The organism is Caproiciproducens lactatisolvens (assembly GCF_052443335.1).
GTDB lineage: Bacteria > Bacillota > Clostridia > Oscillospirales > Acutalibacteraceae > Caproiciproducens.
Genome location: NZ_CP195750.1, coordinates 1,266,760 through 1,323,480, shown reverse-complemented (window position 1 = coordinate 1,323,480; position 56,721 = coordinate 1,266,760). Strand labels below are relative to the sequence as shown.

General features: G+C 53.1%; 56 protein-coding genes, 2 tRNA genes and 1 pseudogene (2 of these 59 cut by a window edge). 20 read left to right on the top strand and 39 right to left on the bottom strand.

Going from position 1 to position 56,721, the window contains the following annotated elements:
* From ACRQV7_RS06470 to ACRQV7_RS06405, 14 genes are all read right to left on the bottom strand, one after another.
* A protein-coding gene (locus ACRQV7_RS06470) for a ComEC/Rec2 family competence protein (protein WP_444659886.1) crosses the window boundary here: on the bottom strand, positions 1–1,290 show its 5' portion. 927 nt of this gene lie to the left of the window's left edge; the window shows 1,290 of its 2,217 coding nt (coding positions 1–1,290); it begins with the start codon at positions 1,288–1,290; its stop codon lies beyond the left edge, outside the window.
* 30 nt (positions 1,291–1,320) lie between these two features.
* A complete protein-coding gene (locus ACRQV7_RS06465) occupies positions 1,321–1,860 on the bottom strand; it encodes a phosphoribosyltransferase family protein (RefSeq protein ID WP_444659885.1) in 540 nt (179 codons plus the stop codon).
* 39 nt (positions 1,861–1,899) lie between these two features.
* Positions 1,900–2,238, bottom strand: a complete 339-nt coding sequence (locus ACRQV7_RS06460; protein ID WP_444645066.1) for a histidine triad nucleotide-binding protein — start codon at positions 2,236–2,238, stop codon at positions 1,900–1,902.
* Between the two features lie 46 nt (positions 2,239–2,284).
* A complete protein-coding gene (gene alaS, locus ACRQV7_RS06455) occupies positions 2,285–4,915 on the bottom strand; it encodes an alanine--tRNA ligase (RefSeq protein WP_444659884.1) in 2,631 nt (876 codons plus the stop codon).
* 370 nt (positions 4,916–5,285) lie between these two features.
* Positions 5,286–6,887 (bottom strand): peptidoglycan D,D-transpeptidase FtsI family protein, encoded by a 1,602-nt coding sequence (locus ACRQV7_RS06450; protein ID WP_444659883.1) that lies wholly within the window; start codon positions 6,885–6,887, stop codon positions 5,286–5,288.
* A 91-nt stretch (positions 6,888–6,978) separates the two neighbouring features.
* Entirely contained in the window at positions 6,979–8,202 is a 1,224-nt protein-coding gene (locus tag ACRQV7_RS06445) for a peptidase U32 family protein (protein ID WP_275714105.1), read from the bottom strand.
* 20 nt (positions 8,203–8,222) lie between these two features.
* Positions 8,223–9,536, bottom strand: a complete 1,314-nt coding sequence (mltG, locus tag ACRQV7_RS06440; RefSeq protein WP_444659882.1) for an endolytic transglycosylase MltG — start codon at positions 9,534–9,536, stop codon at positions 8,223–8,225.
* Positions 9,537–9,574: 38 nt separating this feature from the next.
* Positions 9,575–10,171 carry a 5-formyltetrahydrofolate cyclo-ligase gene (locus ACRQV7_RS06435; protein ID WP_444659881.1) on the bottom strand — a complete coding sequence of 199 codons (597 nt, stop codon included), beginning with the start codon at positions 10,169–10,171 and terminating at the stop codon, positions 9,575–9,577.
* The gene (locus tag ACRQV7_RS06430; RefSeq protein WP_444659880.1) at positions 10,162–10,701 is read right to left on the bottom strand and encodes a DJ-1 family glyoxalase III; all 540 of its coding nucleotides are present in this window, start codon (positions 10,699–10,701) and stop codon (positions 10,162–10,164) included. Before ACRQV7_RS06430 ends, ACRQV7_RS06435 begins: the two co-directional genes overlap by 10 nt.
* Positions 10,702–10,717: 16 nt before the next feature.
* Positions 10,718–11,602 (bottom strand): GNAT family N-acetyltransferase, encoded by an 885-nt coding sequence (locus ACRQV7_RS06425; protein WP_444659879.1) that lies wholly within the window; start codon positions 11,600–11,602, stop codon positions 10,718–10,720.
* A 37-nt stretch (positions 11,603–11,639) separates the two neighbouring features.
* On the bottom strand, positions 11,640–12,305 hold the full coding sequence (locus ACRQV7_RS06420; RefSeq protein ID WP_444659878.1) for a dTMP kinase: 666 nt from the start codon (positions 12,303–12,305) through the stop codon (positions 11,640–11,642).
* Positions 12,305–13,075, bottom strand: coding sequence for an FAD-dependent thymidylate synthase (thyX, locus tag ACRQV7_RS06415; protein WP_444659877.1), 771 nt, complete (start codon positions 13,073–13,075; stop codon positions 12,305–12,307). The genes ACRQV7_RS06420 and thyX overlap by 1 nt, the downstream gene beginning before the upstream one ends.
* Positions 13,076–13,223: 148 nt before the next feature.
* Positions 13,224–13,856, bottom strand: a complete 633-nt coding sequence (locus ACRQV7_RS06410; RefSeq protein ID WP_444659876.1) for a DUF47 domain-containing protein — start codon at positions 13,854–13,856, stop codon at positions 13,224–13,226.
* A 70-nt stretch (positions 13,857–13,926) separates the two neighbouring features.
* Complete coding sequence (locus ACRQV7_RS06405; RefSeq protein WP_444659875.1) at positions 13,927–14,928, bottom strand: anion permease; 1,002 nt, start codon at positions 14,926–14,928, stop codon at positions 13,927–13,929.
* Between the two features lie 601 nt (positions 14,929–15,529).
* Here ACRQV7_RS06405 and ACRQV7_RS06400 point away from each other — a divergent pair.
* Positions 15,530–15,706, top strand: a complete 177-nt coding sequence (locus ACRQV7_RS06400) for a hypothetical protein (RefSeq protein ID WP_444659874.1) — start codon at positions 15,530–15,532, stop codon at positions 15,704–15,706.
* A gap of 195 nt (positions 15,707–15,901) precedes the next feature.
* Here the strand turns inward: ACRQV7_RS06400 and ACRQV7_RS06395 are convergent, their stop codons facing one another.
* Complete coding sequence (locus tag ACRQV7_RS06395) at positions 15,902–16,036, bottom strand: hypothetical protein (RefSeq protein ID WP_444645042.1); 135 nt, start codon at positions 16,034–16,036, stop codon at positions 15,902–15,904.
* Complete coding sequence (locus tag ACRQV7_RS06390; protein WP_444659873.1) at positions 16,033–16,233, bottom strand: hypothetical protein; 201 nt, start codon at positions 16,231–16,233, stop codon at positions 16,033–16,035. The genes ACRQV7_RS06395 and ACRQV7_RS06390 overlap by 4 nt, the downstream gene beginning before the upstream one ends.
* Positions 16,234–16,415: 182 nt before the next feature.
* Here ACRQV7_RS06390 and ACRQV7_RS06385 point away from each other — a divergent pair, with 182 nt between their 5' ends.
* The 4 genes from ACRQV7_RS06385 (at position 16,416) to ACRQV7_RS06370 (ending at position 19,676) form a co-directional block, all read left to right on the top strand.
* The gene (locus tag ACRQV7_RS06385) at positions 16,416–17,900 is read left to right on the top strand and encodes a recombinase family protein (protein WP_444659872.1); all 1,485 of its coding nucleotides are present in this window, start codon (positions 16,416–16,418) and stop codon (positions 17,898–17,900) included.
* Between the two features lie 131 nt (positions 17,901–18,031).
* Positions 18,032–18,313: a GNAT family N-acetyltransferase gene (locus ACRQV7_RS06380; RefSeq protein ID WP_444659871.1), complete on the top strand. Its 282-nt coding sequence runs from the start codon at positions 18,032–18,034 to the stop codon at positions 18,311–18,313.
* A gap of 254 nt (positions 18,314–18,567) precedes the next feature.
* Complete coding sequence (locus ACRQV7_RS06375) at positions 18,568–18,801, top strand: hypothetical protein (RefSeq protein WP_444659870.1); 234 nt, start codon at positions 18,568–18,570, stop codon at positions 18,799–18,801.
* A 416-nt stretch (positions 18,802–19,217) separates the two neighbouring features.
* On the top strand, positions 19,218–19,676 hold the full coding sequence (locus ACRQV7_RS06370; RefSeq protein WP_444659869.1) for a hypothetical protein: 459 nt from the start codon (positions 19,218–19,220) through the stop codon (positions 19,674–19,676).
* Positions 19,677–19,752: 76 nt separating this feature from the next.
* Here ACRQV7_RS06370 and ACRQV7_RS06365 read toward each other — a convergent pair whose 3' ends face one another.
* The 3 genes from ACRQV7_RS06365 to ACRQV7_RS06355 all read right to left on the bottom strand — a co-directional run bounded on the left by ACRQV7_RS06365 (position 19,753) and on the right by ACRQV7_RS06355 (position 23,966).
* Complete coding sequence (locus ACRQV7_RS06365; RefSeq protein WP_444659868.1) at positions 19,753–22,146, bottom strand: ATP-dependent helicase; 2,394 nt, start codon at positions 22,144–22,146, stop codon at positions 19,753–19,755.
* 188 nt (positions 22,147–22,334) lie between these two features.
* Complete coding sequence (locus ACRQV7_RS06360) at positions 22,335–23,576, bottom strand: sodium ion-translocating decarboxylase subunit beta (protein WP_442867974.1); 1,242 nt, start codon at positions 23,574–23,576, stop codon at positions 22,335–22,337.
* Between the two features lie 30 nt (positions 23,577–23,606).
* Positions 23,607–23,966, bottom strand: a complete 360-nt coding sequence (locus ACRQV7_RS06355; RefSeq protein WP_275714071.1) for an OadG family protein — start codon at positions 23,964–23,966, stop codon at positions 23,607–23,609.
* Positions 23,967–24,159: 193 nt separating this feature from the next.
* Here ACRQV7_RS06355 and ACRQV7_RS06350 point away from each other — a divergent pair, with 193 nt between their 5' ends.
* From ACRQV7_RS06350 to ACRQV7_RS06325, 6 genes are all read left to right on the top strand, one after another.
* On the top strand, positions 24,160–25,017 hold the full coding sequence (locus tag ACRQV7_RS06350; protein WP_275714069.1) for an AraC family transcriptional regulator: 858 nt from the start codon (positions 24,160–24,162) through the stop codon (positions 25,015–25,017).
* The gene (locus tag ACRQV7_RS06345) at positions 25,014–25,592 is read left to right on the top strand and encodes a DUF1836 domain-containing protein (protein WP_444659867.1); all 579 of its coding nucleotides are present in this window, start codon (positions 25,014–25,016) and stop codon (positions 25,590–25,592) included. Before ACRQV7_RS06350 ends, ACRQV7_RS06345 begins: the two co-directional genes overlap by 4 nt.
* Positions 25,593–25,741: 149 nt before the next feature.
* Complete coding sequence (gene asnB / locus ACRQV7_RS06340; protein WP_444659866.1) at positions 25,742–27,595, top strand: asparagine synthase (glutamine-hydrolyzing); 1,854 nt, start codon at positions 25,742–25,744, stop codon at positions 27,593–27,595.
* 115 nt (positions 27,596–27,710) lie between these two features.
* Positions 27,711–28,685, top strand: a complete 975-nt coding sequence (locus ACRQV7_RS06335; protein ID WP_444659865.1) for a D-2-hydroxyacid dehydrogenase — start codon at positions 27,711–27,713, stop codon at positions 28,683–28,685.
* Between the two features lie 173 nt (positions 28,686–28,858).
* Complete coding sequence (locus tag ACRQV7_RS06330; protein ID WP_444659864.1) at positions 28,859–29,044, top strand: hypothetical protein; 186 nt, start codon at positions 28,859–28,861, stop codon at positions 29,042–29,044.
* Between the two features lie 12 nt (positions 29,045–29,056).
* On the top strand, positions 29,057–29,302 hold the full coding sequence (locus tag ACRQV7_RS06325) for a spore coat protein (protein WP_444659863.1): 246 nt from the start codon (positions 29,057–29,059) through the stop codon (positions 29,300–29,302).
* A gap of 342 nt (positions 29,303–29,644) precedes the next feature.
* Here ACRQV7_RS06325 and ACRQV7_RS06320 read toward each other — a convergent pair.
* The 4 genes from ACRQV7_RS06320 to ACRQV7_RS06305 all read right to left on the bottom strand — a co-directional run bounded on the left by ACRQV7_RS06320 (position 29,645) and on the right by ACRQV7_RS06305 (position 31,778).
* Positions 29,645–29,731: transfer RNA gene (locus ACRQV7_RS06320), tRNA-Leu, on the bottom strand.
* 58 nt (positions 29,732–29,789) lie between these two features.
* Entirely contained in the window at positions 29,790–30,797 is a 1,008-nt protein-coding gene (locus ACRQV7_RS06315; protein ID WP_444660242.1) for a M23 family metallopeptidase, read from the bottom strand.
* Between the two features lie 70 nt (positions 30,798–30,867).
* Positions 30,868–31,047: a hypothetical protein gene (locus ACRQV7_RS06310; protein WP_038323665.1), complete on the bottom strand. Its 180-nt coding sequence runs from the start codon at positions 31,045–31,047 to the stop codon at positions 30,868–30,870.
* Positions 31,048–31,100: 53 nt separating this feature from the next.
* Complete coding sequence (locus ACRQV7_RS06305) at positions 31,101–31,778, bottom strand: sugar transferase (RefSeq protein ID WP_442867973.1); 678 nt, start codon at positions 31,776–31,778, stop codon at positions 31,101–31,103.
* A 223-nt stretch (positions 31,779–32,001) separates the two neighbouring features.
* On the opposite strand from ACRQV7_RS06305, the gene ACRQV7_RS06300 reads away from it, so the two are divergent.
* Both ACRQV7_RS06300 and ACRQV7_RS06295 read left to right on the top strand, forming a co-directional pair.
* On the top strand, positions 32,002–32,955 hold the full coding sequence (locus ACRQV7_RS06300; RefSeq protein ID WP_444659862.1) for an ROK family protein: 954 nt from the start codon (positions 32,002–32,004) through the stop codon (positions 32,953–32,955).
* A 37-nt stretch (positions 32,956–32,992) separates the two neighbouring features.
* Complete coding sequence (locus tag ACRQV7_RS06295) at positions 32,993–34,051, top strand: aldose epimerase family protein (RefSeq protein WP_444659861.1); 1,059 nt, start codon at positions 32,993–32,995, stop codon at positions 34,049–34,051.
* A gap of 35 nt (positions 34,052–34,086) precedes the next feature.
* Here the strand turns inward: ACRQV7_RS06295 and ACRQV7_RS06290 are convergent, their stop codons facing one another.
* Both ACRQV7_RS06290 and ACRQV7_RS06285 read right to left on the bottom strand, forming a co-directional pair.
* On the bottom strand, positions 34,087–35,835 hold the full coding sequence (locus tag ACRQV7_RS06290) for an ABC transporter ATP-binding protein (RefSeq protein ID WP_444659860.1): 1,749 nt from the start codon (positions 35,833–35,835) through the stop codon (positions 34,087–34,089).
* Entirely contained in the window at positions 35,832–37,568 is a 1,737-nt protein-coding gene (locus tag ACRQV7_RS06285; RefSeq protein WP_444660240.1) for an ABC transporter ATP-binding protein, read from the bottom strand. The genes ACRQV7_RS06290 and ACRQV7_RS06285 overlap by 4 nt, the downstream gene beginning before the upstream one ends.
* 130 nt (positions 37,569–37,698) lie before the next feature.
* On the opposite strand from ACRQV7_RS06285, the gene ACRQV7_RS06280 reads away from it, so the two are divergent.
* Complete coding sequence (locus ACRQV7_RS06280; RefSeq protein ID WP_444659859.1) at positions 37,699–38,571, top strand: LysR family transcriptional regulator; 873 nt, start codon at positions 37,699–37,701, stop codon at positions 38,569–38,571.
* 48 nt (positions 38,572–38,619) lie between these two features.
* Here the strand turns inward: ACRQV7_RS06280 and ACRQV7_RS06275 are convergent, their stop codons facing one another.
* From ACRQV7_RS06275 to ACRQV7_RS06260, 4 genes are all read right to left on the bottom strand, one after another.
* Positions 38,620–39,276: a flavin reductase gene (locus tag ACRQV7_RS06275; protein WP_444659858.1), complete on the bottom strand. Its 657-nt coding sequence runs from the start codon at positions 39,274–39,276 to the stop codon at positions 38,620–38,622.
* A gap of 97 nt (positions 39,277–39,373) precedes the next feature.
* Positions 39,374–40,645, bottom strand: a complete 1,272-nt coding sequence (locus ACRQV7_RS06270) for a replication-associated recombination protein A (RefSeq protein WP_444659857.1) — start codon at positions 40,643–40,645, stop codon at positions 39,374–39,376.
* A 30-nt stretch (positions 40,646–40,675) separates the two neighbouring features.
* Complete coding sequence (gene glyA, locus ACRQV7_RS06265; protein ID WP_444659856.1) at positions 40,676–41,929, bottom strand: serine hydroxymethyltransferase; 1,254 nt, start codon at positions 41,927–41,929, stop codon at positions 40,676–40,678.
* Positions 41,930–41,983: 54 nt separating this feature from the next.
* Complete coding sequence (locus tag ACRQV7_RS06260) at positions 41,984–42,637, bottom strand: TraX family protein (RefSeq protein WP_444659855.1); 654 nt, start codon at positions 42,635–42,637, stop codon at positions 41,984–41,986.
* Positions 42,638–42,882: 245 nt separating this feature from the next.
* Between ACRQV7_RS06260 and nth the strand changes: the two genes are divergently transcribed.
* From nth to ACRQV7_RS06240, 4 genes are all read left to right on the top strand, one after another.
* On the top strand, positions 42,883–43,536 hold the full coding sequence (nth, locus tag ACRQV7_RS06255) for an endonuclease III (protein ID WP_444659854.1): 654 nt from the start codon (positions 42,883–42,885) through the stop codon (positions 43,534–43,536).
* 78 nt (positions 43,537–43,614) lie between these two features.
* Positions 43,615–44,031: a bacteriohemerythrin gene (locus ACRQV7_RS06250; RefSeq protein WP_444659853.1), complete on the top strand. Its 417-nt coding sequence runs from the start codon at positions 43,615–43,617 to the stop codon at positions 44,029–44,031.
* Between the two features lie 109 nt (positions 44,032–44,140).
* A tRNA-Ala gene (locus ACRQV7_RS06245) sits at positions 44,141–44,216 on the top strand.
* Positions 44,217–44,539: 323 nt separating this feature from the next.
* A complete protein-coding gene (locus tag ACRQV7_RS06240; protein WP_444659852.1) occupies positions 44,540–45,454 on the top strand; it encodes a hypothetical protein in 915 nt (304 codons plus the stop codon).
* Between the two features lie 343 nt (positions 45,455–45,797).
* Here ACRQV7_RS06240 and ACRQV7_RS06235 read toward each other — a convergent pair whose 3' ends face one another.
* The 10 genes from ACRQV7_RS06235 to ACRQV7_RS06190 all read right to left on the bottom strand — a co-directional run bounded on the left by ACRQV7_RS06235 (position 45,798) and on the right by ACRQV7_RS06190 (position 55,742).
* The gene (locus ACRQV7_RS06235) at positions 45,798–46,583 is read right to left on the bottom strand and encodes a sulfite exporter TauE/SafE family protein (protein ID WP_444659851.1); all 786 of its coding nucleotides are present in this window, start codon (positions 46,581–46,583) and stop codon (positions 45,798–45,800) included.
* A 77-nt stretch (positions 46,584–46,660) separates the two neighbouring features.
* Positions 46,661–48,157, bottom strand: a complete 1,497-nt coding sequence (locus tag ACRQV7_RS06230; protein ID WP_444659850.1) for a lactate racemase domain-containing protein — start codon at positions 48,155–48,157, stop codon at positions 46,661–46,663.
* Entirely contained in the window at positions 48,141–48,518 is a 378-nt protein-coding gene (locus ACRQV7_RS06225; RefSeq protein ID WP_444659849.1) for a DUF1667 domain-containing protein, read from the bottom strand. Before ACRQV7_RS06225 ends, ACRQV7_RS06230 begins: the two co-directional genes overlap by 17 nt.
* Positions 48,519–48,521: 3 nt before the next feature.
* A complete protein-coding gene (locus tag ACRQV7_RS06220; protein WP_444659848.1) occupies positions 48,522–49,790 on the bottom strand; it encodes an NAD(P)/FAD-dependent oxidoreductase in 1,269 nt (422 codons plus the stop codon).
* A complete protein-coding gene (locus ACRQV7_RS06215; RefSeq protein WP_444659847.1) occupies positions 49,780–51,234 on the bottom strand; it encodes an NAD(P)/FAD-dependent oxidoreductase in 1,455 nt (484 codons plus the stop codon). Before ACRQV7_RS06215 ends, ACRQV7_RS06220 begins: the two co-directional genes overlap by 11 nt.
* A 12-nt stretch (positions 51,235–51,246) precedes the next feature.
* Complete coding sequence (locus ACRQV7_RS06210; protein ID WP_442867972.1) at positions 51,247–51,987, bottom strand: ABC transporter ATP-binding protein; 741 nt, start codon at positions 51,985–51,987, stop codon at positions 51,247–51,249.
* 11 nt (positions 51,988–51,998) lie between these two features.
* A complete protein-coding gene (locus ACRQV7_RS06205) occupies positions 51,999–52,760 on the bottom strand; it encodes an ABC transporter ATP-binding protein (protein WP_444659846.1) in 762 nt (253 codons plus the stop codon).
* Positions 52,736–53,557 carry an ABC transporter permease gene (locus ACRQV7_RS06200; protein ID WP_444659845.1) on the bottom strand — a complete coding sequence of 274 codons (822 nt, stop codon included), beginning with the start codon at positions 53,555–53,557 and terminating at the stop codon, positions 52,736–52,738. Before ACRQV7_RS06200 ends, ACRQV7_RS06205 begins: the two co-directional genes overlap by 25 nt.
* Complete coding sequence (locus tag ACRQV7_RS06195; protein WP_444659844.1) at positions 53,554–54,396, bottom strand: ABC transporter permease; 843 nt, start codon at positions 54,394–54,396, stop codon at positions 53,554–53,556. The genes ACRQV7_RS06200 and ACRQV7_RS06195 overlap by 4 nt, the downstream gene beginning before the upstream one ends.
* Positions 54,397–54,569: 173 nt before the next feature.
* Entirely contained in the window at positions 54,570–55,742 is a 1,173-nt protein-coding gene (locus tag ACRQV7_RS06190) for an ABC transporter substrate-binding protein (protein WP_444659843.1), read from the bottom strand.
* Between the two features lie 495 nt (positions 55,743–56,237).
* On the opposite strand from ACRQV7_RS06190, the pseudogene ACRQV7_RS06185 reads away from it, so the two are divergent.
* Both ACRQV7_RS06185 and ACRQV7_RS06180 read left to right on the top strand, forming a co-directional pair.
* Positions 56,238–56,372 (top strand): annotated as a pseudogene (locus ACRQV7_RS06185) (LacI family DNA-binding transcriptional regulator); the annotation flags it as partial.
* 3 nt (positions 56,373–56,375) lie between these two features.
* On the top strand, positions 56,376–56,721 hold the start of the coding sequence (locus ACRQV7_RS06180) for a substrate-binding domain-containing protein (RefSeq protein WP_444660238.1). 605 nt of this gene lie beyond the right edge of the window; 346 of the gene's 951 nt are visible here — the first part of the coding sequence; the start codon lies at positions 56,376–56,378; its stop codon lies off the right edge, out of view.

Here is a 56,721-nt window from a genome sequence, read left to right as displayed (position 1 = left end):
CAGATTGATCACGGCGGCAATGGCCGCAAAATTCATCATCAGCGTGGAAGGGACCAGCTCCAGAAGGTTGGCGACCGGCGCGGCGAGCGAAACGCTTTGAAAGGAAAGGATGACGATCGGCAGCGTAAAAAGCACCGCCCATACGGTGGTCCCCAGAATTCCGTTGACCCCGCGCACAAGGGGACCGATCTTCTTTATTTTATCATATTTCCGGTTCAAATAGCCAGCCGTCTGTCCGGAAAATAAAATCAGCCCCAGTGTTGCGGAAAACGAGAGTAGCAAGCCCACATCCGCGGCGGCGTACGGGTTCGACCAACCGATCAGCAGCACGGAAATGCTCAGGGAATTCAGCGAATCCGGATGGCGGGACAAAAGCATGCCCGAAAGGTAAATCAGGCACATTATCCCGCTGCGCGTAACGGACGGGACAAAGCAGGTAACCGCCATAAAGCAGACGACGCCGGCACCGGCCAGAGCCGCCGCGGGCTTCTTCGGCACCCTGAAAAACAGGAGCAGCATCAGGATCAGCTCGGCCATCGTCGTCATGTGCAGCCCGGAAACAGACAAGATATGGGAGACGCCGATAGCCCGGAAATCGGCGGTCACCTGCGGGGAAAGGCTGGTCTGATCGCCGAAAAGGACCCCGTTGACCAGCCTGGCCTCACTGGGAGGCAGCATGGAGCGGACGGATTTCAGCAGCGCGGACCGAAGCTTCAGCGCGTAATAGTACGGCGGCTTTCGCGTAGGGGGGCTCACCCGCACATTTTCATATTCATAAAGGTAGGAAAACAGGGTGATTCCCTTGGAAACGTAGTAGGAGCGCGAGGAATAGCCCTCCCCGCCCGAAGGCAGGAACAGATGCACCTTCCCTTTGATATGGGAATACGGCTCCACATTCAGAGCGCCCTGTGACGAAATCCGTATTTTCAGCGGCCTGGGCGCATCTTTCAGGGAGATGTCGTTGACTTCCACAATATAATAAAACCGATTGTACGCCTGATAGGGAAGCTCACAGACAGTACCGTCGATCACCGCGTCCCGGCCGGCAAGCAGCTCCGCCGGTTCCACCTGGGACTGATGAACCGCGTAAAAGCTGCCGAACGCCAGCGTCACTGTAAGCAGTGCGGCGGGAAACACGCCAACAGCACGCGTTTTCGGCAACAGCGCGGTAATCAGGAACCCCGCCAGAGAGGCACAGGCAAGAACCAGCGATAACTCCGGGCCAAAATAAACAGCGGCCGCCAGTGTCAGCAGATAACAAAAACCCACCAGCACAAGCGGCCGCTTCATCATAACTCCCCCGAAATAAAAATGTCCGGATTATTTAAAAAACAACGGCAGAGGCTCCAGATAAATAATATCGTCCCTGTCCTTGGCGTCGCCCTCGGCGAGCACGCAGGCGCGGCCGACAATATTGCCGCCGAACTGCCTGACAAGGTCCTCCATCGCAGCAAGGGATTCCCCCGTGCTGATCACGTCGTCCACAATCAGGACGCGCTTGCCGTTCAGTCCCTTATAATCGTCTTCCGCAAGATAAAGCTTCTGCACATGATCCGTGGTGATGGATTTCACCTCTACGTGAATGGGGTTGCGCATGTATGCTTTTACGCTTTTGCGCGCGACAATGTAACGGCGGCAGCCCTGACGGGCCATTTCATAGCAGAGCGGGATCCCCTTCGTTTCCGCCGTCACGACGACATCATGCTCCGGGCATTTCTCGAGAAGCGCGGCTGCCGTTTTCTCCGTGATCTCCACGTCACCGAGCATCACAAAGCCCGCGATGTCGAGCGTATCGCTGATCGGACAAATCGGCAATTCGCGCTCGCAACCCGCAATTGTCATCTTGTAATATTCACCCATTATTATTCGACCTTTCCGATTGAAATCAAACGCTGTTTATCAGCCCGGAGGCCACTTCATGGAACGGCCCCCAAGCAGGTGGAAATGCAGGTGCGGCACACTCTGGCCGCCGTCCTTCCCCACATTGCTGACAACACGAAACCCTTTTTCCAGATTGTTTTCTTTTGCGAGCTTTGCCGCCACTTCAAAAATATGGGCGACAATCGCGCTGTTTTCCTCCGTGATATCTTCCACAGACTGAATATGTTCTTTTGGAATAATCAGAATATGCACGGGCGCCTGGGGATCCAGATCGTAAAACGCCAGCACACGGTCATCCTCATATGCCTTTTTACTGGGAATTTCGCCGTTCGCTATTTTGCAAAACACGCAGTCCACACCGAGACCTCCTTTGTCCTAACAATACAACGCTATTATTATAGTATCATTTGAGCATATTGGCAACAATTTTCTCAACTTCCGCCAGAGCGCCGTCCAGCTTTGACAAATCCTTCGCACCGGCCATGGCACTGTCCGCCCTGCCGCCGCCGTTGCCGCCCGCAAGCTGTGCGACCGCGCGCACAATCTGACCGGCGTTGACGCCCTTCGCCAGTGCTTCCTTAGCGACGCACGCGGCGATGTTGGCCTTTCCGTCCCGGGTCCCGGCAAACACGGCAACCATGTCCGGGGCATGGTCACGCGCTTTGTCGCAGAGGGCGCGCAGCGCGTCCGGCTCCGTTCCGGGGAACACGGCGGTGATGACCTGAACGCCGCCCACCTGCTTTGCGCCGGCAATCAGGCTGTCGATCTGAATTCCCGCCAGCCTGGAGTTGAGCGCCTCTATGGTCCTGTCCTTTTCCTTCAGCTCTGCGGAAAGCTGGGCTGCTTTCTGCACCAGCTCGGAGGAATTGTTCAGCTTCAATGCGGCTGCCGCCTCGTCGATCTCGTCGATGGTACGGTTCAGCAAATCGAGCACGCCCGTGCCGGTAACGCCCTCGATCCGGCGCACGCCGGCGGCGACGGAGCTTTCCGACAGGATTTTAAACAGGCCGATTTTCGCGGTGTTGTCCATATGGGTACCGCCGCAGAATTCACGGCTGAAATCGCCGACGGTGACGACGCGGACGATATCGCCGTATTTTTCGCCGAACAGGGCCATCGCGCCCAGCTTCTTTGCCTCTTCGATCGGCATTTCACGGCACTCCACGTTTGTTCCGCTCAAAATCACCTGATTGACAAGCTGTTCGACCTTTTTTAGCTCTTCCTTCGTCAGAGCGGAAAAATGCGTAAAGTCGAAGCGGACATGCTTTTCATTGACAAGCTGTCCGGCCTGCTCCACGTGGTCGCCCAGCACCCTGCGCAGCGCGGCCTGAAGCAGATGCGCGGTCGTGTGGTTGCGCATAATTGCGAGGCGTCTTTCCTGGTCCACAGAAGCTTTCACTTCTTCATCGACGCTGATCTGCCCGGCCGTCACAACGGCATGATGCAGATAATTTTTCGCATGGTTCTTGGTGGTATTTCTGACCTCCAGCATCGCGTCGGCGGACTCGATGGAGCCGGTATCGCCGACCTGCCCTCCGCTTTCCGCGTAGAAGGCGGTCCTGTCGAGCACCAGGGCAATCTCGTCGCCCGCGGTTGCGGATTGTACGCGTTCGCCGCCGCGGATAATCGCAAGGACCTTCGCCGCGGTCTCCATCTGCCCATAGCCGAGGAACCTGGTTTCCGGAACATTTTCCAGCAGATCGCTCTCGCCTTCCCAAGCGTCCGCTCCGGCGTTCTTTCTCGCGGCCCGCGCGCGTTCGCGCTGCTCCCGCATCAGGCGCTGGAATTCTTCTTCGTCAACGGTCATGCCGCGCTCCGCCAGAATTTCCTTCGTCAGGTCGATCGGGAAACCGTAGGTATCGTTCAGTCGGAATGCGTCCGCGCCGGAAAACACCTTGTTGCCGCTGTTGTCAATATAGCCGCTCAGAAGCTGAAGCCCCTGATCGATCGTTTTTGCAAAGCTTTCTTCCTCCACGCCGATGAGCTTTGTGATCATGGCGCGTTTTTCATCCAGTTCTGGATATGCGTTTTTATTCTCGTCGATGACTGTCTGCGCAACCTCCGCAAGGAACGTGCGGCTGATTCCGAGCAGGCGCCCGTGGCGCGCGGCACGGCGGAGCAGGCGGCGCAGGACGTAGCCGCGGCCCTCGTTGGACGGCATGACGCCGTCGCCGATCATAAAGGTGGTGCTGCGGATATGGTCGGTGATGACCCGCAGGGAAATGTCCTTTTTCGGATCGTCGCCGTATTTGACGCCGGAAATGCGGCAGATATGCTTCATAATGTTCTGAACGGTATCGACAAGGAACAGGTTGTCCACGCCCTGCATGATGCAGGCAAGACGCTCCAGCCCCATGCCGGTGTCGATATTCGGATGCTCCATCGGCGGGTAGTTGCCCTTGCCGTCGCTGTTGAACTGGGAGAACACCACGTTCCAGAATTCGACGTAGCGGTCGCAGTCGCAGCCCACGCCGCAGGTCGGCGAGCCGCAGCCGTACTGTTCGCCACGGTCAAAATAGATTTCGGAGCAGGGGCCGCAGGGGCCGGAGCCGTGCTCCCAGAAATTGTCCTCTTTTCCCAGGCGGACAATGTGCAACGGGTCGACGCCGACTTCCTTCGTCCAGATTTCAAACGCTTCGTCGTCATCGGTATAAATGGTGACCCAAAGCTTATCCACCGGCATTTCGAGCACTTTGGTGCAGAATTCCCACGCCCACGCGGTGGCCTCGTGCTTAAAATAATCGCCGAAGGAAAAATTGCCCAGCATCTCAAAATAGGTGCCGTGCCGGGCGGTGATGCCGACGCGCTCAATGTCCGGCGTACGGATGCATTTCTGGCAGGTCGTCACTCTTTTGCGCGGGGGAGTCACCTCTCCGGTAAAATATTTTTTCATCGGCGCCATGCCGGAATTAATCAGCAAAAGGCTGTTGTCGTCCTTGGGAATCAGCGAAAAGCTCTGCAGGCGCAGATGCCCCTTCGATTCAAAAAACGACAGATACTTTTCACGCAGTTCATTTAACCCTGTCCATTCCATTGCAATAACTCCATTCCGCCTGTCAGGCAAAAATAATTGACTTTGAAATTGCGGCGCGCCGCAAAAAAATAGACTTCACCGTCCACAATGGGACGGAGAAATCCGTGGTACCACCCAAATTGCGCCTGAGCGCCGCTTGAACCCCCTTAACGCGGGGAAAACGCCGCGGTTCTTCACCGCGGGGCTGCGGGTTGGCTTCGGTGACGGCAGCCGCGGAAATCTTTCAGCCGTGAATTTCCTCTCTTTTGCAGTGCCCGGCACCTTCGTACCCTTCATCGCCTTTATTGCTGTGCCGGGGTTCCCGGCACTATTCATTTTATTTCATCCTGATTATAAACTGAATCCCGCGGCTTGTCAATATAGTTGTCGGTTATTGACCGATTTTATCGGCCAGCGCGTCGGCAATCTGCTTAAAGACCGGTCCGCAGGTCGCGCCGCCGCCGGTGCCGTCCTCCGCAAACACCGTGATCACGTACTTCGGATTTTCATACGGATAGAACCCGGAAAACCAGGATTCCACCGCCTCCACCCCGTTCACATACCGTCCCGTCTGGGCGGTCGCGGTTTTCGCGCCCGCCCCGCCCTTGGCCGGTTTGCCTTTTTTGCTGGTTCCCGTCTCAATGGATTCCTTCATAAAATCCCGGAGCAGGTCCACCGTGTTCTGTGAAATCACCTGAGTGCTTTCCTGTGCGGGCGCTTTCGCCGTGTATTTCAGATTTTCATCCACAAGACCCTCGTACAGGTAGGGCTGGGTATACTCCCCGTTGCTTGCGATCGCGTTCACCATTGCCGCAATCTGCAGAGGCGTGGCGGTCAGATCCCCCTGCCCGAACGAAAAGTTCGCCAAAGCCCTCGGGATATTGAGGCTTTTTAAGGTGGGAAGATTGCCCGAAGCCGACGAGACGCCCGGCGCGATCTCAAAGGAACGGCCAAAGCCCATGCTCTGTGCCATCAGCAGGAACTGGGCCTGGGGCACCTGCTTCATGAGACTGATGAAATAGGTGTTGCAGGACTGCGCGATCGCCGATTTCATATTTTCGGCGCCATGGCTCTCTCCGTTAAAGCAATGGAAAATGCCGCCGTCCACGTCGATCGAGCCGGTGCAGGTGTACTGGGTGTCCGGTGAAATGCCGTATTCCAAAGCCGCGGAGGCGGAAACGAGCTTGAATACGGAACCCACGTTATACGCGGAAAGGCAGCGGTTGACGAGCGGAGAGCCCTCCGCTTTCAGCGCCGTCGCGATGTTGTTCGGTGAAAAGTCGGGCAGGCTGACCATCGCGCGGATTTTGCACGACGGCACCTCCGTAACGATCACCGCGCCCTTGGTCAGATATTTCCCGGCGGCTTCTTCGGCGATTTCCTGAATATTCTTATCGATTGTCAGCACGACCCCGCTGTTGTGCAGATACGAGGAATCGCTGATTTTTTTGTCCTCTCCCGCCAGCACGCGGTTGACGGCGTCCACCTTATAGGTGACGGAAATCTGCCCCTGATTCTGCGTCAGCTGCTTGTTGAACGCTTTTTCTATCCCGGCGGCGCCCGCACCGGAGCCGTCCAGATAGCCTATGGTGTGAACGGCGGGCTGTTTGTCGGCATACCTTTTCTCAACGGGAAATACGTCGATCCCGTTTGTGGTAATGCTTTTCGGCAGCTTCAGGGCAAACGGCTTGCCCGCGGTCAGGGATGGATAAACACTCTCCAGCTCCTTTTCCGTCAGCACCTTGCTGAGCGCCGCCGCCCCCTCCACGCTCGGCGCAATGGCGGCGGCATACTCCGTATCCGCGCCCGTCAAAGAGACTTTATTGCAGTCGTAAATGGTCCCTCTTGTTTTTGCCACAACCAGCTTGTAACTGCTCTGGTTGTCGGCGGTCGCGGCAAGCTGGGCGCCGTCCGACACCGTATACAGGCTTAAAACGCAGAGAAACAGACAAAGCATAAATACACCGAAAAAAGCGGCTGTTCTTTTTTCCATAAAAACACTCCCCCATACTGGTTAGGATTCCCAATATGGAGGAGCTTTAATCATGATTTTCCCTGCCAATGCATGGAATCGATACGATAGGTTAGGTTCTTGCCTTGCGCAGGATCGCGCCCTTTTTTATGGGCCGGTCGGTTTTCAGAAATACGGTCATCGTGGCGTGGGGCGCCGAATCGATCGGGTTCCAGTCCCCGTCATATAATTCGTTCAGCGGAAGCAGGAACGGACGGTTTCCCGCCTCCAGCACGTCGGCGGTATCGCCTTTGAAAAAGCGGTTGCGCTGGGAAAGCGCCGCCACGCCGTTTTCATAGCTTTCACAGACGGCAATGACATCGTATTCCCGCACATAGCCGCCGTTTCCGTACACCTGCCCCGGTTCGGTCCCGAAGTAGAAGCCGGTGCTGTACTCGCGGTGGCTGATCTTGTTCAGCTCCTCCATGATCCATGGGGAGACCTTTTTTTCCGGGTCCGCGCAATATTCGTCAATGGCGTTCCGGTAGGCGTTGGTCGTCACCGAAACATAGTACGCGGACTTTGCCCTGCCCTCTATTTTCAGGCTTGTCACGCCGGTTTTCAGAATTTCCGGAATATACTCGACCATGCATAAATCTTTTGAATTCAGGATATAGGCGCCGTGGCCGTCCTCGGAAACCGGCATGTACTGGCCCGGGCGCTTGGCTTCCATCAGCGCGTATTCCCAGCGGCATGGCTGCGCGCAGTCGCCGCGGTTCGCGTCGCGCCCGGTCAGATAACTGGACAACAGGCAGCGGCCGGAAAACGAAACGCACATAGCGCCGTGCACAAAAACCTCCAGTTCAAGCTCCCGGGGCGTTTTGGCGCGGATTTCCGCAATTTCCCCGAGGCTCAGCTCGCGCGCCAGCACAACGCGGGAAGCGCCCAGACCGTATAGCTCGCGGGCGCTGACGTAGTTCGCGACGCCGGCCTGTGTGGACATGTGGATATCCACCTTCGGAGCGTATTTCTTCGCCATCGCCATCACCCCGAAATCCGCGATGATCAGCGCGTCCACCCCGGCTTCCTGCGCAAACCGCAGAAATTCCGGCAGACGCGAGAGTTCGTCGTTGTGCGGCACGGTGTTGCAGGTCAGATAGACCTTGACGTTTTTTCCGTGCGCGTATCGCACCGCCTGAACCAGTTCTTCGTTTGTAAAATTGGACGGCGCCGTGCGCATGCCGAACTCCTGTCCGGCCAGATAAACCGCGTCGGCGCCAAAGCTGATTGCCGCGCCGAGCCGTTCCCTGTCACCCACAGGGGAAAGCAGCTCAACGCGTTGATTCGTATCCGTCAATTTCTGTCCTCCAAAGCCTTCTATTTCAGTCCCGCCTTTTTCAGATTCGCTTCATGCTGCGCATTGGTTGCAGCATAATACGCTTTTCCGTCTTTATCATGGCAAAAGTAATAATATTTGGTGCTTGCGGGATTTAAGGCCGCGTCGATCGCATCCGCGCCCGGGTTGCAGATCGGCCCCGCGGGCAGACCCTTGATGGTATAAGTATCGTATTTGCTCTTATAGGTTTCGCGTATATTGGACGGTACGGCCGCCTTGGTACGGTACGGATAATAGGTGGTCGGGTCCGAACGCAGGCGAAGCAGGTCGCCCTCTCCGCCGCTGTTCAGGCGGTTGTGGAAAACGGAGGAAATTTTGTACATATCGTCTTTGTCCGCCGCTTCCGCCTGGATCATGGAAGCCAGCGTCATCAGCTGGTCAATCGTCATATTCTCTGCCGCCGCCTTATTGCGGATCTGCTTGGTCAGCTTCTTGCTGCAGTTGCTGATCAGCTTTTCGACCGCCTGCTCGGGGTCCTCGTCCTTATAAAATTCATAGGTGTCCGGGAAAAGGTAGCCCTCAAGCTTGTAGTAGCGGTCCGGCTCGTTTGTGATTGCCTGAAGCATTTCATAGCTTTTATCAAAGGCGTCGGAATTTACGACGGAAAGCATATCCTTGGAAGAGCAGACTCCGTTTTTCTCCATCAGGTCCGCAATTTCAAGGATGTTGGCGCCCTCTTTGAAGGTGATTTTAACGGTATCCACACGGTTCATATTAGACTGAAGGTTATTGATAATGGCTTCATAGTCCATATTGGTATCGATCTTATAGCTGCCGTTGCTGTAATGGCCGTCCGCTTTCGTCAGCTTGGAATAAACCTGAAAGAAACCCGTGTCGCGGATAATGCCGGCGCTGTTCAGAACTTCCGCAACCTGCCTGGTAGAGGCGTTCTTCGGTATTTCGACCGTCACGCTCACCTTTTCCTTGCCGATTGCAAGCATATCGTTGATTCCCGTAATCAGAAACTGCGAAAAAAGGATGGAAGCAAACAGAACCATAATGATCCAGATGAACCGGAAAAAGCCCTTGTTTTTTCTGCCCTTTTCCTTGTTGCGGAGCTGGTGCGCCCTTTCTGCTTTGATTTCCGCTTCATCCTGCATGGACTTTGCCCTCTGCGCCTCGCGCGGGTCGCTGTAGCTGCTGATGACGCTGTTGGCCCCGGCGTCGTCCGTACCGCGCAGATCGGAAGAAAGGTCCGTACCCGGCGTACCGCCTAAATCCTCATCGGGAATATTCAGCTTAAAGCTTTCCACCTTTTTCTGGTGGTACTCGTTAAGGTCCCTGTCGTCGTTCATGGATACGTCCTCCTGTTTTGACCATCAGGATGGCCACTTCAGTTTTTCTGATTTGCCATTCTCCGGATGTATTTCTCTGTAATCAGAATGTCGACCGGCTTGTCGTAGTAGCCGTGGGGCAGATTCCACTGGACACAGCCGGAATAGCAGATTCCGACGGTGGTCCCGCCGAACTCCGCCAGAAAGCGGTCGTAATACCCCTTGCCGTAACCGAGGCGGTACCCCTGCGCGTCAAAGCTGAGTCCCGGCACAATGCAGAAACCCCGGGAAAAATCGGTCACCCTGCGGCACTTCGATACGATCGGTTCCAGCACGCCGAAGCTGCCTTTTTCCAGATCGTCAAGAGAGGTGATATAAAAGAATTCCATATCGTAGGTGTCCGGAACGCAGCGCGGCGCGGCGACCAGCTTGTGATTGGCCAGCGCGGCCTTGATCAGGGCAATCGTGTCCACCTCGATCGGCTTGCTGACATACGTAAAGACCGTGTCCGCCAGCGCGTATTCCCGCAGCGCGAGCAGCCTGCTCTGGATCGTGGAATCCAGGCTGATTTTCCGGTCCTCACCCAGCTTTTCGCGGAACTGGCGGTAGCGCGCGCGCAGATTCATCTTGATTTCCCGGATATTTCTTACATACATTGCATCGACTTCCTAAGCATCTTTGATTTTTCAGCGCCGAACAGCACTTCCACAATTTGAAGCGCAAATTCGACGGCGACGCCCGCGCCCCTCGCCGTGATGATCTTTCCGCTGACGCAGACCGGTCCGGAGGACACGGTTTTTGCGTGCAGCTCCTGCTCATAGCCCGGGAAACAGGTCGCCGTATGTTCTTTCAGCAGATTCATATGGCCAAGGATGGAGGGGGCCGCGCAGATCGCGCAGAGATATCGATCGTTTTCCGCGCAGTAACGGATGACGGCTTTCACAATCGGGGATTTTTCAAGATTGAGCGTTCCCGGCATTCCGCCCGGCAGCACCACCATATCCAGCCCGTCCGTCACCGCTTCCTTTTCCTCTATGTCGGCGGCCACTTCGATTCGATGCGACCCGGTGATTTTTTTGCCGCCGACGCCGACCGTAACTACGTCGCAGCCGGCGCGCCTTAAAACATCGACGGTCGCCAGCGCTTCGATTTCCTCAAATCCGTTTGCCAGAAAAAGATAAATCATTTTCACACCTCCAAAATTAATCCAGCGGCAATCCGAGATACGGCGCGGCCGAAGCCTGCCGCAGCGGGTCCAGCGAAGCCCCTCCGAGGGGCTTCAGCATTCCGAAATCGGATATTTCTCCCTGCTTTCCCAAAAGGGTCTCCCACACGGGCAGGCGGAACGTATACCGTTCGGCCGGCAAGCCGCTGATAATGTTCGCCGCAAGATCACGGATGGTATCGCCGTCCGCCATCAGCTCCAGAACCGTACAGGCGTCGGAATCCGTCCGGCGGCACAGGGCGTACGCGAATTTTTCACCGGTGCGGGAGCAGATCATTCTGTCTCCGTAGATTCTGCCCATTCCGGCGGCAAAGGCAAACGCTTCGTCGCTCCAAAGCACGGAACCGGTTCTCCCCGCCAGCTTTTCCCGGCGGAGCCCGTTCATCTGGCCATACGTCAGAAGGGTTCTGGCAGAAATCCCCGAATCGGCCAGAGAGCACATTTCCTCCAGCGACAGGGAAACGGTACCGACCTGAAAGAATTTCGTATAGTCGGACTTTTCATAAAGGCCGTACAGCCCCGGTTCGGCGGGAAGCACCGCGGAATACTGATCCCCCCGGTTGGCCCCCACCAGCGCGGCCGCGGCCAGAAGCGCCGCCATACAGCCGTGCCCGCGGTACTGCGGCAAAGTAGCCGCCGCATAAATATAGTGCGCCTGCACGGCCGCCGGGCCGGCAAGAATCCGGGCGGGCAGCAGATAAACGACGGACGCGGTTTTCTCCCCCATTTTATAAACCAGACAGTTTTCGGGCTTATAATAATTATTGAGAAAATATTTTGCCGGACGCACCGGCTCGTGAAAGCAGCTTGCCCAGATTTCGGCAAGCTCGCCGCGCATTTCCCAGTCAGCAAAACAAATCATACCAAACCGTCCTTCTTTTTCGCAGGGAAGCCGCGGGCTACAGCACGCCCGCCGCAATCTCCATGACTTCGCCGTGAATCTGTTCAACCGTTTTCAGACCCCCGCTGTCCGCGCACTGAACCGTTTTCCAGTTCAGCCTCTGCACCGCGTAGTCCGCGCTGATACGGCATGCGCGCAGGTACTCCGCGTTGCTTTCGTGGATATCCTTCTTCTCCTCGTTTCCATGGTACCTGCCGCTCAAAAGCTTCTGGGAAACCTCCAGCGGCATATTGAGGTAAATGGTCAAATCGGGACGGGGCAGTCCCAGCTTGTCGTATTCATAATCCTGCACCCACTCCACAAAACCGGGCCACTGTTCCCGCGGCAGCTTGGAAAGCTGAAACACGATGTTGGAGGTGGTGTACCGGTCGGCAATGATCAGGGAGCCGTTACGGTAATCCTGCCGCCAGTGTTTTTGGTAGCTCGCATAACGGTCGACCGCGTAAAACGAGGAAGCGGCGTACGCGTTCACATCGTCGGGATCGGCGCCGAATTCCCCGTTCAGGTACATCCTGGCCAGAACGGAGGACGGTTCGTTATAGTCCGGAAAGGAAACGCGGCGCAGCTGCACGCCCTGTCCGGCCAGCGCTTTGCAAAGCAGTTCGGTCTGCGTTGCCTTTCCGCTGCCGTCCAGGCCCTCCATGGTAATTAATTTTCCGCTCATCAGTTTTCCCCTATTCCATTAAAAAACTCGCGCACCTCGTTGATTTTGCCGCAGGACATCTTGCCCTCCGGGCATGCACCGCGCAGGCAGGGCGGCCCGCAGTGCTTGAAAAGGTGCGGCGCCACACCGCGGACAAGCCGCAGCATTTCCACCGCAACGGCGCGGATTTCCCACTGGGCGCGGTTGCAGCAGCGGTGGGAAAAGAAATTATACAGCGAGCGGGCGTTCATCGTGCACACCATCTTGGTGTCACAGGCGTTGGGCAGAACAAACCGCGCGTCCTCAATCGCCTGCTTCTGCGCGGCGCGCTCGGCGGATTTTTCATCCTTCCCGGCGTCCGTCAGCGCTTTTTTATGCTTCTCCTTTAAAAGAGACGTCAGCTTTTCGTAGTGTTTTTGGTCCTCCTTCATGGCCAGAAGGAACTCCGCCTTCGCTTCGGGGATCGCCTCAATCTCCGGCGGAATCACATATTCAAAACAGGCTTCCGTCACGTAGCGCTGGCTCTGCACGCTGTAGGAGGCGATGCGGTGGCGGGTCATCTGCGCCAGGAAGGAACGGGAGACCCCTTCGATCCCAAAGGTGAAGGACGCGTGCTCAATCGGGCTTTCATGCCCGATTTCGGCCAGCATGTCCACAAAGGACGCAACCTTCTCGTCGGTGAGTCCTTCCGATATATCTTCTATGGAAGCAGGCGAGTAACAGAGCTTTGCCGCCTGCGCAACTGTTTTTTCCGGTTCGGGAGTATAAGCAATCAAAGTAACCTTTGCCATAAAAAATCCCCTTTTGCACAATGATGTCATGATTAAGAATATTATAGCAAACTATTGGGTGCGGTTCAATATGAAACTTTCCCACCCTTTTTGCCGCAAAAATAAAAGCCCACCCGTCAGAAAGGTGAGCTTCAAAAAGGCAATGAACTCAGGTGTTGGAAATAATAATCTGTTCTACAATGTCGGCGACGTCTTCACAGTAATCCAGCGAATTCTCCATCGTATTGTAAAGATTCTGGAGCCGGATCACATCGATCATTTCCATTTTGTTTGCCGGGTCGAACAGTTCTCTCATTGCTTCGCTGAAAATAGCGTCTCCCTCTTCTTCCAGATGGTTAACATAAACAGACATTTGCTTAATGCTTTTCAGATTTTTCTTAAACTGCTTAAAGTCGGCCATTAAAGTACACAGGCCTTCGCAGCTTTTGACGATCAGATCCACCAGCTTGACGGTCGTTTCATTCGCCTCGGAAATATGCATCATATAAATCTGATTCCCGATATCGTCGATACTGTCCGTAATAGACTCGATCGCGCGGACCATATCCATCATATCCGAACGGTCGATCGGTGTGATAAAAGCGTCCGCAATGAGGTTGGAGCAGTAATGAACGTGCTTGTCCCCGTCATGTTCAAGCTCTTTCAGCAGGGTGATTTCTTTTTTGTCGATCATTCCATCGGTAAACGAGGTCTGAAGCACTTTTGCAGCCTGACAGGAAATACCGATTCCCTTTTCAAACAACGAGAAATAGTCCGGCCCTTTAGCAAAAAAATTACTCATGATAGTTTCCCTTACCCTTCAAATACACAGATTCTTTCCTATATACATATTCTATACCGTCTATACCATTCTAAAAGATCAGTATAAACAGTTTGGTCATCGCATAACCAAGAATCAGGCAGGCAGGGAAGGTCAGTACCCACGCCATTACCATTTCTTTGGCAATTCCCCAGTTTACGTCGGAAAAACGCCTGGCCGCGCCCGCACCCATCATAGCGGTGCCTTTCGTGTTGGTGGTGGAAAGGGGAATTCCGGAGCATACAGTCGTAACCAGCATACACAGAGACGCCACGATTTCAGCGGAAAATCCCTGATACTTTTCCAGTTTGACCATATCGATGCCCATGGTCTTGATGATGCGGTACCCGCCGACGGAGGTACCGATTGCCATCACAAGCGAGCACAGCAGCATAATCCAGATATCAATATGTACCGTTGCCGGAACAGGCTGATTGTTTGCAAGAAGAATCACAAGCACAAAAACGCCCATGAATTTCTGACCGTCCTGTGCGCCGTGGCTCATAGCCATTAAAGCGGCGGAAGCGATCTGTCCCAAAGAAAAAAAGCGGTTCGCTTTGGCTCGTTTCACCCTGCGGAATAAAAAGCCGATCACCTTGGTGACGACATAGGCCGCAAAAAAACCGACGATCGTCGAGATGACAATTCCCCACAGCACCTTTTGAAATTCGGCCAGCTTAAAGGCGGAAAAGCCGTTGTAGGCAATTCCCGAACCCATCAGCCCGGCAATCAGCGCGTGGCTTTCGCTCGTAGGGATTCCGAACTTCCAGGCCGACACCGACCATATTACTATGGAAAGCTGAGCCGCGCAAATGGCGATCAAGGGGTTGGAGCCGGTTCCGACATTGACGAGATTCGCAATAGTGCTGGCAACAGCCGTACCGAAGCACATGATGCCCACCAGATTAAAAGCCGTGGCCATTAAAACGGCCGCCCGCGGGGAAAGAACCCGGGTCGAAACAACAGTGGCGATTGCATTCGGCGCGTCCGTCCAGCCGTTGACAAAGATGGAAGCGCACACAAGGAGAAGTGCGACTATGAGCGCAAGTGACATGAAATTAACCTCATTTCGTCCTGTCGAGGGATGAATTCTTAGCTTCGATTAACATCTTACATTTATTTAACACAATTATAACAGAATCTTAATAAAATATAAATAGAAAAGATTTGATAAAAGGACGAATTAATCAGGGTGGAATCAGCTAATTTTGTATTGATTGCTTATTTTTTGCAGATTTTTACTCTATTTTAATGATTAATATTACTATATATTTATTATTTTATATTATTTAATTCGTTTTTCAAAATTTCGAAAAATCTGACTTATAATAGGAAAATATTTCTGTAACACAATGAAACAGCCGCCATAAAATGGTATTGAGAAACAAAGGTTTCACTAAATGTGTTAGGAGGATTATTTTATGGATGGAAATAGCACGGAAACATCTGCAAATGTGCAAAACACAGGAAATTTTAACGAAGCTGTATGCATAGACGGACTGCGCGTATATGATTCATGCAGTGAAGAACAGTAAACACGTTTGATACATACGAACCCGAATGCCCTGCCTTTCTTTCATCGCCCTCCGGAATAAAAAAGGAAAATTCTGCATGTTTCGGAAAAATAGTCATACACTATTCCAGAGGTGATTGGCTTGGACTATACAGGATATTACGAATTCCCATTTCCGTCGGATCTGCCCGAGCAGGACAGAAAGGTAAAGGATTTCTTTTTCTCCCTGTCGGATGACCTGCAGCTGAAGCTGCTGAACGGAAGCACTTCCTACGAGCATTTTCACGACCGCGTTGCGGAGTATATGGGAAAACAATAGGGAACGCTGCCGCCCCGTGTGGGGCGGTTCTGTTTTTCTTCCCGCTTTATTTGGAAATCCTGGCAAGCCGGCGGAACAGCGTTTCATCCAGCTGCCGTTCCACGTTCCGTTCAAAAGCACGTTTATAGGCGGAGCAAAAACGGCGGCAAATCCTGTTGTCGGACCTTCTCTTACATTTTTCACATGGCGCGCAGATCATTTTTTGCTTTCCCCCTTTTTCAGACTCTTTGCACGCTCTCCGCGGTTAAATGCTTTCAGTCCGGCCCACGTCGGTTTCCATCCGTAATAACGGCACAGGGCCATATATCCCTGAAGGACCTCGTATTTCATGGGTATTTCCCCTTTCCATTCATAAGGCTTTTCTCCGCCGGCGCTCCCCAGTCAATGGTCACTTTCACGGCGGATCCCCTTTTTTCGCCGCAGATCTGCTCCGTTACATACCGCAGATTTTCCCTGTTGTGTGCGATCTCTCCGGCCGTTCCCGATAAAATATGTACGGTGACGGCCGGTTTTCCTGTGTCGCGCATATGCATCACCTCGGTAAAAAATATGAATTCCGGTGTTTGTCCTATTCGCGCCAAAGCGCTCCCGGCACGTTAATTCCAAAATTATTCGGAAACGGAAAAGGCCTCCGGATCCCAAAGGATTCGGAGGCCGGAATATTCACGGAACTCTTCCATAAATATAGGAAGAGAAAGCGGGTGATAAAATGAATACAGCCGTCTATCTGCGGAAAAGCCGTGCGGAAGAGCTGAGCGACACGGTTGACGAAACATTAAAGAGACACAGGGAGACCCTGCTGGAATTCGCCGCAAAAAGCGATCTGACTGTGGTAAAAATATATGAGGAAGTGGTTTCCGGGGAATCGCTGTACGCCCGTCCCCAGATGCTGCAGCTGCTGGCCGACGTGGAGCACGGTCAATACGACGCCGTACTCTGCATGGATATCGACCGTCTGGGGCGCGGCGCCATGAGCGACCAGGGAGTCATTCTGGAGACACTGAAAAACGCGGACACAAAGATCATTACGCCGCGCAAGGTGTACGACCTGAATAATGAGATGGATGAGACCTATTCGGAATTTGAAACCTTTATGGCCCGGCAGGAGCTGAAAGCAATCAAGCGCCGGATGCAGCGGGGAATCCAAAAAACCATTGCGGAAGGGGGATACATCGCCAACGCTCCTTACGGATACGTGAAAACGACGGTCGGCAAGAGGCCGACGCTTGCGGTCCTGGAAGAAGAGGCCCGGTTTGTGCGGATGATGTTCGACCTGTACGTCAATCAGGGAATGGGCAGCCAGCAGATCGCCGACACGGTAAACGCCATGGGCGCAAAACCGCACCGCTCCGAAAAGTTCGGCAGGTCTTCCGTCATGAAAATACTGCACAACCCGACTTACATAGGCAAAATTGTCTGGAACCAGAAAACGCAGTTCCGGAAGGGTGCGAAAGACGGCAGAAAACAGATCACCGTGAAAAATCCCCGTGATCAATGGACCGTTGTACAGGGAATCCATCCGTCCATCATCGACGGGGAGCTCTTTGAACAGGCGCAGAAAACGGCGGCGTGCCGGTCCCATCCTCCGGCAAATACGGGCAATGTGGAAAATCCGCTTGCCGGTCTGGTTTACTGCGCACACTGCGGCTCTTTGATGCAGCGGCAGGTAACCCGCGGCGGCGGAACCTATCTGCTTTGCCAGAAACCCGGCTGCATGGTATCTTCCTCCCTTCCCCTGGTGGAAAACGCGGTGCTGAACGCGCTGAAACGCAGCATGGGCCGTTTCATGATCACACAGGAGGATTCTGCGATGCGGCAGTCCGACAGCGGGGAAATGCTCAGTGCCCTCGAATCGGAAATTAAAACCACCGACGGCCAGATGGAAAAGCTGCACGACTTTCTGGAACAGGGAATTTACGACCCGGATACGTTCCTGACACGTCAGACCTATTTAAAAGCAAAAAGGAGCAAGCTAAAGGAGATAAAAGAAAAAGCCATGATCCGGCATTCCGGCAGCTGCGATATCACCGGTAATAGAATCAGTACCGTGCTGGAAGCTTACGATTCGGCCTCTTTGCAAAAAAAGAATCTTCTTTTAAAAGCGATGGTGGACAGAATTGTCTATTGCAAGGAAAGGGGCGCCAGACCAGCGCAGTTCACACTGGAAGTATATCTGAAACCGTTTTATCCGTAGTCCAATCCCTCTTCCGGGCACATCCGGGCGCGGCTTTGCCAAAATGGGAAAGAGACTTCAGAAAATAAGGCCCGCACATTGACAAAGTACCGTAAAAAATGGCATACTACAAGAAAAAGGAGGGGTTATATTTGAAATGGAAACAGGAAAGAAACCGGATTTTTGCTGAAAACGAGTCCGGCCGAATCGTCGCAGAGGTCACCTTCCCCGACATTGACGAACAAACGGTCAACATCGACCACACCTTCGTGGATGATTCCCTTCGGGGCCAGGGAATTGCCGGCAAGCTGATGGAAACAGCCGCGGTTTTGCTGAGAAAGCAAAACCGGAAAGCGCGCCTTACCTGCTCCTACGCCATGAAGTGGTTTGATAATCATCCTGAGTATTACGATATTCGCATAAACAAGCCATAAATCTAACTGCTTCGACAGGAAGCATTCAGATATTATTTTTCTTACAAATCAAAATAGTCTTATTTCTACAAAATAGCATAAAAATATTCATAAAAATTCCATAATATATCTGAACATTTTGTTTATTTATCCTATTTTTTTTCATTCCTTAAAATTTCTAAAATTGCGACTTTTTTCGCTATTGCAATTTTGAAACATTTCCTCTAAAATTACAACATGTTGCGCAACGAATAAAAATAAAGGATGTTTTTAAAATGCAAAGAATAAGCGTAAATCTCAAGCTTCTGAAAGAAAAAATTATGGAAATCGAAAAAGACGGAATGGGCTTAATTGAACTGCATATTGTTGCAAGCCAGATTGACGACAAATTGATTCACCCCACCTTCCTTCATCTGGAAGGCATTTCCGAAACCGGCGAATACAAAGACTACGAAAGTGTTGACGAATGCCCGGCTAAACAATACCTGTTGAAAAATATGCCTGCGTAAGCGCATCTCTTCATGTAACGATACATAGCACCTGCCGGGTATTCTGGAATTGATGATATCATTATGAATATAATAATAAATTTAATAAATAAATACCAAACCTGCTTTCGCACTCGAACCTGACCACCAGAGTGTACTTATAGCCCGTATACTCTTCTGATAAAGATTGCCTTGAAGATTTAAGGGTTTATTTCCCACCGGATAAGCACGACCTGATTGAGCATGCGACAAACGTCAGGCTTAGAAGCGCTGATGTCATTACCGTGTTCCTTGATCTGGAGCCGGTACCATTCAACAGGGGCTTTTATTCGGTAGATATGACCTTTTTCTTCGATGTATGCGTAGACGTATTCTGTCCGTTGGCCACAAACCCCTGCATTGTAAATGGTGTATCCATATTCAATAAGAGGGTAATTTTGTATGGCAGCGAGGGCAACGTAAAAATGTTCAGTTCCGATTGCACGCAGGACGACATCGACAGCCCATCTTCTGTGTGCGGCAACGTGCTCCCCAAAGCAACCTGTCAGATTGCGGAGCCGATCTGCCTGTCCGCCAGAATCTGCGACTGCCAGTCGCATTGCAATGAAAGCTGCTGCCGGATTCCCGACTCTATCTGCAGACATTTCGGGGGACAGCTCGACTTTGCTTCCGATCGCACTGTTTATGTTACACTCGGCATTTTTACAATCGTTCAAATTGTCAGAAACGTACAAATGCTGATTCCTGCGTATGACTTCTGCATCCCGGAAAAAGAATGTGTCACTACATCAGACAATCCATGCGATATGTTCCGCCGCATTGAGTTTCCGACCGACGAGTTTTTCCCGCCCAAAGTCACTGAATGCAGCTGCAACGACCGTTCCCGCAAAGCATAAAGTCAGACAGCAGTCTGTTACGTACAGATAAAGCCCGCCTGTTTTTCAGGCGGGCTTTGGATTTATGTCGCTTTGATCAGACTTTTTGCAGGCGGGCAAAATTCGCCATCAGCTTTTTTGTTCCGGCTTGTTCAAAAGCAATCTCCAGAAGGGTATCGTTGCCCATAGGAGAAACGGAAAGGATCATCCCCGTCCCAAACGTTTTGTGGACCACGCTGTCCCCCACCTTGAACCGGACCTTCGGCGGCTCGCTGTGGATCAGGTTCGACGGGCCGAAGCTGCGCGCCGATTCGGTCGTAACCGCCCTTGCCTCAAAAGCGGAGGTGGGAAGGGCCGTTCCCGGCGTCGGCTTTTTCCATTCCCTGGTGCGGCTGCGGACAACCAGTTCCTCGGGAATTTCCTCAACAAAGCGGGAGGGCTTGTTGCGGGAGGTGCTGCCGAAGATCATGCGGCTTTCCGCGTTGACAACATACAGTTCCTCTTTCGCCCTGGTGATGGCGACATAGGCCAGACGGCGCTCCTCCTCGATTTCCGAAGGATTGTAGATCGCCTGCATCCCCGGAAAAATTCCTTCTTCAAATCCGGGCAGGAACACGACCGGAAATTCCAGGCCCTTTGCCGAGTGGATGGTCATCATGACCACGCTGTCGGAATTTGCGTCAAAGTTATCGATGTCGGTCAGCAGGGAGACTTCCTCGAGGAAGCCGGAAAGGGTCGCCTCTTCGCCGTTATCCTCCTCGTACTTGATCAGGTTGGACGCAAGTTCGTTGATGTTGTCGATCCGGTCCTGCACGTCGTCGTTCTCGGAAGACTTCAGACTGCCGATATAATCCGTTTTGTCAAGAATCAAATGGTAAAGCTCATTCAGGCTCGTATTTTCATCGTTTGCGGCGTCAATCAGCTGCTGCATGGTCGCGGCAAACTGCAGAAGCTTGGGCGCGGTGCGCTTCAAGGGTTCGTACTGATCGGCGTTTTTAATCACGTCGAACACGCTTTCCCCCAGTGTGGCGGCGATTTCCGTAGCCTGTGCAATCGTCTTGTCCCCAATGGAGCGCTTCGGCTGGTTGATGATCCTGCGAAGCCGGATTTCGTCGTAAGGGTTGTTGATGACGCTTAAATACGCAATCATGTCCCTGATTTCCTTCCGCTCATAGAAGCGCAGGCCGCCGATAATGCGGTAGGGGATGCCGGATTTTACAAAGATTTTTTCAAGGATATTCGACTGGGAATTCATGCGGTACAAAATCGCATGGTCGGAAAATTTCCGGCCGGCCGCAACGCCTTCCAGCACCTTCTTCGCGATAAAATCCGCTTCGTCCTGTTCGCTGAAAGCGGTGTGTACGCCGAGCTTCTCCCCCGCCGGATTGTCCGTCCAGAGCGTTTTTCCTTTGCGCTCCCTGTTGTTTTCAATGACCGCGTTGGCCGCATTCAGAATATTTTTGGTGGAACGGTAATTCTGCTCCAGCCGGATCACCTTCGCGTTTGGAAAGTTCTTTTCAAAGCTCAGGATATTCTCGATGGTTGCGCCGCGGAATTTGTAGATGCTCTGGTCGTCGTCGCCCACAACGCAGAGGTTTGCGCTCTTCTGGGCAAGCAGCTTTACCAGCAGGTACTGCGCGTGGTTGGTGTCCTGGTACTCGTCCACCATAACGTATCTGAATTTGTTCTGATAGTACTTCAGCACGTCCGGGTTCTGCTGAAGCAGGTACACCGCGTTGCAGATCAAATCGTCGAAATCCATGGCGTCCGCTTCCTTCAGCTTTGCCTGATAAAGCTTGTACGCCTGTCCGACCAGCCCCAGCCTGCTGTCGCTGCCGGCCTGCTGCAGGTATTCCCCGGGCAGGATCATGCTGTCCTTCGCGTGGGAAATCGCCGAAAGAATGGACTTATAAGAGAGAATCTTATCGTCAATGCCAAGAGTTTTCTGACATTCCTTCATCATCCGGCGGGAATCATCCGTGTCGTAAATCGTAAAATGATTGGAATAGCCGAGCTTCTCCCCGTCGTGTCTCAGCATGCGCGCACAGGTGGAATGGAATGTGGAAGCCCAGATATCGTTCCCTTCCTCCCCAAGCATGGCGATCAGCCTGTTTTTCAGCTCTCCGGCAGCCTTATTGGTGAAGGTAATGGCAAGGATCTGCCACGGGCGGCAGGGCTCCACCGCGAAACGGCCTTTTACCTGAGGCGGCAACGGCTCGTCCGCGCTCAGATACCGTCTGGCCGCTTTCAGGTCTTCCTCAGTCAGATCACCGGAAATGGTTTTGCTTATGTAGGCGTTTCCGTAACGGATGATATTGGCGATACGGTTCACCAGCACGGTGGTTTTCCCGCTTCCGGCGCCGGCAAGGATCAGCAGGGGGCCGTTTACGCAGAAAACCGCTTCCCTCTGCCTGTCATTCATTCTGAAAAATTCCTTATCCAGAACATTTTTCCTGATCTCTATCACTTGATCCGTAGTAGTATTGTTCATGAATTCACCGCCAGAACTTGATAATTTGGGCGGAAGCCCGCCCATAGGTTTCTTGTTGCATAAGTTTAATTATACAATATTTCGAATACAATAGCAAATAGAAATGGGGGAACATACAAATACCCGCACCAAACCGAGTGCGGGTATTTCATAAAAAATATATTATTTCGTTATTTAATAATGCCATATTATCCAAGGATGCTGATCAGCACACCGGCCGCAACCGCGGAACCGATGACGCCGGCCACATTCGGACCCATTGCATGCATCAGCAGGAAATTGCCGGGATTTTCTTCCTGGCCAACCTTCTGCGCCACGCGGGCCGCCATAGGAACGGCGGAAACACCGGCCGACCCGATAAGCGGGTTGACTTTTCCGTGTGTCGCCCAGCACATAAGCTTACCAAACAGCACACCGCCGGCAGTGCCAAAGCTGAACGCCAGCAGCCCGAGAACAATAATCTCAATCGTCTGCAAGGACAGGAAAACCGTTCCTGTCGCCGTTGCACCGACGGTAACACCGAGAAAAATCGTAATGATATTCATCAATTCATTTTGAGCCGTATTGGAAATGCGTCCCACCACTCCGCTTTCACGGAACAGATTGCCGAGCATCAGCATCCCCACAAGAGGGCAGGCGTCCGGAAGCAGCAGGGAAACGATCACCGTTACAATAATCGGGAATAAAATCTTTTCCAGCTTGGAAACCGGACGAAGCTGCTCCATAACGATACTGCGCTCTTTCTTTGTTGTCAGCGCTTTCATAATGGGCGGTTGAATAATGGGAACCAGCGCCATGTAGGAATACGCCGCGACCGCAATCGGACCCAGCAGCTCCGGAGCAAGCTTTGAAGTAACAAAGATGGCGGTCGGGCCGTCCGCCCCGCCGATAATTCCGATAGAACCCGCCTGTTTTCCCGAAAAACCAAGAAAAATCGCGCCGATGAAGGTAGTAAAAATCCCGAGCTGGGCAGCCGCGCCCAATAAAAAGCTTTTCGGGTTAGAAATCAGCGGGCCAAAATCGGTCATCGCACCAATGCCGAGAAAAATCAGAGGAGGATAAATACCGAGCTTAACGCCCTGGTACAGATAGTAGAACAGTCCGCCGACCTGTGTGACCTGATAGTATTGCTGGCCATTTAAAACCACAATCGGGTAATTTCCCACCGCGCCGCCGTGGGCAGCCATATAATCGGAAACAAGCTGCATGGTCGTCTGCGGTGGAACCATAATGGCGGGAAAAAGATTGACAAGCAGCATACCAAACGCAATCGGCAAAAGGAGCAGGGGTTCGAACTGCTTTTTGATGGCGAGATAGATCAAAACGCAGGCAATCCCTATCATAACGTAGTTGCGCCAGTCGTTTACGGAAAATCCGGACGCTTGGAAAATTCCCTGGATGGATCGCAAAAATTCATTCAGTATCATCAATACCGGATCAGTCCCTTCTGTTTTTCAATTTTAAAAAGGGCGCGTACTCTCCAATAATCCCGCCATTCCCCATGCGGAGCGGCTGGGCTGCGAAGAGCGGCGGATACCGGTCACCCTCCCGGCGGACGTGCCGTATAAAGCGTAAACAGCTGCGGAAATGACCGCTACCGTTTCTTCGGGAATACCGCCCTGAACAGACAATGACTGGAGGGGGGCAGCAGCAAGCGGCTCAGAAATTTCCTTTTTGCCGTCTGAATTGGTTTGCAGTCCGCTGAGTACCCTGCCATAGCCTTTAATAACATAAGTCAGAAAGATCAGCACAATAAAAACGATGACCAGGCCAGTCAGTAAAACGATGACAGAAAGTTGAATTTTTTGGTCAAGACTCATAATTTTATCCCCTCGCTTCTGAAATTTCATTCTATCAAAATGAACAAATAATGAATGATTCTATCTAATTATAAACGAAGAAGGTATTTATTTCAATTATATTTTACTACTTTTTGATTTTTATTGCATAAATGTGACGTGCGAATTATAATAAATTCATAAAGAAATATTGGAAGGGAGGGTGGATTTCCTGATGACAAATGACGAATTCAGGCGTTCTTTCCGGGTACCTTTTCACAACAGCCTGGGGCTGGCCGTTTACAGCTGCGGAGTCCAGCGCTGCGGCGCGTGCCATTCCTGGGGACCCGCCGTACGCGACCATTACCTGATTCACTATATTTTGTCGGGACACGGCGCTTTTACCAGCGGCGGACAGGAATACCATCTCTCGGCGGGGGACGGCTTCCTGGTGGAACCGTCGCATGTCGTCCATTACGTTGCGGACAGGGAAGATCCGTGGGAATACTGCTGGGTCGGCTTCAACGGCAGCGACGCAAAAAGGCTGATGAGCCAGACAGGCCTTCTGGACCGCAGCCCTGTTTTTCACTATGATGAAGACCGGCTTTTTGAGGAGCTTCTGTTGAAAATCTGCAATGCTTCCGGGTCCAGCCCGAGCGACGAGGCGAGAATGGAATCCGGCCTTCTGCTGTTTCTGGCCGCGCTGATGGACAAATTCGGGGTTCCTTCCACACAGCAGGCAAACGGGTACGAGTATGTGCAGAAGGCGATCAAGTTTATCGAATACAACTATTCCAGCGATATCGGCATCACCGATATCGCCTCCAGCGTGGGAATCAGCCGCAGCCACCTGTACCGGCTGTTCATGCAGCATATTTCCCTTTCGCCGAACGAGTATCTGATGCGCTACCGCATCGGCAAGGCTTCCGAGCTTCTGGAATCCGGGAATCTGTCGGTCGGCGAGGTCGCATATTCGGCGGGCTTTTCCGATCAGCTGTATTTTTCCCGCGTATTCAAAAAATGTATGGGCACGCCGCCAAGCCGTTTTACCTGCTATGAGCGCGCGGCAAAAACGAAGGAGGACTCAAAATGAGCGAAGCAGCCGAACAAATCGCAAAATGGGCGGAGGAAATTGAAGAATACAGCTCGGTGGACTGGGAAAGGCTGCCGGAAATATATTTATATATGGACCAGGTGCTGACCTATATGAACAAACAGCTCTGCCTTTTTGAGCGCAACGAAAGCACCAGTCTTCTGACGTCGAGCATGATCAACAACTATGTAAAGGACGGGGTCCTTCCCCGGCCCGAGCAAAAAAAATATTCCCGCGAGCATCTGGCGATGCTGATGGTCATCTGTATGCTCAAGCAGGTCTTATCCATCCAGGACATCTCTTCCCTGCTGAAAACCCTTTTGGAGGACGCTTCCAAGGACGAGATGTACAGGCGTTTCTGCGAAGCGCACTCCGTCGCGCTGAAGGAGGTCGGCAACCGCGTCCGTTCCACCGCGGGAGAAGGCGACGCCGAACTGACCAGGCTGGCGATCGAGCTGTCCATAGAGGCCGCCGCGCGCCGTACAGCGGCGGAAAGAATCCTGAGCGAGCTGGCTGCCGAACAGGAAAAGAAGGCGAAAGCGGAAAAAGGCAAAGGCGAAAAAAAAGAAAAATAAACCAAATCGCACAAACCGGAAATCCAACCGTCCCGTCGTCATACGGGGCGGTTTTTTCATTCCCCGCTCCACATAAACGATGCGGATCTGTTAACCATAATGACGGATGAGCATAATATAAAAAAGACAAAAGAAAGCGAGTGATTACTATGTGTGGAATTGCGGGATTCTGTGATTATCATGACGATTTGAGCGAGGAGGCGCTGTTCTGGCGCGCTCTGGCAAAAAGAATGGGAGCAAAACTCAATCACCGCGGCCCGGACGACAGCGGCGTCCATGTTTCGGCCCACGCGGCGCTGGCCCACACAAGGCTTGCGGTTGTGGATATTGAGGGCGGCAAACAGCCGATGACCGCTGTGGCGGACGGATTCCGCTACACCATCGTGTACAACGGGGAACTGTATAACACCGGGGAACTGCGGTCGGAGCTGAAAGCACTCGGCTATACGTTTGAAACCAAAAGCGATACGGAAGTCCTTTTGAAATGCTACATTGAATTCGGATTTGCCTGTGCGGAAAAGCTGAACGGCATTTTCGCCTTTGCGGTAGACGACGAAAGGCGCGGCTGCTGCTTTTTATGCCGCGACCGTTTCGGCGTAAAGCCGCTGTTTTATTCCATGGAAAACGGGCGGCTTGTGTTCGCCTCGGAAATCAAAGCGCTGTTTGAATATCCGGGAATCAACCCTGTGATTGACCGGCAGGGGCTGTGCGAGATATTCGGAATCGGACCGGCCAGAACCGCCGGAGTCGGCGTATTCAAAAACATACTGGAAATCAAGCCCGGCTGCATTGCCGTGTTTGACAGTCAGGGTTTTGAAACATATCCCTATTTCAAGCTGAAGAGCTACGAGCATCCCGACAGCTACGAGGACAGCGTTAAGCGGGTACGGTACCTTGTGGAGGACGCCGTCACCAGACAGCTTGTTTCCGATGTGCCGCTCTGCACTTTTCTTTCCGGCGGCCTCGATTCCAGCATCATCACCGCACTGGCGGCAAGGAATTATCGGGCGGCGGGCAAAACACTTTCCACCTATTCCTTTGATTTTACCGGGAACGACAAGTACTTTAAGCCCACGGCCTTCCAGCCCGGCGCCGACAAGCCATGGGTCGCCAAAATGGCGGAGCTGTTTCAGACCGACCACCATTATCTGGAATGCGACAACGTGATGCTCGCCGACAAGCTTTACGACGCCGTTGAGGCGAAGGATTTGCCGGGCATGGCGGATGTCGACTCTTCCCTGCTGTATTTCTGCAGCCTGATCAAGAAAAATCATGTGGTGGGCATCAGCGGAGAATGCGCGGACGAAATCTTCGGCGGTTACCCGTGGTTCCATAAGAAAGAGGCATTTGAAGGCCACTGCTTCCCATGGTCGCCCGACCTGTCCATCCGAACCGGGCTGCTGATTCCCGAAATCGCCGACGCGCTGCACATCGGGGAGTATGTGAATATGCGGTATGAAGAATCCATTGCCGCCGTTCCCGTCCTGGAGGGCGAAAGCGCGCAGGAAAAGCGGCGCAGGGAAATTTCGTTCCTGAACATCAACTGGTTTATGTCCACCCTGCTTGACCGCAAGGACCGGTCGAGCATGGCAAGCGGTCTCGAGGTTCGTGTGCCGTACGCCGACCACCGGATCGTGCAGTATGTGTTCAACACTCCCTGGGAATACAAATGTCACGACGGCGTGGTGAAAGGCCTGCTGCGCGACGCGGCGCGGGAATGGCTGCCCGAAGACATTCTGATGCGCAAAAAGAGCCCCTATCCCAAAACGCATAATCCGGCCTACGAAACGCTTGTGAAGCAAAGGTTGACGGAAATCCTGTCGAACAGGGAAGAACCGCTTCACAAGCTCGTCAGCGAAACCGCCGCCGCGGAGCTGCTCAGTGAAAAATCGGATTACGGCAAGCCGTGGTTCGGCCAGCTGATGGCGGGTCCCCAGATGATGGCCTATTTGCTTCAGATCAACTACTGGCTGAAGAAATACGATATCGCGATTGAACTGTAATTCCCCGTCCCGATGAAAGCATTTCCCGGTTGCAATTTGGAAGCTCCTGTTATACAATAAAACAAATTTCAAACCAGAAAAATACATCCTATAATAATTGCAAGGGAGTATCATCATGACTTTTTCCAAGCGAATCCTTGTTTTTCTTCCCGCCGAAGCACAGCATCAATCGCTGCTCGAACAATCCGCCCCGGACTGCCGGTTTACGTACAGCTCCTACAGAAGCGTCACCAGAGAGCAGGTGCAGGACGCCCAGATCATCATCGGCAACCCGCCGGCGGAGTACCTGAAGAATTCCCCGAATCTGGAGTGGCTGCACTGCAACAGCGCCGGGGTGGATCCTTACCTGAAGGAAGGCATCCTTCCCAAAGGCACGGCGCTGACGAATTCGACGGGGGCGTACGGCCTTGCGGTTTCCGAACATATGCTTGGCATGCTTCTGGAAATCATCAAACGTCTTCACACCTACCGCGACGCGCAGAAGCTGCATGTCTGGAAGGGTCAGGGCAAGGTGAAGTCCATTTATCGTTCTACCGTACTGGTGCTCGGTATGGGGGATATCGGCGGCGAATTTGCCCAAAAGGTAAAAGCGCTGGGCGCGTACGTCATCGGGCTGCGCCGCACCGGCGGAGAGAAGCCGGAGTACGCCGACGAAATGCATTTGACCACGGATCTGGACAGCCTTTTGCCACGCGCGGATATTGTCGCCCTCTGCCTGCCCGCCACAAAGGAAACCGATCACCTGTTTTCGCGCGAACGCCTCGCCCTGCTCAAAGAAGGCGCGATCCTCCTGAACGTCGGACGCGGTACGCTTATCGATACCGAAGCGCTCTGCGACGCGCTGGAAAGCGGGCGCCTCTTCGGAGCCGGCCTTGATGTGACGGACCCGGAGCCCTTGCCGGAAGATCACCGGCTCTGGGATATCCCCAGCGCCGTGGTCACGCCCCATATATCGGGGCTTTATCATTTGCAGGAAACCCTTGAGCGCGTGGTGCGCATTGCTGCGGAAAACCTGAAGCATTACGCAAACGGTGAACCGCTCAACAACACTGTCGACTTTGCCACCGGCTATCGGGTGAAAAAACAATAAAGAGAATTCAAAGATTTTCTCAAAGATAAAAACGCTGCAGCCCCGTAAAAATGTGGGGCTGCAGCGTTTTACTGTTCCGCCGAAATATTCTGTTTTTTCATTCCCTTAAGGTATAAAATAATAAAAACATCGCAAGCTATAATGAAAAATTCATACAGAAAGGAATGTTCCATATGGCACAGCTAAATCAAATGGAATTGCAGAACTTGCGGCATATGCTGGGAGCACACGATACCGCCTGTGAAAAAATGCAGACTTATGCTCAGCAGGCAACGGACCCCCAGGTGAAATCTTTCTTTGAAAAGGCCGCTCAGGATGCAAAGAACACCAAACAACAGCTTATGACTTTTTTACAGTAGGAGGTGTAAACGATGCAGGAAAAAACAATGGTAAACGATGCTCTGTCCATGGAGAAAAGCGACCTGACTTTTTACGCTAACGCGATTTCCGAATGCGCAAACCAAAATCTGAGGTCAACGCTCCAGCAAATCCGCAACAAGTGCGAAACTTCGCAGTACGAGCTGTACAAGCTTGCCGAGACAAAAGGTTTTTACAAACCGGCCGCACAGGCAAACGAGCAGGAGATTCAGCAGATCAAAACGCAGCTGCAGGGCTGATCTTCCAGAGACGCCCGGTGATCTGAGAGCATTTCTATCAGTTCAGAAGCCCCTGAGTGAACGAAAAAATCCGTTCACTCAGGGGCTTCTTTCTACCTGGCAGTTGTTTGCCCTTTCGGTCTGTACCGGGTTCCGGGTTCTTGGGTCACCAACGCGAATTGTCAGCGGTGACTCGCTGCTGATCGGACTTGGGCGGTCGTACAACGGCGCGCGTTCCGCGAGTCCCTGCGTATTTCATCCGTTAAGGCAACCCTGATTCTTTCTCCCGACTTGTGCCGGGTTCCAGATTCTTGGGGTCATCAACGCAAAAACAGGGGATGCCCATGCGGGCATCCCCTGTTTTGGTGCTGGTGATCGGACTTGAACCGATACGGTGTTGCCACCGAGGGATTTTAAGTCCCTTGCGTCTGCCGATTCCGCCACACCAGCAATTTAACAGTTGCTATTATAGCATAGCACAACGGCAAAATCAAATAGAATTTTCCTGTCAATACTGAATTTGAATCTGGTTTTTTCGGGAATATTCTTTTGTGGCGCTGTCACGCACCACTTCGGACTGATTTTGACGCAGCAGCTTGCACAGCTGATACACATCCACCCAGATTTCGTTGACGCTTTCCTTCTGACTCTCGTCGAAAATCAGCTGAAGGCCGAAGTGCAGATGGCTCACCTTAATATTATTGACATTTTCCTTCGTACTATAACCCGTATGGCCCACATATCCGATGACGTCGCCGGCGGTCACCGTCTGGCCGACCGCGAGATTGGCGGCATAGGGGCGGTTCTGCCTTAAATGCGCATAGTAATAATAGCGCTGTTTGTCAAAGCTGCGGATCCCGATGCGCCAGCCGCCGTACTGGTTCCAGCCCAGCGCCTCCACAATACCGGATTCCACCGCGATGATGGGCGTGCCGGTCGCAGCCATCATATCGTGGCCGAGGTGCTGCCGCTTGTATCCGTAAGTCCGGGATGCGCCGAAATCGTCGTATTCCTCATACGGAAAGGTTTTGGCAATCGGTGAAAATCCGATCAGGCCGTATTTCTCCTCCCCGCTGCCGTCGGTATAGGTACCGAGAAGTCCGCCCAGAACCGCCGTGTACGCCTTAAAATAGTAGGGATAATATTTCATGTCCTTTGTCAGGTCCGCCATGCTCTGCGTTTCCAGCTTTGACATCAGAACGTCCAGGTCATTGCTCTTATAGCGTGAAAAATTTCCGCCGTACTTCGCGGCAAGATAGGCAAGCAGTTCGATCCAGCTTACCTTCTTCTCCTCTTTCTGAGAGGCAATATCCAGATTCATTGCTTTTTTGAGAGCAAGATACGGCACGTTGAACTCAACGTACTTTATGTAATCACCGGAGGAAGACGACGCTGAACTCTCCATCTGTGCATCCGCGGGCACACTTTCTCCGTAACGGCCTGAAGCGGCGGCAATTCCTGCCGCCGCCGCGAGGACAAGGATAAAAGCAATGAGCCTTTTTCTCTTCATAATCATACGATTCAACAAGCAATCACCTACTGTCTATCCATTATTATGAAGGAAGGGCTGAAAATATTGCAAAAATTCAAAGGTCATCCGCGTCCTGATCCGGTTTTTCACCGTCTCTGGCCGTGCCGGTATAACTGCCCAGCACATCGGTCGGAATCTCGCTTTTGCTCATATTGGGAAGCGTAGCCGCCATTTTGTCTACATCCGTATATTCTTTATTTTCTTTTTTCCTGTTCTTCCGCCAATTCTCAAACATAAAAAATCACCTCATGCTTATTATGAACAAGCAGAGGTGAAATATGAATCCGCCTATTTCAGCACCGCGCCGACGGTCCGGAACATGATCTTGATGTCGTTCAGCAGGGAAATATTTTTCATGTATTCCAGATTATATGCCATTTTAGGCGGTAAAATCTGTTCCACATACACTTTCTCCGGGTCTTCGGCCGCATTGAGCAGGCTGTCCTCATCCTTGAACGCAATGCTCGAGGTAGCCGTAATGCCGGGCCGGATCAGCAGCGTCGCCATATATTCCGGGGCATAGACATCCACATATTTGCGGACCTCCGGCCGGGGACCGACAAGGCTCATACTTCCGCCAAGGACATTTAAAAGCTGTGAAAACTCATCGAGCCGCAATTTCCGGATGAACCTTCCGACTTTTGTCACACGCGGGTCATCGCCCACCGTCAGCGGAGGTCCGATTTTATCGGCATCCTGTACCATTGTTCTGAACTTGAAAATTTTAAAGTCCTGATTGTAGCGTCCGACGCGAACCTGCCGGTAAAACACAGGCCCTCTGGAGTCGATTTTGACGGCCAGCGCCAAAAGAAGAAAAAACGGCGAACAAACCGCAAGAATCAGCAGCGATACCACGATATCAAACGCACGCTTCGCGCCGAGCGAAAACCTGCGCTTGTTCAGCAGAGTGAGATATTCCTTCGTATATTTGTTTCTCATTCCCTTGGGGAGTGCTTTAAAATCCACGACATGATCTCCATTCCAGATTTTGTATCTTTCCTATTATAGCACAAGTTTTCGCTTCATAACAATTTTTTGTATTGCAGAGCACAATATGTTTACAATTCCCATGCGATAATGCTATACTATTCACATATTACAGCAGATTAACGAACGGCGGGCACCTGAAAGAATCGTGCTTTTGTTGAAAATTGCTGTACTTTGAAATAACGGACGAAGGGGATAAAAAATGTATTATCTGGGAATTGACCTTGGGGGAACCAACATTAAGGTTGGCGTCGTCGACGAAAACAGTCAAATCATTGCTACGGCGAAAAGGAAGACCGCCGTACCCTGCCCTCCTGAAGATATGTGCGAGCAGCTTGCTTCCACCGCAATGGAAGCGCTGCGCAATGCAAATCTCACCTTGGACGACGTGCCGTGGGTGGGCATCGGCACCCCCGGTACCGTCAATACGGACACCGGCGTGGTGGAATTTTCCAACAACCTGTATTTTAACCATTTCGAGCTCAGAAAGTTTCTGGAAGCAAAAATGAATAAAAAGGTCATCGTGGAAAACGACGCGAACGCGGCGGCCTACGGCGAGTATCAGGCGGGCGCGCTCATGGGCGCGAAAAACGCAATGGCGATTACGCTCGGCACCGGAGTGGGCAGCGGCATCCTCATCGACGGTAAAATTTATTCCGGCTCCAATTACGGCGCGGGAGAAATGGGACATACCGTGATTGTCTTTCAGGGAAGGCACTGCACCTGCGGCCGCGACGGCTGCTGGGAAACATACGCCTCCGCCACCGGCCTGATCCGCTCCACCAAAGAGGCGATGGAGAAATCCGCCGACCGCAGCAGTCCCATCTGGAAGCTGGTGGACGGCGACCTGAACAATGTGGACGGTCGTACCGCCTTTGACGCAATGCGCGCGGGCGACCCGATCGGGAAAGCCGTTGTGGACGAATACATCGAGTACCTGGGCTGCGGGCTGGCCAACTGCATCAACGCATTCCAGCCGGACATTCTCTGCATCGGCGGCGGCATCTGCAACGAAGGAGAAACCCTTCTGAAGCCGCTGCGCGAATATGTCGCCAAGGAAGCCTATTCCCTCAGCCCGCAGGGGCAGACCAAGATTTGCAGGGCATTGCTGGGAAACGATGCGGGAATCATCGGCGCGGCACTGCTGGGCAAATGATTCCTCATCACCAAATATGACAGAAGAAGGCTGAACGATGAGCATTGAAAAATCTGTATTTGGAAAACTGCCGGACGGCACCGTAATCGACAGCTATACCCTGCGCAATAAAAGCGGGATGACTGCGCAGGTGATCACCTACGGCTGCCGCATTGTCAGGCTGCTGACCGCCGACAAAAAGGGCAATTTCGGGGACGTGGTCCTGGGACACGACACACTGGACGGATACCTTGAAAAGGGCGACGTTTTCGGGGCCGCCGTCGGCCGTTATGCCAACCGGATCGGCGGGGCGGAATTTGAAATCGGCGAAAAAAAATACAAGCTTGCGGCAAACGACGGAAAAAATTCCCTGCACAGCGCCCCGGGCGGGTTTCAGGACCGGGTCTGGCGGCTGAAATGCAGCGACCATGACGACGACGCACCGTCCGTCACCTTTGCCTACCTCAGCGAAGACGGGGAATGCGGATTCCCCGGGAACCTGAACGTAACCGTTCAGTACACCCTCAGCACGGACAACGCGCTGATCATCGATTACGGCGCGCAGACCGACCGTGAAACACCGGTCAACCTTACCAACCATTCCTACTTCAATATCAGCGGGGACGTCGGAAACAGCATCCTTTCACAGGAACTGCAGATCAGTGCGGACGCGATTACCGCGGTCGGAACCGACCTGATCCCCACCGGCGGGCTGACCCCGGTCGCCGGTACGCCGTATGACTTCAATAAGCCCAAAACCATCGGGCAGGACATCCGGGCAAACGACAGCCTCTTGAAAAGCTGCGGAGGCTACGACCATAATTTCGTGATTAAGGGCGCGGACGGCATGAAAAAAGCCGCGGAGCTGTATGATCAGCTGAGCGGCAGGGCGATGCTGGTCTTTACCGATATGCCCGGGATACAGATTTACACCGCGAACAGCTTTGCCCCCGGCGCAGCCGGCAAGGCGGGAAAAAAGCATTTGGCGCACCATGCGGTCTGCCTGGAAACACAGTTTTTTCCCGACTCGGTCAATCACCCGGATTTCCCGTTCCAGAATTTAAAACCGGGCGGGAAATACAGGCACACGACCATTTATAAATTTACGGTAAGATAACAGGAGCCCCGGCAAAGCCGGGGCTCCTGTTTCCGCTAATCCGCGACCGCGAACTGGCTGTTGTAAAGATTCGCGTAAAACCCCTGCTTTTGCAGAAGCTGTTCATGCGTTCCCTGCTCGATAATGCTTCCCTTGTTCATCACCAGAATCAGGTCCGCCTCCTTAATGGTGGAAAGGCGGTGGGCCACGATAAAGCTGGTTCTCCCCTTCATCATTTCGGTAAACGCCTTTTGAATACGGATTTCCGTTCTGGTATCGATAGAACTGGTCGCCTCGTCCAGAATCAGAATCGGCGGGTCGACCAGCATTACCCGGGCAATGCAAAGCAGCTGCCGCTGTCCCTGCGAAATATTGCCGCCGTCCTCTGAAATCAGGGTGTCGTACCCGTTCGGCAGGCGCATGATGAACGAGTGGGCGTGCGCCGCCTTTGCCGCGGCAACGATCTGTTCCTCCGTCACGTGTTCGCTTCCGTACGAAATATTGTCGCGCACCGTTCCGGAAAAGAGCCAGGTCTCCTGCAGCACCATGCCGAACATTTTCCGCAGGCTGTCGCGGGTGACATTTTTTACATCGACCCCGTCAATTTTGATGGTGCCGCTGTCCGCGTCATAGAAGCGCATCAGCAGATTGATAATGGTGGTTTTTCCGCACCCGGTCGGGCCCACAATCGCAATCCGCTCGCCCTTTCTCGCCTTCAGGTTCATATCCTGAATCAGTTTGGCCTCCGGACGGTAGGAAAAATACACGTGCTCCACGTCCACGTTCCCCTCGCTGTCCGTCAGGGCCAGCGCGCCGGGAGCGTCCGGTGTTTCCTCCTCCTCGTCCAGCAGCCGGAAAAGGCGGTCGGCGGAGGCAAACGCCGTCTGAATCTGGGTGATGACCGCGGTCACTTCGTTAAACGGCTTGGTATACTGATTGGCATAGGCTAAAAACGAGGTGATCTGTCCGATCGTCAGCGGACCGGGACGACCCGTGACCGCGCAGAGCGACCCGATTGCCGCGACCGCGGTGTACACAACGCCGTTGACAAAACGGGTGCTGGGGTTGGAAAGGGAGGAATAAAACTGCGCTTTTACCCCGCAGTTGTAGAGCCGCCGGTTAATCTTGTTGAACTCTTCTTCCGAACGGCTTTCATAGAGGAATGTCTTTACGATTTTCTGGCCGCTGATCATTTCCTCCACATAACCGCTGAGCTCACCCTGGGTCGCCTGCTGTTCAATAAACTGCCGGTGGGAAATCCGGGCGATAAAGCCGGCCACAAACAGCGAAAGAGGCGTAACCAGCACAACCACCACCGTAATGACCGGACTGATGGTGAGCATGAAAACAAGCGTTCCCAGAATGGTCACGACGCCGGTAAAAAGCTGGGTAAGCCCCTGCAGCAGGCCGTCCGCGACCTGATCGACATCGTTGACGACACGGCTGATGACATCGCCGTGCGCGTGGCCGTCAACGTACCGGAGCGGCAGGCGGTTGATCTTCTGATAAGCCTGTACGCGCAGGTCGCGCACCGTATGATAGGTGATTTTATTCGTACAGTACGCCATTACCCACTGAAACACCGCGCTGATCACAATGGTTCCCGCAAGCATAACGAGAATGGGAATCATATCCCTGTGGCCGACATTGGAAGGTCCAATGATGTGGTCGACCGCTTGACCGATCAGGATCGGTCCGTAGAGGGTGAGCGAAATATGAATCAGCGCGCTGACGAGCGCACCGGCCAAAAAACCGGAATATGGCTTCGCGTAGCGGAACAGCCGCTTTAATGTGGAACCTTTCATTTTTTGCTCACCTCGTCCCTGCTGAGCTGCGACAGGCAGATTTCCTGATAGACCTGGCAGCTTTCCATCAACTGTTCGTGCGTGCCGATTCCGGCGATCTCGCCGTCGTCCAGCACGATGATTTTATCCGCGCGCCGGATGGTGCTGGCGCGCTGAGAAACCATCAGCACGGTCATGCCGGAGGTTTCCCTTTGAATCGATTTTCGTAACGCCGCGTCCGTCGCGAAGTCCAGCGCGCTGGCGCTGTCGTCCAGGATCAGAATCCGCGGGCCGCCGACCAGCGCGCGGGCAATCGTCAGCCTTTGCTTCTGACCGCCCGAAAAATTCTTGCCGCCCTGGTTGACCGGGCTTTGAAGCCCCTGCGGCAGAGCGGACACAAACTCATACGCCTGCGCGATCTTCAGCGCCCTTTCCATTTCTTCCTGTGTCGCGTCCCGGTATCCGAAGCGAAGATTGCTCTCAATGGTACCGGAAAACAGAACGGTCTCCTGCGGCACCATGCCGATCTGTCCGCGCAGAGCGGAAAACGGATACTCGCGCACATTGACCCCGTCGATCAGGATTTTCCCCGACGACACGTCGTAAAAACGGGGAATCAGATTGAGCAGCGTGCTCTTTCCGGAGCCGGTGCCGCCGATAATGCCGACGGTTTCCCCGGGCATAATGGAAAAGTCGAGATTCTTCACCGCGTATTTGTCCGGCCCGTCGTAAGAAAAGCTTACATTTTGAAACTGAATTTTCGGCGTATCGGGCACAGGGGCAACCGGCGCCCCGACAGGCTCCGGAACAGAGGAAACGGTGTCAAACACTTCGTTGATCCGCGAAGCGGAAGCGGAGGCTTTTGTAAAGGTCACCACCAGATTGGCGACGACGATCATTGCCAGCAGGGTCTGCGACATGTAGTTTACAAACGCGATGACCTCTCCCTGCGTCATCGCGCCGGAATCGACCCGCCAGCCGCCGAACCATACGATGGCGATCACCGCGAAGTTCATGATCGTATAAGTAAGGGGGTTCAGCAGCGCGGAAAGCTTGCCGACCCGGATGGCGGTCGCCGTCTGGTCGTCCGCCGCCGCATTGAAGCGCTCCTCCTCGCTCTTCTGCTTGGAAAACGCCCGGATGACCCTTACGCCGCTCAGCCCTTCGCGGGTGACAAGGGAGATCGCGTCCAGCTTTTTCTGCATGACCCGGAAGAACGGCACGGAACGCGTCATAATAATGTAGAGGACCAGAGCAATCAACGGAGTCGCGGTTAAAAACACGACGGAAAGCGGTAAATCCACCAGCATCGCCATGATAATCGCGCCCACCGCAAGAAACGGGGCGCGGATGACGAGGCGGATCAGCATCGCGACCGCGTACTGAAGCTGGTTGATATCGTTTGTCATGCGGGTAATGAGGGACGGAGTCCCGAAACGGTCGATTTCCGAATGGGAAAACGTGTTGATATGTTTGTAAAGTTCGCTGCGCACCACGGTTCCGAAACCCTGTGACGCGATGGAGGCAAGCTTCTGGCAGATCAGCGCGGAACACAGGCCGGTTACGCCGAGCAGGAGCATGATTCCACCCATGCGCCAGACATAGCCGACGTCGCCGGTCCGCACGCCGTTGTCGATCATCTTTGCCGTGATGATCGGCACAATCAGTTCAAAGATTGCCTCGATCAGCTTAAAAATCGGCCCGACAATGACCTGCTTTCGGTATTTTTTCAAGTATTTCGCGAGCTTCAGCATTTTTTGAATCATTCCTCTGTTCTATCTTGTGAATTTCGTGTATTATTATAGCATATCGATACCCATATGAGTAATATTGATTTTATCTATTTCCCATACTGGTTTCATATAGATTCCGGAGGAAAAAAGGATGGATTTAAAACGCCTTGCATATTTTGTGGCAATCTGTGAAGAAGGCAGCATCAGCGCGGCCGCGAAAAAGCTGCATATCTCCCAGCCGCCGCTGAGCCACCAGCTTCAGCTGCTGGAAACGGAGCTGGGTGTCAAGCTGGTGGAGCGCGGTGCGCGGCACGTCACGCTGACGGACGCTGGAGTTATTCTTTACAAGCGCGCGGGCAATATTCTGGAGCTGGCCGACGCCGCCGCGCGCGAGCTGGGCGAGTACGGGGAAAAGATGAAGGGGACTTTGCGTCTGGGCGTCACCTCCTCCTCCTTTCTCCCCCTGCTTGACCCGCGGATTACGGAATACGCCAAGCTGTATCCGGAAGTGAACTTTGAGCTTCATGAGGGGAACACCTTTCAGATGATCGAGCTTCTGGCGGGCGGCGTCATTGAAATCGCGGTCATCCGGACCCCGTTTCACGCGGAAAACACATCGTGGTACAGCCTGGAAAAAGAGCCGATGATCGCGGTCGGCAGCCGGAAATATTTCAGCAGCGCACAAGACGGCCGGATTCCCCTTGAAGCCCTGAAAGGCAAACCGCTGATTATTTACCGGCGCTATGAAAAGCTGATTGTATCGGCCTGCAAAGCGGCCGGATTCCAGCCGGATATTTTCTGCCTGAACGACGACTCCCGCACAGCCCTGATGTGGGCGAACGCGGGACTGGGCATCGCCGTCGTCCCTTATTCGATGGACTCGTTTTACCGCAGTCCCGACTGCCTGTGCAAAATTATCGACAGCCCCGTGATGGAGACCCAGATCACGGCGATCTGGCGGAGCGACCGCGCGCTTTCCGCCGCGGGCAAAAGCTTCCTGACCGTATTTAAAAAGCAGCGGTAATAAAAAAGAACCCGTCCGAAAGCCGGACAGGCTCTGAGAAAGCTTCCGCTATTTTCTTCTGAACGCCGACTTCGGCGCGCCGCAGATGGGACAGACCCAGTCGTCCGGCAGCTCCTCGAAGGAAATGTCCGGATCGTTGTATACATAACCGCAGATGGTACAGATCCAGCTTTCCCCGTCGTTATTGTCGTCAGATGGCTGCTCCTTCTGATAGGTCGGCGCGTTTTTCGGCGCCTTGCCCTTAATCACCTTGTGGTAATAATCGTAGGTCATCGGCACGCCCCTGGACTCATCGCTGCCGGCGACCACTTCCGCGACAAAAATTGTGTGGGTCGGCGTCTCCGCGCTGCTTACCACACGGCAGAGAAGCCAGCAGCAGATATTTTCCTTGATGACGGGCACGCCCTCCGCCAGAATTTTATGGTGAACATTGTTCAGTTTATCCGTATCGCGGCCGGAATTGAAGCCCAGCGCGCCGATGACGGCGCCGGAAGTATCCTCCGATAAAACGCACACGGTAAAAAGCCCGCTTTTGACGATACAGTCATGGCTGTAATTGTCGTGGTTCATGCTGACGGCAATCATGTTCGGTGTGTTGCACACCTGAAAAACCGTATTGACAATACAGGCGGAAGGCTTTTTTTCGTCCTTTACGCCGATGGCGTACATTCCGTATGTTAAGTTAAAGAGAACCTCATTTTTCATATTGATACACCCCCCGTTTCCTTTATCTCAATCATATCACTCTCAAGCGGCCGATACAAGCGCAAACTCCCGGATTCAGACACAATTCACACAATTTTCAGGTATTATTCCCCTTTATTTTACTCCAATACTGCAGGAAAGCCTGCTCCGTTTTATTTTGTCCGTACTCATAATAACGAACGTCCTTTAACTCGTCGGGCAGGTATTGCTGGGCAACCCATTTGTTCGGATAATCGTGGGGATATTGATAAAACTGCCCCTTGTGCGAGTTGTCCTCCCCATCATAATGTTTATTCTGAAGCTGACGGGGAATATTCCCGATTTTTCCTTTTTCTATGTCGGCAATGGCGGCGTTGACGGCGCAATAGGCGGAATTGGACTTCGGCGCGCTGCACACAAGGATGACCGCGTCCGCAAGCGGAATCCTCGCTTCCGGCAGCCCGACCTGAATCGCGGCGTCCACCGCGGCTTTGACGATCGGGATAATCTGCGGGTAGGCCAGCCCGACGTCCTCGCAGGCGCAGACCATCAGCCTGCGGCAGATGGACGGCAGGTCGCCCGCCACGATCAGGCGCGCCAGATAGTGGACGGCGGCGTCCGGGTCGGAGCCGCGCATGGACTTCTGGAACGCGGAAAGGATATCGTAGTGCTCGTCCCCCGCGCGGTCATACCGGAGCGCGCTGCGCTGGGTAAGCTCTCTGGCAAGCGGAAGCGATACGCGGCAGACGCCGTCCTTTTCCTCGCCGGAAAGCACGCAGAGCTCCACCGCGTTCATCGCCTTGCGCACATCCCCGCCGCAGGCGGAGGAAATATACTCCTCCGCTTCCTTCTCAACGGAGACGGGCCTTCCCTGCTCCTGCTCCATAAAAGCAAACGCACGCCGGACAGCCGGGAGCACGTCCTCTTTTTCCACCGGCTTGAACTCAAACACCGTCGACCGGCTGAGAATGGCGTTGTACACATAAAAATACGGGTTTTCCGTCGTGGAGGCAATCAAGGTGATCTGCCCGTTTTCTATGAATTCCAGCAGGGTCTGCTGCTGCTTTTTATTAAAATACTGAATCTCGTCAAGGTAAAGCAGAATCCCGTTCGGGGCGGCGAGCGTGTCAAGCTGTTCGACCACCCCGCGGATATCCGCCGTGGATGCGGTCGTACCGTTCAGCTTGTAAAGGGCCCGTTTCGTCTGCTTCGCGATAATGGAGGCGAGCGTGGTTTTCCCGATGCCCGACGGCCCGTAAAAGATCATATTGGGGATTTCCCCCGAATCGATTATCCGGCGAAGGGCCTTGCCCTCCCCCAGAAGATGGCGCTGGCCGACAAGGTCGTCCAGCTTCTGCGGGCGCAGCCGGTCCGCCAAAGGCGCTGCCATATTGTAACCACCCCACCTGACTTCAATAAATTATTCGTACAGCGGATACCGGTCGCAGATTTCCGTGACCATCCCGCGGATTTTGTCCTCGCTTGCTTCAAAATCATGGATCGCAAGGCTGATGCATTCGGCGATGATATCCATATCCCCTGTGTTCAGCCCGCGTGTCGTAATCGCCGGCGTGCCCAGACGCACGCCGCTGGTAACGAACGGGCTGCGCTGCTCGTTCGGCACCGTGTTTTTGTTGGCCGTAATGTACACGGAATCAAGGCGGTGCTCCAGCTCCTTGCCGGTCAGCTCCAGGCCGCTCAGGTCCACCAGCATCAGGTGGTTGTCGGTTCCGCCGCTGACAAGTTTGACGCCGCGTTTCAGCAGGCCGTCCGCAAGAGCGGCGGCGTTTTCCACGATTTTGCGGCCGTAATCCTGAAACTCAGGCTTGAGCGCTTCGCCCAGACAGACCGCCTTGCCGGCGATCACATGCATCAGAGGGCCGCCCTGCGTTCCGGGGAAAATCGCCTTGTCTATTGCCTTCGCGTACTCCTCGCGGCACAGAATCAATCCGCCGCGCGGGCCGCGCAGGGTCTTGTGAGTCGTCGTGGTGACGATATCCGCCCACTCCACCGGACTCGGATGCATGCCCGCGGCGACAAGGCCCGCAATGTGCGCCATGTCCACCATCAGATACGCCCCGCAGGCGTCGCAGATTTCACGGAAGCGCTTGAAATCGATGGTGCGCGGGTACGCACTCGCACCGGCCACAATCATTTTGGGCTTTTCTTTGACAGCCGTTTCATAGAGCTTGTCGTAATCGATCCGTCCTGTTTCGGAATTAACGCCGTAGGGAATGAAGTGAAAATATTTTCCGGAAATGTTGACCGGAGAACCGTGAGTCAGATGGCCGCCTTCGGCAAGGCTCATGCCCATGATGGTGTCTCCCGGGTTCAGCAGCGCGTAATAGACGGCAATGTTCGCCTGAGCGCCGGAATGGGGCTGCACATTGGCATATTCCGCATGGAAAAGCTCGCAGGCGCGGTCGCGCGCAAGGTTTTCCACGACGTCGACATACTGGCATCCGCCGTAATACCGTTTCGCGGGATAGCCTTCGGCATATTTATTCGTCAAAATGCTGCCCATTGCGGCCATTACCGCAGGTGAAACAAGATTTTCAGAAGCAATCATTTCAAGATTGCGCTGCTGGCGCTTCAATTCCTCTTTCATCGCCGCGCCGACTGCGGGGTCTGCCTGAGAAACAAAGCCGATGGAGTCCATCATATCACTGTACATTTTCTTCATTCCCTTTCCCAGAGTATTTTATTGTTCATTATACACTTTCGTGTGTTAAAACGCAACCTTATGCACTAAATACAGGATCAGCAGATGCACCGGGTAAAAAGCATAAAAGAAATATTTCCAGTTCCATTTTCCCCTTTTCCCGTTGTAAGCGAGAATCGGAAACCCCGCCAGCGCGGCATAGAGTTTGATCGGACCGGTCAGCAGGCTGTAGCCGGTATTGAAAACGGTAAAAATCAGCACGCCCTTCGTCCTGTAATTTTTAAAGCAGTAAAAGATGATAATCAGGACCACGCCGAACCAGCCGTAATCCGTATGCAGCACTTCGGCAAGCAGCGCGCAGGCGACGGCAAGGAGTACCGCCGGGGCCGGCCGGGCGATGAGGTAAGTGTGAAGGATCGCAATTGCCGCAAGGCCCAAAAAAAGCGTAAAAAACACATTCTGGCTCTGCGGGTAATACATCGTCCCGCGGAACGCCAGATCGTACGGAACTTCGGAAATCAGCGCAAAGAAAAAAAGGCGCGTCAGATAGCGCTTAATACCGGATGTGTAAAGGAGTCCCTCCGAGATAAAAAAGCAGAAAAGCGGAAAGGAAAGCCGCCCGATGATGCGGAAAAGCGGAACGGACGGGAAAAAGATTGCGCCGACATGATCGATCAGCATGGTAATCACTGCCAGCATTTTCAGCTGCGACCTGCTCATATTCTCTCCACCTTCCCTTATTACAGCATTTCCAGTTGGTTCTGCAACAAGGTTATGTTCCTCCCCCACCAAAGGCGGGGGAGGAACATATTTTATCTTGCAAACTGAAATGGAATTGCTATAAGATTCATTTATAACATGATATTGGATAATCCTGTCCTTGTCAACTTGTACTTTTGCGATATTTCATATAAAATGAAAGAGGATCAGGCATCGTGACGATCACGAAACAGGAGGGATTCATCATGACAAAAAAACAACTTGCCGCTCTGGCGGTGGAAGCGCTAAAAAAAGAATACCCGGGGGCTGTCTGCTCCCTGACCTATACCAACCCGCTGCAGCTTTTAATCGCGACCCGGCTGTCCGCACAGTGTACCGACGCGCGGGTCAACCTTGTGACGCCCGCGCTGTTCGCGCGTTTCCCGACCCTTCAGGCCTTTACGGAAGGCACTGTGGAGGAAATCGAGGAGCTGATTCATTCCTGCGGGCTTTATAAGACAAAGGCGCGCGACATCTTCGCCATGTGCCGGATGCTGAAGGAGGAATACAGCGGCGTGGTGCCGGACAGCATTGAGGAGCTTACCCGTTTGCCGGGCGTGGGCAGAAAAACCGCCAATCTGGTTGTAGGGGACATCTACCACAAACCCGCCGTGGTTACCGATACGCACTGTATCCGCATCTGCGGGAAAATCGGCCTCAGCGAGGGCAAAGAGCCCTTCAAGGTGGAAAAGCAGCTGCGCTCCATCCTTCCGCCGGAGGAATCCAACGATTTCTGTCACCGGCTTGTCCTGCACGGCCGGGCGGTGTGCACCGCGCGCAGTCCGAAATGCGAGCTGTGCTGCATGAAAAAATTCTGCAAATACGCCCTCTCCCTGGCAAAAACATCCTCTAAAAAATAGTTTCAAGGAAGTATTGAACGAGGGCCGCAAAAACTATATAATAATGGAAGAAGATAGCAAATTTTGCAGAAGGGCGGTATGTTTTTTATGGCCATGGGATGGACGGAGGATTTATCCGTAGGAGTAGACATAATCGATCAGCAGCACAAGATTTGGTTTGAAAAGGCAAACCAGCTGTTTGACGCCGGCAAAAACGGCAAGGCGAAAGAATTCATCGCACAAATGCTGGATTTCCTGGATGAATACACAAAGATGCATTTTCGCGACGAGGAAAAATACATGCTCAGTATTCATTACCCCGAATACGGAACGCAAAAGGAGCTTCACACCAACTTTATTGCGGAACTGGCGAAGCTGAAAGCCGAATACGCCAGGTCCGGCGGAAATATCGCCGTGATTATCAACGCCAATCAAATGGTGATCAACTGGCTGATTCAGCATATCTCCACACAGGACAAAAAAATAGGCCAATACGTAAGGAGCCATAAAGCCTGAAATCAGGTTTCAGGCCATTTTCAGCACGCTTGATTGGAAATAAGATCAAATAAAGTTAAAAATAACAGTTGAAATCGTCCCGCCAACATGATATAATAGCTTTCGTTGTGGGGGCGTAGCTCAGCTGGGAGAGCGTACGGTTCGCATCCGTAAGGTCGAGAGTTCGATCCTCTTCGTCTCCACCAAGCCCAAGACGCTGACCATTAAAAGGTCAGCGTCTTGGGCTTTATAGATTGATGAAGAAACGAACTCCGGCGCAAATACGGAGAAAGAGCAAGATGGCCCGCGCACCAGGAAAGAGGCAGAGACTCGCGGAATGCGGGCGGAAACTGGACCCCCCGATTCTCTTGGTCTCCACCAGATTTTTATCAAAAGAAGCCGATTTCTGCAAAAGAATCGACTTCTTTTTTTATATGATAAAATGAAATATAGATTCGGCCCTGACGTGATTGAGCGGATCAAGGACTGACTGGTATTGGCTTTCGAGCCGCAAAGGGAGGAACTATTCATGCGTAAAATCTTCACTTTTATTCTGATTTTGGGTATATTTTGCTGTTTATGCGGGTGCAGCAAACAAAGTCCCGGTACAAATTCCGGCTCGTCCCGGACGGTATCACAACCCGTGTCAAGCTCTGCAGATTATTCTGATTATCAATCTTATACGGTGGATGATCATGGCAATATCTTAGACTCCAAAACCGGGAAGGTCGTTACGAATGACATATTAGCCGTTGACGGCAGCGGAAACATTGTGCTGAAAGAAAGCCAACAGGTCGTTGTACCATCAAAGCAAGTGCAGGAAAATAAAAAGCTGTACAGTTCCTCGCAAAGCACTTCCTCGCAAACCACAAATAAAGCAGACAGCGCATCAAAAGCCGAAGAAGCGAACCGCTCCTCTTCCAGCAAAAGATCCACTTCCTCAGCAGTAAAGCCTGCCGTTTCGTCAAAACCTAAGCCGCACAGCGAGCCGGTTCCCATGGACAAAGCAAAAAACTGGGATTCGCTATACGGCTCAAAGGAATGGATTTTCTTTAATACGGAAGAAAACAGACAGAAGTATGACGGCTCTTCTGCCTTTGTATGCAGGTTTTCCGCAGGGCAGGATTCGCGCGCAACGATTTCTGTGGAATCCTATTGTTTGTTAGACAAATGGAAATATCCTTTGAACAGTGACGATGTAGTACGAACAATGAACGGTCAAAAATATGTTCAGATCTTTTGGAGCGGGTATAAGGGGGACCTTTATACTTTTGTCGGCAGCGAAGATACCGTCATCCTTGAACTGAAATGCTACGATGCTACCGGCCATAATTGGCTGTCCGACGAGTTGAAATTCAAACGTACCGAAAATAATTCTTTACAACTGATAAGCGGAGATTACAATGAGTTCGGACTGAAAAACGGTGATGTTTTTGTACGATAATCTGCGCATTGGCCGCAGTAAATGTTTATGCCGCCGCAAATGAGTTTTGTGCTGTCTGTGTGCGGGTGGAGAATAAACTTTTTTGACCTCATCCGGTGCGGACAAAAGCCGCATTTCCCAAGGTTTCAAGAATCTGAGAAAAAATAAAAAAAGCAGAGCATATTCGATGAAAGACTTTAAAATGGAATTCTCACAATACCCTTTTAAAGGTCACCGATATGCTCTGTAATTATTTATGTCGGAAAACTGCCTGGAGTCAGAGAGGAAATCTTTGAAGCGCCGGTATCGCTGTCCGTGATGCGACAGGCATGCTCAGTCCAGTTTTTCCGTATGAGATCCTGCCTCAGAATAAAAATTGCTTCGCGTTGTAACAGCTGATCACAATAATTACTGCCATGAGGACAATAAAGAGCTTACGCACCTGTTCGTCGTTCAGGCGCCGGTTCAGACCTCGCCCGGCAATTCCCCCCATGACTCCTCCCGCTACCATTGCGATCAGCCAGATCATCCTGCACTCCGGCACACTGCGCGTGGCAAGAGTCGTCAGCAGGCTGGCCAATTGGCTGATAAAAATGATATACAGACTGTTTTGGGCGGCTGTTTTCGTGGACATAGAGAAGAAATAGTAAAACAGTACCAAATTGATGGGTCCGCCGCCGATGCTCAGAAAGCTCGATATAAGTCCAAGCAGGAGGCCGATCATCAGGCAAGCCGGAATATTCCGGATGTTATGCGTCCGGATACGGTCGCTTTTGACCGTATACAGCAAGGTTCCCAGAACAATAACTGCAAGGCTGACAGCCTGATATCCTCCTACCCGCTCAGGCTGAGCGGCCGCGGCCCGCAGTAAGCTGAACAGGTTATTCCCCAGAATGCCGCCCGCCGCCGCGCCGACGGCCAGAGGGGTGACGGTTCTAAAGGCCACCTGGCTTTCTCCGTTCAGCAGTTCCTTACACACCGAGTAACAGGACATGCTGAGCACCATGCAGCCCGACAGAAAGCTGATAGTTGAAACCGACGCGACGGACAGGCTGTCCAGAACCGGCTTCACAATGACACCGCCGCCGATCCCGCAGATCGCCCCGGCGACGCTGGCCAGAAAGCTGATAAGCAGCAAAATAATGGTCATGACGTGTAACGCTCCTTAAAAATAGAGGCACGGCGCACAGCGCTGTCCCTGTTCAGGCCGCGCAGACTCCGCGGCACTCAGCCGCAGCAGGGATGATCGGAAGCGCCGTCCCTGAAAGTGCTGTTTTTGTCGGGGTCCTTCATGCACAAATGCACCGCCGCGGTCGTAAAGGTCTGGGGCAGAGCGAGAATGTTGGGATTTTCCCCAACAAATTTCCGTTTGGCATCCTCAAGCGCCTCTTCGAAAGTCGCGCGGGTTTTCAACCCCATTCCCCGGGCAATACCCGGCTCTCTGGCACCCACGATATAAATCGCGCTGGTGTGCATTTCCGCAATATGCCCGCAGCTCATCATGGAAAAGCCATGGAAGGGGTGGAACGCATTCGCAAACCGATATTTTCGGATATAGTCCTCATTGGTCGCAAAGTATTCTCCGTAACGGTTCATGTCCGGCAGAATCTGCATATAGTCGTGCTGGAACAGGTTGTACAGCTCCCGGAGATACGGCCAGCGTTCGTCGTGGAAATAGCCGTCGCAGATGCTGGAAACGATGAAAACACAGTGGTCGCTGAGAATCCGCTTGTGCCGGATGACCTGCGCCGAGAGGGCCTGCATCATCTGGATCGGGTTCGTTCCCATACCGTTGCCGTAGTGGAAGTTCGTGGGCATGCCGAACACGACGACGTCATATTTCTTTTCGGCCCAGTGGATATAGGTGCGCTTGTCAGCCATCTTCCAGCTGATCGGCTGCATTTCCTTTGCCCAGCCCGAGTTGATCTCGATCTGGCGGGATTTCGTATCCAGAACGGCGTCGCAGCAGAAGAATTTCTTTCCCATTTTCCCTTCCATAAACTGGCCCTGCTGATTGAACTTGTTCCGCATCTCGCTGTTTGTGGACACGGGGACGAAGTCCTGACGGTGCATGACTTGGGGAACATGATGGGCCGCGATACTCCGCCAATGCGTGATGCCTGTCGAGCAGTGTTTGTATCCACCGGAATATCCGCCGTAGGGGTTGCCCTGCGTATGGCCGATCAGGATGGCAACGTCAGCATCATAAACATACTTGTTCATGATGACGTGATCGCCGTTTGCGGTGTAGCCAAGATCGATCAGATGCTCATAATCCTCGCTGTCATGGCTTGTGATCTGTCCGGAGGGGTAAAATTCATTAAAAAGATCCGGTCCAAGAATAGCTTTCATTTCCGGAACGGTCGCTCGCGGATGAAGGCCGTTCGAGATAAGAAGCAGAACGTCCTTTTTTTCAACGCCCGCGCCGTAAAGCTCGTCGAGACAGACCCGGATTGCCACCTTTCGATGGCTCGTGGGCTGATTGCCCCCCTTTACGATGTCTGGGATGATGATGACAGCCCGGCTGCCCTTGTGCGCGAGCGCTGAAAGCGCCGGCATGCCGATGGGGTTCCGGACGCTCTCAAGCGTCGCGTGATAGAGACTGTCCCAATCCTGTGGAAGGCAGGGTGGGTCCGGGACGGTTTCACCTGGGATAAAAACGTCCGTATCGTCGGGCAGCTCGGCACTCATCATGCCCTGACCATATTCAAATTCTAATTTCATTGCTTCCGTTCTCCCTTCCCATATCTTTAGTGGCGACCCAGTCACAGCCCGTTCCGCATACATTGGGCACCACCACGTCGCCGATCCTTACCGGAGCGCTCAGGCAAACCGTATTCAGCATGCGCATCACCTCGCGGATTTTCGCTTTTGGTACGGCTCCGGACGTTTTGACCGGACAGCACGGATGCGCCGCGTTCCGGATATGTACGATGCTGGTCAGCACCCGGGTAGGATCCGTAAGCTCTTTTTTACCGTAAGCTTCACCGCGGGGACAGCCAAAATTCGTGACCCGGTAGCCATTTTCTTCATCCACGCGCAGGTGGCAGCCCTTTGGGCAGACAATACAGATCAGTTCAGTCATCGTTTATTCCTCCTTAACGGCCAGCTCCACGGTCAGCCCATCCCCAAGCGCCTTGTTAAGCAATCCTGCCGGAATTGTGATTTTTTCCATTTCTCCGGGTGCCAGATGGTCCCGCTTAAAACTGCAGAGCACGTTTTCACCGTCCGTCACGCGGACCGTACCGCCGTGATAGACGTTGTTTACGCGGAAAAAGACATCGACGGACTTTTCCACCTTGCCGGGACGAATTTTCTGAGGCACCGTATAATTGACGCGCGGCCCATTTTTGAGGTTCAGCACCCGGCCAGGCATCTCCTCCCCGCCCGCTTTGACATATTCGGCTGCGGCCTTTCCGGCGCGCTGGCTCTCCGCAGTAACAAAATCGACGAGGTCATGCACATGAACCACATTGCCGCAGCTGAACACGCCCGGCATTTCGGTCTCCATATTCTCGTATACGACCGAGCCGTTGGTACGGCTGTCCATGGGAATACCTGCGGCGCGGGTCAGCTCATTTTCAGGGATGAGTCCCACGCTCAGCAGCACCGTGTCGCAGTCCAGGCTTATCTCCGTACCGGGAATCGGCTTTCTGTCCGGTCCGACTTCGGAGATCAGCACCTTCTCCACCCGCTGCTTACCAACGATTCCGGTGATAGTATGAGAGAGATACAGCGGAATGTTATAGTCGTTCAGGCACTGAACGATATTTCGGTTGAGCCCATTGGAATAGGGACACAGTTCCACACAGGCAAGCACCTTCGCGCCTTCCAGGGTCATACGCCGCGCCATGATGAGACCAATATCGCCGGAGCCCAGAATGACCACCCGTCTGCCGACCATCCAGCCCTCGACGTTGATATAGCGCTGGGCGGTACCTGCCGTAAAGATGCCGGCCGGCCGGTCGCCGGGAATACCGATGGCGCCGCGGGTGCGCTCCCGGCAACCCATCGCCAGGACGACCGCTTTTGCGTGCACTTCGAGCAGCCCTTCCGCGGCGTTGACGGCGTATACGGTCTTGCCCTCGATCAAAAGCACCATCGTATCCAGTTTTAACACCACGCCCATAAGATTTGCCTTATGGATAAAGCGGGCGGCATACTCCGGGCCGGTCAGTTCCTCTTTAAAGTAGTGCAGTCCGAAGCCGTTATGAATGCATTGGTTCAGAATGCCGCCGGGCTCTTTGTCCCGTTCCAATATCAGCACGCTTCCCGCTCCGTTTTCCTTTGCCGCGCAGGCGGCCGCCAGACCGGCCGGACCGCCGCCCACCACGACAATGTCGTATTCAAGCTTCATAATCGTCCGCCTCCTTGATTGGCGAAGTGAGCAGGAAGGTACCCTGCTCGTCCATGAGAATATCCATGGGCGAGACGTTCAGTTCCCTCGCCAGTATCTCGTGAACCCGGGGACCGCAGAAGCCGCCCTGACACCGCCCCATGCCCGCGTTGCACCGGCGCTTGATGGCGTCGATGGTTCTCGGCTGTATGGGCCTGTGGATAGCCTCCACGATCTCGCCCTCTGTCACAGTCTCACAGCGGCAGATGACCCGACCGTAAAGCGGATTTTGAGAAATGATCTTCTCCTGCTCTTCCCGGTTCAATTCGCGGAATTTGATCCGCTTCCTTTTATCAATAAAGTTTTTCTTTTCATTCAGGACAAGGCCGCAGCCTTCAAGAAGCTTCGCGCCCTCTTTTGCAATTGCCGGCGCACTGGACAGCCCCGGGCTCTTGATTCCCGCCAGATTAATGAAATGCGGGCAGATTCCGGATTCTTCAATAACAAAATCCGGTATCTGCGTGTTGGGCCGCACACCCGCATATTCGTGAATGATCTGCCGGAAATCAATGCCGGGCACCGAACGGTGGCCGTGTTCCTGAAGCTCCTCCAGCAACGGGGAAACGGTGGCCACGCAGTCGCCGTTTTCGACCACATAGGAATCCGGGCCTACAATCAGATTGCCGTGTACGGTGGGCGCCACGAGCACACCTTTAAAGCCGTGCTCGTCAGGGCACGGAAAAATAACCGAATTGATGAGTTTTCCCTGATTTTTGTCCAGCACGTAGTACTGTCCGCAAAAATTGGTCTGTTTCAAGTCGTTTCCGCCCACCAGCCGGTAGACGTCCGCCGAGAACGCGCCGCCCGCGTTAACGACATACTTTGCCTCGTAAACGTCCGTCCCGGCCGTCACCTTAAAATGCCCCTCCGGCACTTTCTCAATGGCCGTAACCGGACTGCAAAGCCTGACCTCGGCGCCGTTGGTCACGGCGGTCTCGGCCATGGCAATGGCATACTCCCAGGGGTTGATAATCGCCGAGGAGGGTGCGTATAAGGCGGCGATCAACTTGGGATTCAGACCGGGCTCCAAAGCCAGGGCTTCCTCCGGGCCGACAATGCGCACGCCCGGCACGCCGTTGGCTATGCCCCGCTCGTAAAGGGCGTCCAGCTCTTTCCTCTCCCGTTCATTAAAAGCAATGACAAAGCTGGGGATCTCCCGCCTCTCGACATCCAGCTTTTCGCAGATTTCTTTGGCCAGCCTCACGCCCTCCACGTTCAGTCTGGCCTCCAGGCTGCCGACGGGACAGTCGAATCCGGCGTGCAGAATAGCGCTGTTCGCCTTTGTCACTCCGTTGGCCACATCGTTGGAGCGCTCGCATACGCATACCGAAAGGTCATACCGTGACAGTTCATAAGCCATCGCCGCGCCGACTACACCGCAGCCCACAATCAAAACATCATACATACATTATTCTCCTTACCACCATTTGATCTGATCGGTGACATACTGACGGATATCAATGAACGCCTTATCGGTTACGTCCCGGGGACGGGGCAGTTCCACCTTCATATCCTCTTTGATGGTGGTAGGCTTATTGCTGAGGATCAGAATGCGCTCGGCCAGATAAACAGCCTCTTCGATATTGTGTGTGATGAAGATCACCGTACTGCCCAGTTCCCGCCACAGGCGGATCACTTCGTCCTCAAGATAAAAACGCAGCTTGATATCCATCTGGCCGTAGGGCTCGTCCATCAGCAGAAGGTCCGGATTCATGGCAAAAGCCCGACCGATGATAATGCGCTGCTCGGTGCTTACCGACAGCTGATGAGGATAAGAGTCGCGAAACGGCTCCAGGCCCATGAGCTTAATGATGGTTTCCACCCGTTTGTCGATTTCCGCCCTCGGAAGCTTTTTCAGCTCCAGGCCGAAGCGCAGGTTCTGCTCTACCGTCTTCCATGGGATGGCGGAAGGCTCCTGAAAGACAAACGCCAGATTATGCTTTTTGGGGGTCGCGGATTCCCCGTCGATCAAAAGGTCGCCCTTGGAGGGCATATAAATACGGGTCAGCAGGTTTAAAAAGGTGGTCTTTCCGCAGCCCGTCGGGCCTACGATACAGACGAACTCCCCCTTTTTGACCTTAAAGCTGATGTTGTCGAGAACATGCAGGTTCCCGAAATATTTGGTGAGGTTGTTGACCTCCACTTTATATTCGCTCATCATGCGCCTCCTTACAGTGCTAGGTCGGTGTTTTCGCTGATCAGCTTACGCAGGCGCAAAAACTCCGGGTCAACGGCATTGCGCGGCCGCGGCAGATCGATCTCGTAGACGTCCTTGACCGCCGCCGGACAGTTTGTCAGCAGGATAACCCGATCGGCCAAATACAGGGCTTCCTCTATATTGTTTGTCACGAAAATAACCGTGCGTTTTTCGGCTTCCCATATCCGCAGGACTTCGTCCTGCATGGCGTAGCGGGTCTGGGCATCCAGCTGGCCGAACGGCTCGTCCATCAGCAGGATTTCCGGATTGTTCGTATAGGCGCGGGCAATGCCCACCCGCTGCTTCATGCCGCCGGAAAGCTGATTGGGATAGCATTTCTCAAAACCCTGCAAGCCTACCAGATCGATGTATTTCTGTGCGATTTCCCGCCGGGTTTCTTTTTTCATGCCTTTTATCTTGAGACCGAACTCGACGTTTTCCATAACGGTTTTCCACGGCATCAGTGCCAGCTTCTGAAATACCATGCCGATTCGCTCGTCGCTGCCCCGTATTTCCTCTCCGTCCAGCAGGATGCGCCCTTCCACCGGTTTTTCCAGTCCGGCGATCATATTGAGCAGTACGGATTTCCCGCAGCGTCCGGGGCCCAGAATGACCAGGAATTCAGATTCTCTGACTTCCAGGGACACTCCGACAACCGCGTCAAAAACCCTGTTCTTGACGATATAGCTTTGGGAGATATTTTCCAGTTTCAGCTTGATTTTTTTGCTGTCCATGGCAAGATGATCCTTTCTAAGACTTGAATAATAACAGCCAGCAGCGCTCCCACCAGACCGATGCAGATCATTGAAAGCAGGCAAAGGGAATAATCTCCCGAATCCATGCCGCGGGTAATCAAAAAGCCCACGCCGGATTTTCCGCCCAGCATTTCAGCGGCCAACACCACCATCCAGCCCGCGCTGGTGGATGTCCGGATGCCCGCGAATATGGCGTCCAGCGAAGAGGGAATGGCGATTTCAAACAGCATCTGGCGCTGGCTGGCGTTAAAAATGCTCCCAACGTCCAAATACAGCTTCTGTACGTTGGCAATGCCAGCCTCTGTATTCACCACCACCGGCATCAGCGCGCCGACAAAAACGATCAGGATCTTCGGGAACTCGCCGGTTCCGAACCACATGGTCACCAGCGGTACCCAGGCCAGAGGAGGAACCGAGCGGAAGGCCGTAAACATCGGCCCTAACAGGGCGTTCGCCTTTTTGTTCCAGCCGATCAGTACGCCGAAGGAAATACCGATCAGCCAGGACACGCCCAACGCGATGAAAACGCGCTGGAGGCTTGCCCAGATATGGCCCATAAGGCTCAGGTTCTTAATGGGCTTTTGCAGAAACAGGGTAAATCTGTCGGCGATGTCCTTTGGCGAGGGAAAGTTGCTGCCTTCCGCGGAAGATGCCGCGAACCACAGGATCAGCAGCAGTGCAACGGATACGAACGGAAGTACGCTGTAAATTTGACTGCGCCGGCGTTCCCTGCGTTCATACTCGCTGCATACGATCGTTTCTTCCGTTTTTTTCATTTCTTCCACCCCAATACTTTGTATTCGATCCTGCCCAGCAGCGAGGTGAACAGAACCCCAATGGCGCCGATGACCACGATGCCGAGAATAATAATGTCGGGCCGGGCAAACTGACGGCCCTGCTGGATCATATAACCCAGGCCGGTACTCGCGGCCAGCATCTCCGCCGCTACGAGCGTGGCCCACGCATTGCCCAGCGCCACCCGTATACCGGCAAAGGTCATGGTCATGGCGGAAGGAATCCCGATTTTTCTGAAAATCGTGAAAGTAGAGGCGCCGCATGTTTTTGAAAAATTGATCAGCACGGGACTCGTCTGCCTGATCCCGGTGTAGGCGTTGATCACACAGGGAACGAAGGCCGAGAAGAAGACGATGAACGCTTTTGCTTTCAGGCCCACGCCCAGCCAAAGGATCGTGATCGGAATCCACGAAACGGGCGGGATCGGGCGCAGTATCTCAAAGATCGGGCGCATAAATTTGTCGAAGGCACGGAACCAGCCCATGAGCAGTCCAAGCGGTACACCGATGACGATCGCCAGTCCGAAACCTGTGAGCGCCACCTGCAGGCTGCTCAGGATATGCAGGCCCAGCGTCGCGCCGTCGGGATTGGGGTCCATCCATTTTTCAAAAAACAGTTCGATGACTCTGGACGGCATGGGCACGTACCGGCTGGGCAGCCAGCCTGCCGCGACCGCCACCTGCCATAGAATCAGGAATCCCAACACGCCGATAATGGAAAGCATCGTAAGCTGATAATCGCTGCGCCGCTTTTGATGCTGTACCAGCCGGACGCGTTCTTCGTCTGTCAGTCTGGCTGCTGCGTATTCTTTTTCACTCATATTCGTTCCTCCTTAAAGGCTTGTTACCGGTGGATTGACCAGCTACCGAAAAACGCCGCATAATGCCGGTGCTGAAATAAACGCTTATAGAATCTTCGGGATCGTCCGATTCAACCGGTTAAGGAGGCCGGGACGATCCCATAAGATCTTGCTGTTTTTCGGAAGGCACCTCTTTACGAAAGATATCCCAGCTGCGTCAGCGTATCCTTACAGGACTCGGCAATCGAGGAGTCGACGAGACCCTTGTCCAGAATGTTCTTACGGTCCGCCGCCGTATAGCTTCCCAGCCCGATAAAGAAATCCAGTGTTTCAAAAAGATAATTGGTAGCCTGAAGAACCTCTCCGGAGCCGGAACGGTCCGTCACTTTGGTCGTCATATCGGTATAGCTTTCCTTGACGGAGGGGCATTTGAAAATCTTCAATGCGCGCTCACAGATCGACTCGCTGGACGCCACGCCCTCATCCTCGCAGGACTGCACATAAAGTTCCACTGCCTTGGACATGTTTTCATCGCTCTCCTGGCACCATGCCGCGGTCATGTAATAGACCATCCAGGTCAGTTTGAGCAAATCTGCTTTGTTTTTAACGGCGTCCCCCGTCGCGCACAGACCGCAGACGTTGTTCAGGCCCATTTCGCTCATGTCCGTCACACGCACGAGTCCGCTGTCGTCCGCGTTGTACGCTACGGCGTTCCATGCGCAGACCGCATCACCCTGACCTGCCTTAAACGCAGTCAGACTACTGGTAACGTCCATACTGACAATATTCACGTCGTTGATGCTGGAACCGATGCTTTTCAGATAACTCGCGCACATGTACTGCAGGGTCGTTCCGCTGTTAAGGATGATGGTCTTGCCTTTCCACAGATCCGGATTCGCAGGATCCTTTGCAAGGTCGCTGTCCGGACGGACGAAAAGAGCGGTGTTCAATTCGTTGTCGCACAGCCCGATCATGTGGACGTCGTGGTTCTTCATGCCGTTCAGAACGCCGGGGCCGCCCACGTCGCACACATCCCAGTTTGAGCTTACCTCCATCATCGCCGGGCCGTTAATGAAGGATTCATATTCCACATCGATGTTCAATTCTTTGAAAAATCCCATTTTGTCGGCAATATAGAAGGGCATGCTGTGTGCGGAACCGGAAAAGAACCCGACCCGCAGGGTCGTGGGCTTGTCCAGCGGGGTAAGGCCGAAGGTGGTGCCGGATTTTTCCGTGCCCGCAGCGCTTCCCTCCGCACTTGAGGCCGCAGGGGACGTGGAGTCCGCGGTTCCGCCGCAGCCAGCCATCGTCGCGCAGATCATCGCAAGCGTAAGAAACAGTGCAAGTGCTCTTTTCATGTTTTTCATGTTTTTTTCCCCTTTCAATCATAAAATCTTCCCCGTAAAAAAATGTCGCCGCAATCTGAAAGATTAAATAGGGCAGAAGCCTCCGGCAAAAATGTCAGAAACAGACCGCACATCTGCAACAGCACGCAAAGTTCTGCATTATTTTCCATTTTTGCTTTAATTTGCGTGAACATCTGCTAAATATTTTACAATTTCAGTTGATTTTTGCGACACTTTCTTTTCGATACCCATCGATTTTCCTCATTACAAAGGTACCATTTCCCCTTGTATACTTCAAGAGATTTTCGTCAATTTTACATACGGTTTTACCCAAACGTTTTCATTCCCACTTATTTGCGGTTTTTACAGCCGATTTTTTGTGATATCTGTCAATCAAGTTGTACCTTTTGCATAATTTCTATAGAAAATTCCATGATAAGCTGAAAATTGTTTCTGCGTTTTTATTGTTTTTTGCGTATTTTTGTGCTATCTTTTTAAGCAAAGGAGCTGTTGTATATGACTTTAAAGGAAATTGCGGCTCAAGCTCATGTATCCATCTCAACCGTCTCCCGGGTACTTAACGCCTCATCGCCGAGCGCCGCCGGCAAAGAAATTCAGGACCGTATATGGAAAATTGCGCAGGCGGGCGGTTATATGCCCAACAGGGAAGCCCAGTCTCTGAAGAAGTCCGGCAAGACCCCGCCGCAGCCGGTAAGTTCCATCTACTGCCTCGTGGCCTGCTCTCCTGAGGAGGTGCGGAAAGATCCTTTTTTCACCCACGCCATCGCCAGTATCGAGCGCGAAGCCTTCCAAAACGGCTATACGCTGAAATACACCTTTTATTCGGGCGGAATCGAAAACGGCTCTACCGCTCAGTTTATGCAGGAGGCTTCCAGTGATCAGCTCATCATCATCGGGAGGTTTCAGTCTCAGCTGTACCAGCTTCTGAGCAAGCATTTCAAAAAGACCGTTTATCTTGGATGGAACGATCTGGACGTGA

Coding starts and splice junctions, on each gene's coding strand:
- ACRQV7_RS06465 (WP_444659885.1), bottom strand. CDS start 1,860: ATGGGTGAATATTACAAGATGACAATTGCGGGTTGCGAGCGCGAATTG.
- alaS (WP_444659884.1), bottom strand. CDS start 4,915: ATGGAATGGACAGGGTTAAATGAACTGCGTGAAAAGTATCTGTCGTTT.
- ACRQV7_RS06450 (WP_444659883.1), bottom strand. CDS start 6,887: ATGGAAAAAAGAACAGCCGCTTTTTTCGGTGTATTTATGCTTTGTCTG.
- mltG (WP_444659882.1), bottom strand. CDS start 9,536: ATGAACGACGACAGGGACCTTAACGAGTACCACCAGAAAAAGGTGGAA.
- ACRQV7_RS06435 (WP_444659881.1), bottom strand. CDS start 10,171: ATGTATGTAAGAAATATCCGGGAAATCAAGATGAATCTGCGCGCGCGC.
- ACRQV7_RS06430 (WP_444659880.1), bottom strand. CDS start 10,701: ATGATTTATCTTTTTCTGGCAAACGGATTTGAGGAAATCGAAGCGCTG.
- ACRQV7_RS06425 (WP_444659879.1), bottom strand. CDS start 11,602: ATGATTTGTTTTGCTGACTGGGAAATGCGCGGCGAGCTTGCCGAAATC.
- ACRQV7_RS06420 (WP_444659878.1), bottom strand. CDS start 12,305: ATGAGCGGAAAATTAATTACCATGGAGGGCCTGGACGGCAGCGGAAAG.
- thyX (WP_444659877.1), bottom strand. CDS start 13,075: ATGGCAAAGGTTACTTTGATTGCTTATACTCCCGAACCGGAAAAAACA.
- ACRQV7_RS06410 (WP_444659876.1), bottom strand. CDS start 13,856: ATGAGTAATTTTTTTGCTAAAGGGCCGGACTATTTCTCGTTGTTTGAA.
- ACRQV7_RS06405 (WP_444659875.1), bottom strand. CDS start 14,928: ATGTCACTTGCGCTCATAGTCGCACTTCTCCTTGTGTGCGCTTCCATC.
- ACRQV7_RS06395 (WP_444645042.1), bottom strand. CDS start 16,036: ATGAAATACGAGGTCCTTCAGGGATATATGGCCCTGTGCCGTTATTAC.
- ACRQV7_RS06390 (WP_444659873.1), bottom strand. CDS start 16,233: ATGCGCGACACAGGAAAACCGGCCGTCACCGTACATATTTTATCGGGA.
- ACRQV7_RS06385 (WP_444659872.1), top strand. CDS start 16,416: ATGAATACAGCCGTCTATCTGCGGAAAAGCCGTGCGGAAGAGCTGAGC.
- ACRQV7_RS06375 (WP_444659870.1), top strand. CDS start 18,568: ATGCAAAGAATAAGCGTAAATCTCAAGCTTCTGAAAGAAAAAATTATG.
- ACRQV7_RS06365 (WP_444659868.1), bottom strand. CDS start 22,146: ATGAACAATACTACTACGGATCAAGTGATAGAGATCAGGAAAAATGTT.
- ACRQV7_RS06355 (WP_275714071.1), bottom strand. CDS start 23,966: ATGAGTCTTGACCAAAAAATTCAACTTTCTGTCATCGTTTTACTGACT.
- ACRQV7_RS06350 (WP_275714069.1), top strand. CDS start 24,160: ATGACAAATGACGAATTCAGGCGTTCTTTCCGGGTACCTTTTCACAAC.
- ACRQV7_RS06345 (WP_444659867.1), top strand. CDS start 25,014: ATGAGCGAAGCAGCCGAACAAATCGCAAAATGGGCGGAGGAAATTGAA.
- asnB (WP_444659866.1), top strand. CDS start 25,742: ATGTGTGGAATTGCGGGATTCTGTGATTATCATGACGATTTGAGCGAG.
- ACRQV7_RS06335 (WP_444659865.1), top strand. CDS start 27,711: ATGACTTTTTCCAAGCGAATCCTTGTTTTTCTTCCCGCCGAAGCACAG.
- ACRQV7_RS06330 (WP_444659864.1), top strand. CDS start 28,859: ATGGCACAGCTAAATCAAATGGAATTGCAGAACTTGCGGCATATGCTG.
- ACRQV7_RS06325 (WP_444659863.1), top strand. CDS start 29,057: ATGCAGGAAAAAACAATGGTAAACGATGCTCTGTCCATGGAGAAAAGC.
- ACRQV7_RS06315 (WP_444660242.1), bottom strand. CDS start 30,797: ATGATTATGAAGAGAAAAAGGCTCATTGCTTTTATCCTTGTCCTCGCG.
- ACRQV7_RS06310 (WP_038323665.1), bottom strand. CDS start 31,047: ATGTTTGAGAATTGGCGGAAGAACAGGAAAAAAGAAAATAAAGAATAT.
- ACRQV7_RS06300 (WP_444659862.1), top strand. CDS start 32,002: ATGTATTATCTGGGAATTGACCTTGGGGGAACCAACATTAAGGTTGGC.
- ACRQV7_RS06295 (WP_444659861.1), top strand. CDS start 32,993: ATGAGCATTGAAAAATCTGTATTTGGAAAACTGCCGGACGGCACCGTA.
- ACRQV7_RS06290 (WP_444659860.1), bottom strand. CDS start 35,835: ATGAAAGGTTCCACATTAAAGCGGCTGTTCCGCTACGCGAAGCCATAT.
- ACRQV7_RS06285 (WP_444660240.1), bottom strand. CDS start 37,568: ATGCTGAAGCTCGCGAAATACTTGAAAAAATACCGAAAGCAGGTCATT.
- ACRQV7_RS06280 (WP_444659859.1), top strand. CDS start 37,699: ATGGATTTAAAACGCCTTGCATATTTTGTGGCAATCTGTGAAGAAGGC.
- ACRQV7_RS06275 (WP_444659858.1), bottom strand. CDS start 39,276: ATGAAAAATGAGGTTCTCTTTAACTTAACATACGGAATGTACGCCATC.
- ACRQV7_RS06270 (WP_444659857.1), bottom strand. CDS start 40,645: ATGGCAGCGCCTTTGGCGGACCGGCTGCGCCCGCAGAAGCTGGACGAC.
- glyA (WP_444659856.1), bottom strand. CDS start 41,929: ATGTACAGTGATATGATGGACTCCATCGGCTTTGTTTCTCAGGCAGAC.
- ACRQV7_RS06260 (WP_444659855.1), bottom strand. CDS start 42,637: ATGAGCAGGTCGCAGCTGAAAATGCTGGCAGTGATTACCATGCTGATC.
- nth (WP_444659854.1), top strand. CDS start 42,883: ATGACAAAAAAACAACTTGCCGCTCTGGCGGTGGAAGCGCTAAAAAAA.
- ACRQV7_RS06250 (WP_444659853.1), top strand. CDS start 43,615: ATGTTTTTTATGGCCATGGGATGGACGGAGGATTTATCCGTAGGAGTA.
- ACRQV7_RS06240 (WP_444659852.1), top strand. CDS start 44,540: ATGCGTAAAATCTTCACTTTTATTCTGATTTTGGGTATATTTTGCTGT.
- ACRQV7_RS06235 (WP_444659851.1), bottom strand. CDS start 46,583: ATGACCATTATTTTGCTGCTTATCAGCTTTCTGGCCAGCGTCGCCGGG.
- ACRQV7_RS06230 (WP_444659850.1), bottom strand. CDS start 48,157: ATGAAATTAGAATTTGAATATGGTCAGGGCATGATGAGTGCCGAGCTG.
- ACRQV7_RS06225 (WP_444659849.1), bottom strand. CDS start 48,518: ATGACTGAACTGATCTGTATTGTCTGCCCAAAGGGCTGCCACCTGCGC.
- ACRQV7_RS06220 (WP_444659848.1), bottom strand. CDS start 49,790: ATGAAGCTTGAATACGACATTGTCGTGGTGGGCGGCGGTCCGGCCGGT.
- ACRQV7_RS06215 (WP_444659847.1), bottom strand. CDS start 51,234: ATGTATGATGTTTTGATTGTGGGCTGCGGTGTAGTCGGCGCGGCGATG.
- ACRQV7_RS06210 (WP_442867972.1), bottom strand. CDS start 51,987: ATGAGCGAATATAAAGTGGAGGTCAACAACCTCACCAAATATTTCGGG.
- ACRQV7_RS06205 (WP_444659846.1), bottom strand. CDS start 52,760: ATGGACAGCAAAAAAATCAAGCTGAAACTGGAAAATATCTCCCAAAGC.
- ACRQV7_RS06200 (WP_444659845.1), bottom strand. CDS start 53,557: ATGAAAAAAACGGAAGAAACGATCGTATGCAGCGAGTATGAACGCAGG.
- ACRQV7_RS06195 (WP_444659844.1), bottom strand. CDS start 54,396: ATGAGTGAAAAAGAATACGCAGCAGCCAGACTGACAGACGAAGAACGC.
- ACRQV7_RS06190 (WP_444659843.1), bottom strand. CDS start 55,742: ATGAAAAACATGAAAAGAGCACTTGCACTGTTTCTTACGCTTGCGATG.